The following is a 56,692-nucleotide window of genomic DNA, read 5'->3' on the forward strand; positions in this document are numbered from 1 at the left end:
CGGCTCGGCTTCGGTGGCTTCGAGGCCTGCGAGGATTTCCTTGATGCGGTCGATCGAGGACAGGATCACCGTCACCGCCTGCCCGGTCACCGGCATGCCGTCACGGAATTTGCCCATCAACGTCTCGCCGGCATGCGCCAGCGCTTCAAGCCGCGGCAATCCGAGGAAGCCGCAGGTGCCCTTGATGGTGTGGACCAGGCGGAAGATGTTATCCAGGATCTTGGCGTTGTTCGGCTCCTGCTCGAACTTCACCAACTGGTTGTCGACGGTGTCCAGGCTCTCGCTGGTCTCCGTCAAAAACTCCCGCAACAGATCATCCATGAAAACAGGCCTTCATACAGGGCGGGCACGCACGAATTGTGATGCGCCTATTCGGAATGGGGCCAGCTTCACCGCAAAGCGTTTAATATTGGTTGAGTATGTGCAAAAGAACGGAACCAACAAAGAGATAAGGCGCTCCGGACAAGCCGAAGCGCCTCGTAAAGATTTGATTAAGATGCCGAGCGCGCTGCGCGCGTTTACGAAGCGATAATGATGATGGCTTCGCCTTCCGGCTTGAGCGTCACGGTGAGCCCGCAGGCCTGCGCCAGCAGCCGCGTATAATAAGGCTGGATCGCATGCGCATCCGCGGCAGGGCCGCGCTCGCCGCTCAGCAACTCGGAGATGTTCTGCGGCAGGCGCGCATTATGTCCGGTCGCAGTGATGCGAAAGCTCATCGTTTCGCCCTCGCCGATCGGGTCGATCGTCAGCATGCCGCCGCGCGGGATCGTGTGCTGGGACACGACCAGCATGTTGAGCAGCAGCTTGACGCGATTCTTCGGCAGCAGGAGCCGCGGCAGATTCCAGGTGATCGAGCACTTGCCATCCTCGATGTGGCCGCGCGCCATGGTCTGGGCATCGCCGAGATCGATTTGCGCGCCGGAGGAGCCGGCGGCCCCGAAGGCGAGACGGCAGAACTGGAGCCGGGCGGAGGCGGTCTTGGCGCTCTTTCGAATCAGGTCGAGCGCGAATTCGCGGTCTTCCGGCTTGGGATCGTCGTCGAGCACTTCGAGCCCGTTGACGATGGCGCCGACGGGGCTGATGAGATCGTGACAGACCCGCGAGCACAGCAGCGCTGCGAGTTCGAGCATATCGGGAGCAGTAGCGGTCGCGGGCGACGAGGCGTCAGACATATAAAGGGGTCCTGGAGGGTTCCTGAAATTGCACGGCGCTGGACGCCGCGAATCACGCATGCTTGACGGATGCTGCGGGTTCTAACATTCGCCAGCCCGTGGCAGCTAGCTTGCGATAGGTTCGAAGCGGCCATAAAGCGCTGCAGGCGAATCAACTGAGAGGGGCGAGACTTGCTGACGAATGAGGCACACAGGTGAGGATCATCGACGCCGAGGCCGCATCCCGGTTGATGGAGCCGCTCACCGCGCTGGTGGTGAAGGCGGGCGAGGCGATCCTCAGCGTCAACCGGGTGGCGATGCGGATCGACGGCAAGCAGGACGGCTCGCCGGTAACCGAGGCGGATCTTGCCGCCGACCATATCATCGCGGACGGCCTGGCCCAGCTTGCGGGCGACGTTCCGACCCTTTCGGAAGAGCGGACCGAGCTCGCCTCGCCATCGTTTGATGGCAGCTTCTTCCTGATCGACCCGCTCGACGGCACCAAGGAGTTCGTCGCCGGCCGGGACGAGTTCACCGTCAACCTCGCTTTGGTGACATCAGGCGTGCCGCTGCTGGGCATCGTCAGCGCGCCTGCGCTCGGCCTGCTCTGGCGCGGCATCGTCGGCCGCGGCGCCGAGCGCGTGAGCTTTGACGGCGCTACCATCGGCGTGGCCGAGCCGATCCACACCCGCAAGCTACCGGCGCAAGGCGAGCCCTGGATCGCGGCGGTGAGCCGCTCGCATGGCGATCCCAGGAGCGAAGCGTTCATCGATAACAGGCCCAACGCCGTCAGGCGGACGGTCGGCTCGGCGGTGAAATTCGGTCGGATCGCGGAAGGCAGCGCCGACATCTACCCCCGCTTCGGGCCCACTTGTGAATGGGACGTCGGGGCCGGCTCCGCGGTCGTGACCGCGGCCGGCGGCAAGGTGACCGACGGCAAGGGCGGCGAGCTCCGCTTCGGCGAGCGGCACGCCAGCGGCTTCATCATCCCGGAGTTCATCGCCTGGGGCGACCCGCAGGCGGCAAGACTCTGAAGGCTGCTACTGACCGAGCTTGTCCTGAAGGGCGGGCCAGCGCTTGCCGACTTCATAGAGGAACCGCTCGGGATTGGCGGCGAAGGCGTCGCGGTTGGCTTCCCGGCTGAACAGATAGAGGCGCTGCGCCACGATCGCGAAGAAACGGGGATTGCCGGCGACGGTCACCCCGCGGGCGATGTCGGCGGGGTCGTAGCCGCCGAATTGCGGGCCATAGATTTCGGGATGGGCCAGGAAGGAGGCGCGGTTACCCTCGTTGCGGAAGCGCCAGACCGCGCCCCATAGGTTCGCCTCGAACTCCGCCGTGCCCCGCATGGCCGCCCCCGCGACGAAATAAGCGACGGGGTCGAACCCTTCGATGGCGACGCCGGTGAAGCGGTTGACCACGACCCGCTCGGTGGTGGCGGCCCCGGCCGAGCTGATCGGGCCGGTGAGCCATATGCCCGGCAGCAGCCAAACGAGGAGGCCGATCAAGGCAATTCCGGGGCGCAAAGGGCTATCTTCCTGCCGTTGTGCCGTCATAGTTGCTGCGGATAACATCCGAGTCGAGGGGACATCCGGCGCAACCTAGAGCCTCGCCTGTTGGCGTCAGGTTAAGGAAGCGACCGGTTTCGGTACCAGGGGTTCTTTTATGACTTTCGCATCACGCCTTGCTGCGCTCGCGCTTGCCGCGATGGTCGGCTGGATCGTGCCGGCCTCGGCCCAGCAGGCGCCGCCGCCCAATCTGCCGCCGCCGCAGCGGACCCCGACGCCCAGCACCTACGGGCCGGACGAGCTCGTCGGCGCCGGGCACCGTTTCTTCGGCAACGTCTCGCGCGGGCTCGCCTCCATCATCGAGAAGGCGATCAGCCAATGGGGCCTGCCCAACGGCTATATCCTGGGTGAGGAAGGTTCCGGCGCATTCGTCGCCGGCCTGCGCTATGGCGAAGGCACGCTCTACACCAAGAATGCCGGAGACTTGCGCGTCTACTGGCAGGGCCCCTCGCTCGGTTTCGACTGGGGCGGCGACGGCGCGCGCACCATGACGCTGGTCTATAACCTGCCCGCCACCAACGCGATCTACCAACGCTTCGCCGGCCTCGACGGCTCGGCCTACATCATCGGCGGCTTCGGCATGACGGCGCTCACCGCCAACAACATCGTGCTGGTGCCGATCCGCTCCGGGCTCGGCCTCAGGCTAGGCGCCAATATCGGCTATCTCAAATACACGCCGCGTGCGACCTGGAACCCATTCTAGGGTTTTCCTCTCCCATCGGGCTTACGGATCAAGGTTAACGACAGGCCGGGGCTGGCTTTTTGCCGGGTCGCCATGGCATGGTCGTTGGTGAATTTTTCCTTAAGCTTGGGAGTTCTGCCCCATGGTCGAACCGATCATGTACCTGGCGATCGGTTTCCTGCTTTCGATGCTGTGCGGGCTCGCGATCGTGCCGCTGGTGCATAACCGCGCCGTGCGCCTGACCACGCGCCGGTTGGAGGCCGCAACGCCGCTGTCGATGGCCGAGATCCAGGCCGACAAGGACCAGCTCCGCGCCGAATTCGCCATGTCGGCGCGGCGGCTCGAGATGAGCGTCGATCAGCTCAAGAACAAGACCACGAGCCAGCTCGCCGAGCTCGGCAAGAAGAGCGACGCCATCAACCGCATGAAGATCGAACTTGGCGAGAAGAACGCCACGATCTTCGCGCTGGAGGCGCGCGAAAAGGCGGTGAAGGAGCAGCTCCGCGCCACCGAAGAGGAATTCAACGCCAAGACCGAAGCCTTGCGCGCCGCCGAGAACGCGCTGACCGACAAGCAGGGCGAGCTCGCCAAGATCAACTCCGAACTGTCCGACCGCTCGATGATGGCAGAGAGCCGCCAGGTCGAGCTGGTCGCGGTGCGCGCCCAGATCGAGGAATTGAAGAACCGCGTCGGGGATGCCGAGAAGGAATTTGCCGCCACGCAAGCGCGCCTCGCGCAGGAGCGCACCGAATCCGAGACCGCCTCGCGCGAGCTCGGCGATGCCCGCGGCCGGGTCGAGAACCTGAGCCAGCGCGTCACCGAGCTCGATCGCCAGCTGATCGGACAGGTGAAAGAAGCCGAGATGCTGTCGGGCCGCGTCGCCGACCTCGAAGGTCGCCTCGCCACGCAGGGCAAGCTGCTCGCCGAGCGCGACTATGAGAACAACCAGCTCCGCCAGGCCCATGAGGGCGATGAGCGCACCATCAAGGAGCTGCGGGTCGAGATCGCGGCCTTGAGCGGCGGCAAATCCTCGGCCGCCGTTCAAGCGTTGCGCGCGGAGAAGACCGCGCTGGAGGAGCAGCTGCGCACCGCCCGCGACGAGCGCGCAAAGCTCCAGCGCGACATCAACGCGATCCAGCAGCAGGCGGAAAGCTCCTGGGCGACCGAGCGCATGGAGAACGCGCTGCTCCGCGAGCGCATCAACGACATCGCCGCCGAAGTGGCAAAACTCGCGATGCAGCTCGAAGGCCCGAACTCGCCGATCGAGGCGCTGCTGGCGGCCGAGGCCGGCCAGCCGCCGAAGCCGGCGCCGCGCCCGGCCAACGACGCCGCGAACAATGGCGCGCCGAGCCTGCCCGAGGGCGGCGGAACGCTGGCCGAGCGGATCCGGGCGCTGCAGGCCCACGCCTCCCGCGCCCGCCAGCAGGGCGCGTAAGCGGCCCGAATCCGGCCTCGGTCGCGAATTTGCGCGACTGAGCCCAAGGTTTTCCGCCCCCGCGGCCCCTGGAAACTTGACACCTCAAGCCCGCACTTCTAAATCGCGGGCTCCGATGCGCCGGCCGGCCGAACAGGTCCGGCCGTCTGCATGATGGTCCCGGGCGCATAGCTCAGCGGGAGAGCGTTCCCTTCACACGGGAGAGGTCCAAGGTTCGATCCCTTGTGCGCCCACCATTCATTTTCCTGACCGCTGCCGGTTGCGGACGACGCCCTGGCCTCACGGCGGCGGGACCGCCCGTATCAAAAATGTCGAAAACAACCCCATGCACAGTAGCCGGCACCAGCCATATCAATGGGTTACGCCTTTTCCGAATCCTGGTTTGGGTTGCATGATCTGAAGAAAGGCGAGCGGCTCTAATGAGCCATCAGAACAGGCAGATCCGCATGCTCCATGATATAGCTGGTCGCCCCGCCGAATATCATTTGCCGCAACCGGGTGCGGGTGAAGGCTCCCTTGATCAAGAGGTCGCAGCCCTCAGCTCTAACGGCATCGAGGACTGCCTCTCCGGTGTCGCGATCCTCCAGTTCAACCGTTCTCGACTGCGCTGCAATGTCATTGTACCGCAGTTGCTGGACGATCTGATCGGCAGACGGTCCTGGTACCGCTTGGCCGCCAACGACGGTTAGGACCGATACCTTTTCGGCCAGACGAAGCAACGGCATGGCAAATGCGTTTGCCCGAGCTTGCTCGGTACTACCGTTCCAATGGATCATAATGTTTGTTGCGACGCTTCTTGGTGCATTCGATGGCACAAGTAGAACGGGCCTGCCGCTCTCAAACAGCGCGGACTCAATCGCGCGACGGTGAGGGCCCGCAGCATCAATGTCAGACCGTGCCATCACGATCAGATCGAAAGCGCGCCCATAGCTTCCGACAAAATCTTCGCCCTCAGGGGCGGTCTCCAGCCAGCCGAAACATGGTCGACCCAATCCAGCGGATCGAGGAACATCGTGCTTCAGCATAAATGCTTCGAAAAAGTCACGCATGTCGTTCAATTCGGCTTCGCTCTTCACTTCATACGAATCTAACAGAATGCCGGTGGCCAATTCCGCGGCCAGATATTGAGGGATGCCGAACCGGAGCGGAAAGCCTTCGATATAGGCGCCGGTACGATGCGCGAGGCGTACGGCGACATCGAGCGTGGATGTCATCATCGGAATATTTTGAAGCGGGACCAAGAGCGTCTTCATTTTCGACCTCCGGTGTTTGCAGTGAATATCGACGCAGGATTCCTAGTTTCGCTTGAATTGATGCCTACGATAATTTCACGTCGCGTCGTTCCGGTGTGCCGCCAGCCTACGCGGCAGCCTGATGATGAATTCCGTATAATCGCCGGGCTCGGTATCGACTTCGATGCTGCCGCCGTGCTGTTTCACGATGATGTCGTGGCAGATTGAAAGGCCAAGGCCAGTTCCTTCGCCTGCGGGCTTGGTTGTGAAGAATGGGTTGAATATTTTCTCTCTCACGTCGGCCGGGATGCCGGCGCCATTGTCGCGAATCCGGATCTCGACGGCGCCGCCGAGATTCGTCGTCGTCGCGCGCAGCCTTGGCTCGAAGCCGTCGCCGGCGGCGTCCTTTTGTTTGCTCGCCGCGTAGAAGCCATTTGAAACGAGATTGAGGAACACCCGCGTGATTTCCTGCGGATACAGATCGAGCGCCCCCGCAGACGGATCGAGGTTCCTTTCGAGCGTGATATTGAAGCCTGCTTTCTCGGCGCGCGCTCCGTGATAAGCAAGGTTGAGGCTTTCCTCGAGGATGGCGTTGATATCGGCCGCGCGGCGTTCGCCAGACCCTTCGCGGGAGTGCAGAAGCATATTCTTGACAATGGAATCGGCGCGCGTTCCGTGCTGCACGATCTTTTCCAAATTGCCTTGTAGCATGTGTATCAGCACGTCGATGTCCAGCCTTGCTGCCTCGCCGAGTCCGGCTGAGCGCAGCGCGTCGCCGAGTTCTTCGATGAGTTCGGAGGAAAGCGCAGCAAAATTGTTGACGAAATTGAGCGGATTCTTGATCTCATGCGCAATGCCGGCGGTGAGTTGCCCGAGCGAGGCAAGCTTCTCGGTCTGGATCAACCGATCCTGCGCATTTCGCAATTCCTCGAGCGATTGGGACAGTTCCATAGTGCGCTCGCGCAGCTCGTTCAGCAGGCGTGCATTCTCGATTGCGATCACGCCCTGGTGTGCGAAATTGGACACGAGCTCGATCTGCTTGTCAGTGAAGGGTCTAACTTCCTGGCGAAAGATCGTGATGGTGCCAATCAGCTCATCTTCCTTGAGCATGGGCACGATGACGAGGGTCCGTGCGCCGGCAAGGTCGGCAAGCGCGCGAACGTTCGGGTTGCCTTCGACGTAGGGCGGCTGAGTCCTGATATCGTCGATATGAACCGTCTGATGAGTTTTCTCGACGGTGCCTAGCCCGCTCGCCGGATGTGGGCGGATGCTCTGGTATAGCCGGGTATCAACATAAGCTTGCGGCGCGTTGTGCAGTGCGACCGTGCGAAAGCCGCCATCCTCGTAGAGATTCATGGTGCCGAAGCCGGCCCCGCAAATTCGCGTCGCGTTCTCCAGCATCTTGTGGAAGACCGGAGTCAATGCGCCCGATGAAGCGCTTATGATTTCCAGCACCTCCGACGTTGCCGTCTGCCGCTCCAACGATTCATTCAATTGTTCGAACAGACGCACGTTGCCGATGGCGATGACAGCTTGATCTGCGAAAGTCTGAAGCAGGGTGATCTGCTTCTCGCCAAATGGACGAACCTCCGTGCGACGAAGCACGATCGCACCCATGCTCTCGTCATCGCGCAACAGCGGCACGCTCAGAACGGTCCGAACGTTTGAGCGAAGCGCATATTCGCGTCCGGTCGGGAACTCCTCGCCTTCGGGCCCGAGCAGGTCGTGCACATGAACGGTGCGACGGTCGATAATCGCCCGGCCGGTGGGCGATTTGACACTGATCGCCCGCCGGCTCCACACCACGGGAACTTGTCCATGATGGGCCTGGATGACGATGTCGTCGCCGTCCCTCAGAACCACCAGCGCATCATATGCCTCGCAAAGTCCGCATGCGCTTTCCACGATCGCCTTGAGCACCGGACCGACCTCGGTCGGCGAGGAAGCGATAACCCGCAAGATATTGGCGCCGCCGGTCTGGTACGTCAGCGCCTCAGACAGATCTCGCGTTCTGGTCTGCAATTGTTCGAACAGCCGTACATTCTCGATGGCGATCACGGCCTGGTCGGCAAATGTGGCGACCAGCTCGATCTGTTTTTCCGTGAAGGGCTGCACGCGCTTGCGAGCGATTACGAGCGCGCCGATCGGCTCATTCTCACGCAGCAGGGGAACACCGAGCGCCGTGCGCTGACCAGCCATGGTGATGGACTCGTGCAGGCCGTATTCGGGATCAGCAGCGACGTCGAGGATCTGCACTGGACGGCGCTCGAGTACGGCCCGACCTGTAACCGTGCTCCGGCCGGGCGTAATCGGGTGACCCTGCAGAAACTCGATGTATTCCTCGGAAAACCCCACCGCTGCGCCGGCTTGGTATTCATCGCCCTCGCGACGCATGATGAATGCCATCTCCGCTTCGCACAGCCGTGCCGCCGAATCGACCAGCGTGTTGAGCACCGTCTGCAGATCGAAGGTCGAGCGGCTGATCACCTTCAGCACATCGGCAGTCGCGGTTTGCTGCTGGAGCGATTCGGCGAGATCGCGCGTCTTCGCTTGGACCTCATCGAACAGCCGGACATTCTCAATCGCGATCACGGCCTGATCGGCGAAAGTGGAGACCAGGTCGATCTGCTTGTCCGTGAACGAGTTCACGGCCTTGCGGCCCAGGAACAGCACGCCGATCGTTTCTCCGGATCGAAGCAAAGGTACGCCCAGGAGGGTCCGGTAGCCGCCGGCCCTCTGCTGCTCGGGATAAGCGTATTCGGGATCGGCCAGGACATCCTGGATCTGGACAGCCTTGCCGGACAGCAGGACGCGCCCAACGACGCTGCCGCGTCCAGCATTGAGTCGAATGCCCGCCGAGACCTCGGCCCACTCGGGCGAGAAATTGTACCGAGTTGCATGATAGTAGGCGCCGTCAGTGTCCTGCCGGACGATTGCCGCCATGTCGGCGCCACACAGCCACGCCGCCGATTCCGTGAGCGTGTCGAGAACCGTTTGCAAATCAAACGCGGAGCGGCTGATGACCTTCAACACATCGGCGGTCGCCGTCTGCTGCTGCAGCGATTCCCGCAAGTCGTCAGTGCGCGCCTGCACCTCATCGAACAGCCGCGCATTCTCAATGGCGATAACGGCCTGATCGGCGAAAGTCTGCAGAAGTTGCACATGATGCGGAGCGAAGGCACCCGGCTCGACCCGCGTGACGCTGATCATACCGATCACCACGCCGCCGGTCGCGAGCGGAACGAACAACATGCTGCGAAAGCCGCGGGCGCGCGCGATGAATTTGATGTCGTTTGTCAGCGCTTCGGTATCGGGGGTCGGCACCACCTTACCGGCCCGCGTCCTTTCAAAAATCTCGAAATCGGCAATCGGCCGCGGAAACATCTGCTGCAAAGCTCGGTCGGCGGCAGAATTCGTCGGCGTGAAGGCCGCCAAATGGGCAGTGCCGTCGATGAAGCGGAATACGGTCGTCGAAAAGCCGCCGAGCAGGGCATTGGCGCGCCTCGCGATTGCATCGAATACCGGCTTCACCTCCGATGGCGAACTGGCAATGATTTTGAGGATGTCCGCGGTGGCGGTCTCGCGATCTTGTGCGGCGCGCAATTCGGCCAGGAGCCGCGCGTTCTCCTGCTGCAAGTCCGCCACAACGTCCTGAGGAAGCGCGGCCATGATGAAAATCCAGGTCGCCAGCCGGTTCGCGGCCGACGTCAAAATCCAATCAAGGAAAGCGTCGGGAACTATTCCACCATCAGGTGCTTCCGACCAGACGTATCGTTAGTTGATTTTCGATCGGCTACGCGTCAATTCGCCTCCGCGATCCGCCGAAGCAGCGAGCTCCACGAGTCGCGCTGCTTTGGTCCAAATGATGGCAGATCGCTGGATCCAAGTGCGGCTATTGAGGCGGCTGATTTTGCACTCCTCCGATCTCTTAATGCGAGATACGGGTGATTTAATTTTGCTAGCTTTTTCTGCACCAATGCTTCAGACTTGCTTTTTATTAGGTATTTGATTTCTTAAAGGATGCTCCGATGGGAAAACCTGCCGTTTCCCGCGATGCTTTCCGTGGGCTGTTTGCTTTCTATACAGCGAAGGCACATCACCACCATAAGGCCGAGGGCGAACATTGGCTCGTGAAGCTGTTCGGATCCGCAGAAGATATACCCGATGCCTTACTGCTGCAGTGGTCGGACAGAGTTGAGCTACTCGGCCCTGAAACTGTTGGTCGCGTGGTGAGCCCGTGCGTCCGTCAAATCACGAACGGCAATGCTCAATATGACCATGCCAGATATGACCATGCCAGCGACTTTCTGCACTCGCTACTGAGAGACCTCGAGCAAAAAGTGCACTAATCGACACTCGCTGCGCTATCGTCGCTGATCCAGGAGCAATTGAATCTGGTGATGCGAGCCAGCTCGTGCTCGAGCGAAGCGGAGCGATCAATCAGCTGCACCAGATACCCGGAGCATGGCAGGGACGCCTACGGGCCAACGCGACGAGCCGAATGTTATGTCCGTTTACGATCCATTACGGGAAGAGCTACAGCGCAGAGGGGCGCAAACGATTCGGCTCACGTTCCCGGAAATTGAAGCAATTCTCGGCAGACCGTTGCCGCCGTCAGCGTACAAGTTCAATGCCTGGTGGGGAAACAGTTTGCGCAAAGCTGGTCACACGCAATCTATGGCTTGGCTTCATGCCGGCTTTGCGGCCAGGGTTTCACTAAGACAGCGAGCTGTGGAGTTCATCGACCTTGAAGAACTTCACCGCGTTGGGCTGCGCCCCGCCCGTACCGGCAAGGTCCATCAGAGACCATCACCAAGAGCGCACGTCAGGAACGCATCGCGTCAATCGCGTGGGCTATCAGGACCGCAACGCTGACGCCGATAAGGATAACGAGGACCCAGTTCAAAAACACGTTCGCCTCCAACCTTTGGAATTGAACGCGAGCAAATGTGCACAGTCAAAAACAACCGGCCAAAATTATTAATTTCGGCTTGGGTTGAGGATTCAATGTAACTGTTGCGTCCGTTGTCGACCCTATCGATGGAATGCCAAGAATAGAAGAACCCCGACAACGCACGCCGCGAGCGAGAGCAAGTAAATACCCACGGCAAATCCCGACTCATCTCGAACTGGAGATTTAAATGGGAACTCGCATTATGCGCCGGTCAAGCCCAAAGCTTACCGGAAACGGTTGATATGATCTTTAACCTTCCTGCTGCGGCAATCATGGCACGGGAGCCGAAAGTCTCTGCCGCGACATTCAGCTTTAAATGACTGAATTAAAAGCACTTTGCCATAGAAATTAGGTGTCTATTTAATTCCGCTCTTACGCGACTGCAACCAGCGCATTCAAAGTGAACCGCAAGAAGCGCGCGATGTGCGTTACCCGCACACGCCTTGCCGACGCCTTTTTCCACGCTTACGACAAACGACCTCGGTTTGGGGGCCGAGGTCGCCAACCTTGGGGAAGGTTTGCTCCCGACGGGGGCTTTTGATCTGGGGACTTGTCGGGAGCTTGGATTCGACTCGGAATTGGGAAAGTCGTTCCGCTTACCGAGCAAATAAAAGCGGCCTCAGCGAACGGGTGCCGGGGCCGCTGCATTTCCGGCCGTTCGTTCAGCTCACCTGTCCTATCGATCATCGTCGGGCTCGTCCGCATAGTCATCGGGCTTGTGAGCGCTCTCGGTCCACTGACGGGTTTGTCCCATCCCGATGCGGAAGGCGTTAAGGCTCATCGAACTGTCCTCGAAGAGCAGCCGTGGGCCTGACTGAGATCGAGCGCGCGTTCTCAGAGCAGTCTGGGCGGCTGAGGCCGGCTGGGCTCTGCTTCGGCTTAGAGAGACTTTGGGCCAGAGCAAAACAGCAATCCACACTTCACGGTCGCGTGCACGAAGCCATTTTGGCGGCCAAACGAAGCGGTGCTGAAACAACGCGGTCCGATGCTGAGATAATTGAGGGAGATTTAAATGCGCAGCCTAGTTTTCGGGGTAGTGCTCGTAGCGCTAGCAACGATCGGATCTTCATCGTTAGTTTCGGCCGCTCTTTCGGCAACGCGGGATGCGAAGTCCGCAACGTTCTCGACGCGGTTCGCGCCAGCAACGAATGGTCCCATCTGCACTTTGGCCCCGGGCCGCGGATAGGTTCGAGGGTGCGTTCTTAAGCGGCTGCTTTCCTAACCATGGATCGGCACTCCGCTGTTCGGTCGGAGCATGATACAATCTCGCGACTGGAAGGGATAGCAACTGCAACCAAGGTTAATTGCGCATTCGTGCATACCTGGGGATACTCTGCTAATAGGTCAATGCATCTGCATTTTCCGAATCGACGTTCCGTGGTCGCTCGCTCATGCGTCGCATTCAGGGGGTGTAGGCGTGAGCCAGTTTCTATCGATACTGCTGCTAACGACAGCCGTGGTTCTAACCATCTGCTTCGGAGTGGCGGCTTGGCGCCTCTCTGACGAAAAGGACGCCGACATCACTGGCCAGATCGCACACCAGTCGTATGGATGGAAAGGGGCACCGGCCAGATAACCCTTTCGCTTGCCTCCTGCACGCTCTCTTGCCTGAAATGCCGGTTTGCGCTTCGCTGGCACGGTCCTTGCCAATCCCGGCCTATCTTCACCGGACCTGGCAGGGAGCCGTTTCGCGATGAAACAGAAATCTCGAACCTCAAAACCGCAAAGGCCTACTCTGGCACACATAGTTTCCGAGTTGGTGAGATTGCTTAAGGCAATAGAGGATATCGAGGGCCTCAGAGAGAAAGTCCGGCTAGCAGAAGCCGCTCGCGTATTGCACTAAGCTTGGCGGGTAGAGGCGCATTAGTAAGGTGTGGCTAGATCAGCGCCGTCGCCCTGAAGCTGTCGATCGCAGGCGATCACGGCGCCCGCCAGCGGTCCTTCGAGCTGCCTCAAAATGTCGAAAACAACCCCATGCACACAAGTTGACGGGTGTTGAGCTGCCGGAGGTGTAAGACGGAGCAAGCTTCAGGCGACCCGCTCCGGCCGCCAGGCCGCGTAGAGACCAACAAGCGTCCCCATGGCGGCCAGCGCTGCCGAGAGCAGCAGCTGCAATTCCCCATCATCAGTGGGGCCTACCGACGACACCAGTCTGGTCACGATTACGAACAGGATGCCCACAGCGGCGGCTGCACCCACGCAGAGATAGGCGAGCTCTCGCGTCAGGCTGCGGCCGAGAAGTCCGAGCGCCGTGAAATACATCGCGCAGGCGTTGGGATGAACGAACAAGGCAATGCGCGCGTAAGCGCCATAGGCGTCGAACAGGGACTCGCATCGGCGCAGGGCCGCCTTCGAGGCCACCCGCTGCAGGAACGGCCTGAAGAAACGAGCCTGTCCGTAACTCAAGACGGCGCCCAGGATGATGGCGAGCCACGCCACCACAAAGACGGAAGCATCCGCCGACTTTGGATTGAGCGCCACGGACATCAGAATGAGGGCGGTTCCGGGAAAATAGCCGAAATACGGGAAGACCGCCTCCAGCAGCACGCAGACGAACATGAAGACCAGAAACCATGACGACCCGGTCGCGCCATGGACGATGGCGTTCAGATCGAAAAGGTTCGTCCTGTACAGGACGAGGTACATGCACACGGCCAGTACAGCCAGCGCGTAGAACGGCAACGCTCCCGACAGAAACCGTCTCATCCAACCATCGGGCTTTGTTTCGCGGACACGGCGGAGATCATCGATATCAGGACAAGACAACGGAAACGCATGGCTCATGCTTTAGGCGAATGGGATTGCTCCTGCAATCCTCGCCTCACCCTGCACACCCCATGCAATCGATCAAATCTCCATGTTCTGCGCGCCTGAAGTGCCGGACGCGGTCATTCCGTTCGACTTTGCCGATTCGACTTGCCGTTCTACTTGGCGCGGTATCGCAGCGCCTCCACCAGCAGCGAGAAGGCCGGGGAAGGCTGGCGCCGGCTGGCATAGTAGAGATGGTATCCCGAGAACGGCGGACACCAATCCGAGAGCACGCGGACAAGACGTCCCTCTGACAAATACGGCTGCACATGCCCCTCGGTGAGGTAGGCAAGGCCGAGGCCCTTCAACGCTCCGTTCAAGAGAAGCCCCGCGCTGTTGAACACGAGCTGGCCCTCCACCCGCACATTGAGCTCCCGCCCGTTCTTCTCGAATTCCCAAGCATACAGGCTGCCGCCGTGCGTGGGCAGACGCAGATTGAGGCAATTATGCTGGGTCAGATCCTGCGGCGTCTTCGGGCGCTTGCGGTCGGCGAAATAGGACGGAGAGCCGACGACGGCCATCCGGAGATCGGGGCTGACGCGCACGGCGATCATATCCTTGGCGACAAGCTCGCCGGGACGGATGCCCGCATCGACCTGCTGCGCGACGATATTGGTGAGCCCGTAGTCGATGATGATCTCGACATGGATGTCGGGGTATTTCGGCAGGAGCTTTCCCAGCGCCGGTAGCAGGATTTCGCTGGCGGCATATTCCGTCGCGGTCAGCCGAACGGTTCCGGCAGGCTTTTCGCGAAACTCGCCGAGGGCAGCGAGATCGCTGTCCATCTCGGTGAACTTGGGACCGATGCTCTGGAACAGCCGCTCGCCGGCCTGGGTCGGCGTGACGCTCCGCGTCGTTCGATTGAGCAGCCTGACACCCAGCCGCTCCTCCAGATTCCGGATGATCTGGCTCAGCGCGGACTGAGTCATGCCAAGCTTCGCCGCCGCGCGCGTGAAGTTGCGCTCCCGCGCCACGGCCAGGAAGGCAAGAAGGTCGCTCGCGTCGTCCCGATGCATTGATTAGTCACCCTAATAACTTCATTCGAAATCTATCACCTAATCAAGGCACGGCGAAGGTCCTAGGTTCGGAGCAGCCACCAGGAGCCCTGAATCAGCATGCCAGTGACAGCCATGCAGCCCGTCGCCTTGCTTCGCGTCACTGCGAATTTGCTGCCGATCATGGCGGTTGTCTTCGCAGCCTTCCTCGTCATCGGCATGGCGATGCCCGTGCTTCCGCTTCATGTGCACGACGGATTGGGGTTCGGCACGTTCGTGGTCGGCCTGGTCGCCGGCAGCCAGTTCGCGGCATCCCTGGTCTCGCGGCCATGGGCCGGCCACGTCTCGGACAGGAGCGGGGCGAAGCGCGGTGTCATTGCCGGCCTCATCGCGGCCGCGGCGTCCGGGCTGTTCTACCTGCTCTCGCTCGGCTTCACTGAGGCTCCACTGGCCTCGGTGACCATTCTGCTGCTGGGCCGCGGCCTGCTCGGCGCCGCCGAGAGCTTCATCATCACGGCCGCGGTCAGTTGGGGGCTGGTCCTCGTCGAGAGCGGCAACACCGGCAAGGTCATCGCCTGGGTCGGTTCGGCGATGTTCGCTGCCTTCGCCATCGGCGCGCCGGCAGGCTCAGCGCTTTACGCCGCCTACGGCTTTGCCGCGATCGCGCTCGCGACCACGGCAGCGCCGCTGCTGGCTCTGCTGTTCGTGGTGCAGCTTCCCGCGGTGGCGCCGGTGCAGCAAGTGCGCTTGTCGTTCGCCAAAGTGCTCGGCGCGGTATGGGTGCCGGGCCTCGGATCGGCCCTCGGCAGCGTCGGCTTCGGCGCGGTGACGACGTTCGTCGCCTTGCTGTTTGCCAGCCGGGGATGGGCCAATGGATGGCTTGCTTACACGGCCTATGCCCTCGCCTTCATCCTGGCGCGCGTCTTCTTCAGTCATCTGGCCGATGCGATCGGCGGCGCCAGGATTGCGCTTCTCTGTGCCCTGGTCGAAGCCGCCGGGCAGGCCCTGATCTGGCTTGCGGCACGACCCGAGATGGCACTGGCCGGTGCCGCGCTCACCGGGTTCGGCTTCTCGCTGATCTATCCCGGCTTCGGCGTCGAGGCCGTGCGCCGCGTTCCCGTGCAGAATCGCGGCCTGGCCATGGGCGCCTACACCGCCTTTCTCGACCTGGCGCAGGGGATCGCCAGCCCCGCGCTTGGATTGATCGCGACCGGAGCAAGGCTGAACGTTTTGTTTCTCGCAAGCGCCGTCACCGTGCTCTGCGCCGCGCTGGTCGCCTGGTGGCTGCTGGCGCACCCGTTCACCGTCGAAGGACATCCGCAATGAGACCGCTCGCAACCACCTTGTTGTCATTCTGGCTAATCGCGGGCGGCCCGGCCGCCGCGGGCACGGCAGCCGTCAAAGGAGCAAATCCCATGTCGACATCGGAAGACATCCGCGCCGTTGCGCCGGCGCTCGAAGCCTACGCGCAAAAGTTCGTCATCGGCGATCTCTGGAAGCGCCCGGGTCTTTCGCCGCGAGACCGCAGCATCGTCACGGTCGCGGCGCTGATCGCGCGCAACCAGACCGTGGAGCTGCCGGACTATCTCGCACGCGCGCTCGACAACGGGGTGAAGCCGGCGGAGATATCGGAGATCATCACGCACCTCGCCTTCTACACCGGCTGGGCGAACGCGGTGGATGCGATCCCGGCGGCGCGCGACGTCTTCAAGAGCCGCAACATCGGGGCCGATCAGCTCCCGCCGGCCTCTGGGCCGCAACTGCCGCTCGACGAAGCCGCGGAGAAGCAGCGGGCGACCCGCGTCGGCGAGCAGTTCGGGCAGATCACGCCAAGCCTCGTCCAGTACACGACCGACGTGCTGTTCCGCGATCTCTGGCTGAGGCCGGCGCTGGCACCGCGCGACCGCAGCGTCGTGACTGTGAGCGCTCTCATCGCGACCGGTCAGGTCGCGCAGATCACCTATCATTTGAACCGCGCGATGGATAACGGGTTGACGCGGGAGGAAGCCGGCGAGGTGCTCGGCCATCTCGCCTTCTACGCCGGCTGGCCCAACGCATTCTCCGCGGCGCCGGTGATCAAGGACGTCGTCGAAAAGCGGCCGCGCTGAGCGGAGACATGCCGTGATCAGGCGCAGGGACGTGCTCATTGGCGGCAGCGCCGCCGTTGTCATCGGAATTCGCCGCGCGCAGGCGCGCGCGTCGGAAGCACAGGAGACGCACATGGACATCGACATCAAGCGAAACGGATCGCGCCCGTCCCAGAAGGGACCGCAGGACTGGTTCACCGGCACGGTACGCATCGACCCGCTGTTCCAGGCCCCTGATCCGGCTCGGGTGGGCGCAGGCCAGGTTACCTTCGAGCCGGGTGCCCGCACCGCCTGGCACACGCATCCGCTCGGACAGACGCTCATCGTCACCGCGGGACTGGGTTGGGTTCAGCGCGAAGGTGGAGACATCGAGGAGATCCGGCCGGGCGACGTCGTGTGGTTTCCGCCGGGACTGAAGCATTGGCATGGCGCCTCGCCGACGACGGCGATGACCCATATTGCCATCCAGGAATCCTCCGGCGGCAGGAACGTGGACTGGATGGAGAAAGTGAGCGACGAACAATATCGGAAGTAACGGACGGGCGCTGTAGAGTGCGTTCTGAGACATCGGGAGAAGCAGCGCATGGCGATCATCTTCATCACCGGCAGCACGGACGGCCTCGGCCGGGCGGCGGCGCAATCGCTCGTTGATCAAGGTCACCGCGTGGTGCTGCACGCGCGGGCGGCGGATCGCGCCGCCGATATCGGCGAGTTCGCGTCGCGTTGCGCCGGGATCGTGGTCGGCGATCTCCGCAGTGCCGCAGATGCAAGAAGCATCGCCGACCAAGTCAACGCGATCGGTCGCATGGACACGATCATCCACAACGCCGGCGTCTACACGCGGCCGGACCGTGGCGCGACGCCGGAGGGCCATGCCGAAACCCTGGCCATCAACACGCTTGCGCCGTACATGCTGACCGCCCTGATCGAGCGGCCCGACCGATTGGTGTATCTCAGCAGCGGATTGCACCGCGGTGGAGAGGGCTCGCTCGACGACCTCGATTGGACACAGCGGGACTGGGATTCGGCCAAGGCCTATGCCGAGAGCAAGCTGCACGTTGTCGCGCTGGCGTTCGGTCTGGCACGACGCTGGCCCAAAGTCCTGAGCAACGCCGTCGATCCCGGATGGGTACGCACCAAGATGGGTGGTTCGGGCGCCCCGGTCGATCTCCACACCGGACAACAGACCCAAGCCTGGCTCGCGGTGAGCGAGGAGCCCGCCGCCCTGGTCAGCGGGCGCTACTGGCATCATCTCCGGCGGGAGGAGCCGGCCAGGGAGGCGACCGATCCGGATTTTCAGGACGCACTCATCGAAAGATTGGGCAGGCTGACCGGAGTTCCGCTTCCGCAGACTTAAAGCGCGATGCGATTTGGATGAATCATCTTCGCGCTTTAGGTTGTTGTTTGCGCATGATCTTTCCGGAAAACCGCTTCGCACTTTTCCGGATCATGCTTTCGGCAGACCAATACGGGCTCCGCCCCTACCCGATCGACAGAATCTCGATCTCCTGCGCGCCCGCGCCCACGACGTCACCCACCGCTTTCCCCATCAGCGACCGCGCGACCGGCGCGACGAACGAGATCGAGCCGGCCTTGGGGTCGGCTTCGTCCTCGCCGACGATGCGATAGGTCTGCACGCGGCCGTCGGTGCGGCTGAAGGTCACGGTGCTGCCGAAGGCGACCGTTTCGGTCGAGGTCGGGTTGGGAACGAGCTGCGCGGTGCGCAAGCGTTCGGTCAGGTAGCGGGTGTCGCGCAACGGCACCGCCGACTGCCGGCGCTTTTCGTTGACGTCCTCGATGGCCTGCGCGGCTTCATAGGCCTCGCGGGCTTGCTGAAGCTGCGTCTGCAACGCAAGCAGGCCTGCTTCCGTCACGAGGTTGGGATGCGGTGAGATCGGGCGATCCGGCAACAGCGTCTCGGACGCGGTTTCGGCGCTTTCTTCCTTGGTAAAGGCGACGCTCAATTCAAATATCCTGTCGAGCTCTCGCGTCTTTATTTTGACGCGTTTTCTTCACGCGAACCGGTATCCACTTCGCTTGATAACGCTTTATCTATATCTCAAGTTCGACGAAACGACGGAGCTTGAAGACGAGGTCCGGCATGGCCTGGCGGAACCGCGTCGCATTCTGGAAATTGGTCGAGAACGGCGCGAAAGTGATCATGGCGTTCCAGTGCCTGTAACCGTAGACCGTGACCGAGGCGCCGGTCGCCGGGAAATTCTCCAGCTTGCGCAGCTCGCCTAGCACGAGATCGGCGATCGCTTCTGCCGGCAACAGCTGCTTGCCATCCCGCGTCGTGGCGATTTTCGCAGGCGGCTCGACCGGTTCCACAGTGGCCGGCACAGCGGCGGGCGCATCCTCCTGCCCGGTCGACGTCGCCTCGGGGACGGGCGCCGCGACCGCGTCCGCTCCGTTCGACGGCACTGTCGGCGGACCCTCGGTAAGCGGCGGCGGTGCAACACTGTCTGCGCGCTTGTTGCCTCCAAGGATGCTACTGATCATGGCCACAAGGCCAGCATCCTTCACGTCGTCACTCATCATTCCCCCCAAGCTTCGGCCTACTCTAGCACTGCGCTCGCAGACCGCCACCGGGGATGTGAGGTCGGCAGCCGCCCGGCCAGCGCCCGTCTGGGCAGACACCGGCGGCGCGACGGCTGATCACGTCGCGCCGCTGTGCGATCCGTCACCGCTTATCGAACGGAATATATTGCTGGTACTGCTTGGGCACCGAACTGCGATAGCGCGCGGGCACGGTGCCGCTATCGACGGAGTGGTCGATTTCCTGCTGCCGCGTCATCTTCTTCTTCACCGGCTTCTTCGACGCGCTCTTCTTGGAGTCGGTCGGCTGGCTGGAAGTGTCGGTGGTTGCGCTCGGCGCCGCCGTCGTGGCCGGCGCAGTGGTTGTCGCCGCAGGCGCCGCGGTTCCGCCGGCAGCCGGCGCGGTCTGGGCCAGCGCGAGCGACGTCTGCATGATGAGCGCGAACGCCGCTGTCGCGGCCAGCAAATATGACTTTTGCATCAGAACCTCCAAATGCCTTGATCCGAATGAGGCAAGCCTAGTCCCACGGGATCGAGGCGTGCAAGTTCGCCGAGGATAGGTCGGAACCCGTGCGCGAACTGTGGCCGAGATCACAGTGCAAGCCGCCGGCTGCGTCACGATGTACCTCGCTTCGAACGCATCCGGCGTCGCGGAGACCAACACAGCATGACCCCGCGTCAGACGGGCCACGGGAACGCCGACCAAGACACGGCCGTTCCACCGTACCATTGAAGGAGATTGAAATGCGCCGCACCATCCTCACGCTTGCATCGTTCGCAACCTTGATCGCCGCATCGTTGTCGGCGGCCCCGGCCCAGGCCGGAAGCGACAGGTACTGCCTGCAGGGCCGCAACTGGGGCTATCCCGGCAACTGCCAGTTCGCGAGCTATCAGCAATGTGCGGCGACCGCTTCCGGCACATCGGCCTATTGCGGCATCAACCCGCGCTACGCGTACTCGCAGCCGTATCATTACTGATGACGTAGGTGGTGAGACTCCCTCTCCCGCAAGTGGGAGAGGGAGAGCACCTATTATGTGGCAACGATTAGCCTGACCTCTGCGTGCCGGCTCCCAATCCGCTTTCCTCGAGCCGCGTGGCGAACCAGAGCGAGAGCGGCTGATCGATTGCGGCGCTGACATACACCTCCGACATCGTCACATGATGCTTGTCCAGCACGAGCAGCACGCCGATCCAGTAGGGAAACCAGACATGCACATCGGTCAGCGCCCGCAGCTTGTGCTGGTCGTGCTCAAGCGGGGTGTGATTGCTCGCCTTGCGGATCTCCACCGTGAGCAGATTGTTCGGGATCTCGCGCTGATGCACGACGACGTCGGGGTAGATCGACTTGCCCAGATGGTCGTCGGTCGAGATGATGGTGCCGTGCGGCAGATGTAGCGTGCGCTCGCCGAGCCGGTCGAAATTGCAGTCGACCGACCAGCCGGAGAACTGCTTCTCCAGATGCACGGCGAAGCGGTGCGTGACCGCGCGCTCGCCGATGTCCTTCTCGAACAGGAAGCCCTCGTGGGCGTAGAAGTCCCGGAGCGCCGCGATCACCTTGTTCAGCTCGGTCTGCATGTTGCCCCCGGCCCATCACGCGCACTCAGTTGCGCCGCTGTCAGACCCTCATGGTGAGGAGCGCGGAACGCGCGTCTCGAACCACGAAGGCCCGTATCCCACCTGCAAGCATCCTTCGAGACGCCCGCTTACGCGGGCTCCTCAGGATGAGGGCCTGAACTCGCGGCGCGATCAGCCAGACCTACATCTGGACTTCGATCAGCCGCGGCCCCGGCTCGGCGACGGCTTCGGCCAGCGCCTTGTTGAACTCGTCGGCATTGGTGACGGCGCGGCCGGGCACGCCCATGCCTTTGGCCAGCGCGACGAAATCCAGCGTCGGACGGTCGAGCCGGAGCATGTCGTTGGCGCGCTGGCCGGGCTCGCCGGCACCGACATTGTCGAACTCGCCGCGCAGGATCTGGTAGATGCGGTTGGCGAACACGATGGTAACGATGTTGAGGTTCTCGCGGGCTTGCGTCCACAGCGATTGGATCGTGTACATTGCGCTGCCGTCACCGACCATGGTGATGACCTTGCGGTCCGGGCAGGCGATCGCGGCGCCGATCGACAGCGGCGTCGAGAAGCCGATCGAACCGCCCATGTTCTGCAGCCAGTCATGCGGCGCTGCGGCCGCCGTCGGCGGGAAGAAGCCGCGGCCTGTGGTGAGGGATTCGTCGACCATGATCGCGTTCTCGGGGATCGCACAGGCGATCGCCTGCGCGATCGAGGCGAAGGTGAGCTCGCCGGTCGGCTTGATCAGCTCCTGCACCGCATGCGGCTTGACGTCCTTGGCGCTGGCCTTGACGGCGCCGGCGAGCGCTTCGAGGGCTGCGACCGAATTCTCGCCCCACGCAGTCATGCGATGCACCTCGCAGCCCTCAGGCTTGAGCATGCTCGGCTTGTTCGGATAGGCGAAGAACGCCACGGGATCGTCGGACTCGACCAGCACGATGTGACGGAACTTGGCCAGCATCGGCAGCGCGTTCTCGATGACGTAGTGAATGCGGTCGATCGAGAAGCGGCCGCGGCCGCGCGCCATCTTCGGGCGGAAGGTCGGGCCCATCACGGTACAGCCGGTCTTGGCGGCGATGCGCTCGGCCAGCGCCAGGCCCTGCTCGCTCAAGGCGCTGCCGGTCATCAGGAGCAGCGTGCCCTCGCCGTCACCGTGCAGGATCTTCGCGGCCCGCTCGACCGCCTGCGGCGAATAGCTGGCGCGCTGCTGCTCGTCTGGGACTTCGGCGATGCCGTCGGCCTCGTTCCAGGCGGTGTCGGCGGGCAGGATCAGGGTTGCGATCTGCCCCGGCGCGCTCTTGGCGGCGGCGATCGCGGCGGCGCCGTCGGCGGCCACCGATTTGGAGTTCGGCGAGGTCCGGACCCAGGACGACATCGGCCGGGCCAACCCCTCGATGTCGGAGGTCAGCGGCGCGTTGTAGTCGATGTGATAGACGGCATGCTGGCCGACGATGTTGACGATGCCGGAATTGGCCTTCTTGGCGTTGTGCAGGTTGGCAAGACCGTTGGCGAGGCCAGGGCCGAGATGCAGCAGGGTCGAGGCCGGCGTACCCTTCATGCGATAGTAGCCGTCGGCCGCGCCCGTCACCACGCCCTCGAACAGGCCGAGCACGCAGCGCATGCCCGGGACGCGGTCGAGCGCTGCGACAAAATGCATCTCGGAGGTGCCTGGGTTGGTGAAGCAGACATCCACCCCACCCTTGACCATCGTCCGCACCAGGCTTTCCGCACCGTTCATCCCAAGCTCCCGCAACCGGCCATGTCCAAAGATCCGTCCGATCAATCATTGTTCGCTCGTCCCGTCAAAGCAATAGCCGGCATCGCGGCCCTGCCCCGCGCGGCGATACGCCGGTTTGGCTAACGGTTTTCGGCAAGCCGGCATGGTTGCCGATTTGATAACGCCTCTGCTGGATGATGTCCCTCACGGGGCCGTGGCTTGCGAAAAGCCCGCAAATATGGCCTGTGACCTTTGTTGAATCGATTTTTTGCTGGGGGAAACAATGATCCGGTTTTTTGCCGCGCCGATTGCCGCCATCGCACTACTGTCGGCCATGGCGGGCGGCGCGTTCGCCGAAGAGTTCGACTCGCGCGACATCATGGGCGGCGGCCCGAACTTCTTCCGTTCCGGTGCCAACCCGGTCCCCCGCACCACCGTCATGTATAACGGCAATTACGCCCCCGGCACGATCGTGGTGAACACCAGCGAGCGGCGGCTGTATCTGGTGCTGCAGAACGGCCAGGCGCTGCGCTACGGCATCGGCGTCGGCCGCGACGGCTTCCGCTGGGGCGGGGTCCACAGGATCACCGCTAAGAAGGAATGGCCGGACTGGACGCCGCCATCGCAGATGCTGGCTCGCCGGCCGGACCTGCCGCGCCACATGAAGGGCGGCGTCGAGAATCCGCTCGGCGCGCGCGCGATGTATCTGGGCTCGACGCTCTACCGCATCCACGGCTCCAACGAGCCTGAGACGATCGGCCAGGCCGTCTCGTCCGGCTGCTTCCGCATGACCAATGACGACGTCAGCGATCTCTACGGCCGCGTCTCGGTCGGTACCACGGTGGTGGTGTTGAACAACTAGACGCACGCTTCCGTAGGGTGGGCAAAGCCGGAGGCGTGCCCACCACTGACCGTGATTGCGGCGCGATGGTGGGCACGGCGCTTTCGCGCCTTTGCCCACCCTACGCCGCTGACCCAACAGCCACAGCCGGGAACCCGCAGGCCGCGTGAATCTGCGGTCTTGTGCGCGCGACGTGAATACGGCAGCGTCGCACGACGATGAGCGCATTGAATCTGTCCTCGGCTGCCCTTCGCATCGCCCTGCTGGCGCTCGCCGCGCTCACATGCGCGCCTGCCCCCGCGGCCACGGCGGTGGCCGGCGAATTGCCCGCTATCTCCTCGCGCCAGCGCTCCGAGAAGAAGAATTTTACGGACGGCGAGATCGTCGAGGGCTTCCTGAAGACGGCGTTCGGCGCCGAATATCACCTCGCCGGCCGCGTCGACCGCATCCGCAAATTCGACGGGCCGGTGCGCGTATACGCCGAGAGCGACCGCACCGACCGCAAGACACAGCTCGGCAAGGTCGTGGCCGACATCGCCCATCGCGTGCAGCATCTCGACATCGCCATGATCGCGACCGCCGAAGCGGCCAATGTGCGGGTGAAGCTGGTGCGCGACCGCGACCTCTTCCGCACCATCTCCAGCTTCTACGGCGCCGAGAAGGCGCGCGAGATCCGCACCTCGCTCGACCCGCAATGCCTGTCCGGCTTCCGCAAGAACGACAACTACGAGATCGAGCATTCCGACGTCATCCTCACCGTCGACAACGGCGATTTCGTCTTCCTCGACTGCGCCTATGAGGAGCTGCTGCAATCGCTCGGGCCCATCAACGACACCGCGAGCGTGCCGTGGACCATGTTCAACGACAACGTCTCGATGGGCTATTTCGACGTCTACGACCAGTACATCCTCAATCTGCTGTACGATCCCCGCATCAAGCCCGGCATGACCGTGGCCGAGGTCAAGGCGGTGCTGCCCGCCGTGCTCGCCGACGTGCGCACCTGGGTCAAGCAGGTGAATGATCTGAAGGAGTGAAGGCGCATGCTCGCTGCACCCTCTCCCCTTGTGGGAGAGGGTGGCTCGCCGCATAGCGGCGAGACGGGTGAGGGGTCTCTCTCCGCAAGTGCAATTTCATTGAGTACGCGGAGAGAGACCCCTCATCCGGCGCTTCGCGCCACCTTCTCCCACAAGGGGAGAAGGAAAAGCACGTGCGATCGCGGCGGCTTATCGCTTCAGCCTCACACCTTCCTTGCCTTCGACATCAGGAACTGCTGGCGCATCACGTTGTGTCCGGGGTCGAAATATTCCGAGATCAGCGCCTCGAACTCGGCTCGGAAGCTCTTGAGCTTGTCCGGCTCGTCCTTGTACTGGGCGACGAGCTTGATCAAAGGCCCGATCGTCGTTTCCATGGTGCGGCGGAAATGCTGCGGGCTGAGGGCGGACGGCGTCATCATGTCCATCTCGAAGGAGAGATCCTTCGTTTTCCCCGCGAGACGCTCGGCGACGATCTTCGGATCGCCCCACAACACCGGCGATGCCACGCCCTCGGGCGGAGGCAGATGGCGGCCAATCAGCGCGAACATCCGCCCGACATACAGATGCGGCGGCCAGGTGGAGAAGGCGATGGTGCCGCCGGGCTTCAGCACGCGCAGCATCTCGCCGATCGCGACGTCCGGACGCGGCGCGAACATGTGGCCGAACTGGCTGAGCACCACGTCGAACTCGTTGTCGCCATAAGGCAGGCTTTCGGCGTCGCCGTCCTTGAAGTCGACATCGAGGTTCATCAATTGCGCATGCTCGCGGGCGCGTTCAATCAGGACCGGCGACAGGTCGAGACCCCTGACCTTCGCACCGCGGCGCGCCGCCGTGATCGCGACAACGCCGGTGCCGCAGCCGACGTCGAGCAGCCGCTGACCGGCGGCAACGCCGGCAAAATTTGCGAGCCTGGCCGCGCTGGGTGTCGTGAAGACCTCCATCGGCGTGAATAGCGACCAGGCTTCCTTCTGGACTGCCTTGAAAGCTGCAAACGGGTCCTGCGCAGTCATGGAACTCTCCCTTTGCTCGAGGTCGATCTTCATGAGGCTGGCGAAGGTCGCCGAAGGTTCAACGCGGCCGCATGACAGCGACGGCACGGTCTCTCATCGTCGCAGCCCTATTGCACGAGATCGGCAACCGTGGTCGCGGCCTTCAGGCCGGTGCCGGTGAGGACTGCAACCGTGGTCTCGTTCGCCTTGATGGCGCCGGTGGCGGATAGTTTTTCCAGCGCGGCGGCAGCACTGGCGCTGGTCGGCTCGGCGAACAGGCCTTGCCGCGCGAGGCGCCGCAGGGCGGCGACGATCTCGTCCTCAGTCAGCGCGACGGTGCCGCCGCTGCTCTCGCGCAAGGCCGCGATGATCTCGCGAAGGCGCAGCGGGTGCTTGATGGCGGTGCCTTCGGCGATGGTCTTGTTCACTTCGCGCGCGACAGGCGTATCGACACCGGCCTTGAAGCTCGCATCGATCGGCGAACAGTTGAGCGGCTGCGCCGCAAACAGCCGCGGCAGCTTTGCGATCTGGCCTGCCTTCAACAGCTCGCGGAAGCCGAAGGCGCATCCGAGCAGGCTGCTGCCGGCGCCGACGGGAACGATGACGTTGTCGGGCGCGCGAAAGCCGAGGTCTTCCCAGATCTCATAGGCGAGCGATTTGGTGCCTTCGAGGAAGAACGGCTGCCAATTGTGGCTGGCATAGAAGGTCTGGCTCGACTGGCGGATCGCCTCGGCTTCCGATTCCTCGCGCGGGCCCTCGACGAGCTGCACCGCGGCGCCGTAGGCCCGCACCTGCGCGATCTTCGCCGGAGACGTCGAGGCCGGCGCCAAAATCTTCACGCGCATGCCGCCGGCGGCACCCAGCCCGGCCATCGACGAGCCGCCATTGCCGGAAGAATCTTCGAGAATGGCGTCGACGCCGATCTGCCGCAGGAAGGACAACATCACGGCCGAGCCGCGATCCTTGAAGCTGCCGGTCGGGTTGAACCATTCGAGCTTGAAAAACGGCCGCAACTCGCCCCAATCCTGCTGCACCAGCGGCGTGCAGCCTTCGCCGAGCGTGACCGGGGTCTTGATCTCGACCGGCAGCGCCGCCCGGTAGCGCCAGAGCGAACGCGTGCGGCCGTCAATGTCCTCGCGCGAGATCCCCGCCCCCGGCGTCACCAGAAGCGGCGTGCGCTCGTCCGAGCACCAGCGCGGCTGGTCGAGCGGGTAGAGCTTTCCGTTGCGGGGGTCGATGTAGCTGGCGGGCATGGGGGTCTCCGGGGCGGGCAGCCGATCCAGTCGATATGTCTGAATATGCGGGTTTTATCCAGTCGCTCGTTGGAACGCCGGCGAGCCCCTGCCCCTTCAAAAATTCAAGCAATTACATATATATACGGCGTAGCGCGGCGTCCTTCGTCCCTCCGGGCGAGCGCGGGAACGAACCTCGGGACCAGACGCCACGATTAACTTGTCTGTCGCGTCTTGCCGCTACAATATGTTGGATTGAGCTTGCGTCGCCGATGTTCCGCGTCGGCAACGCGACCGAGCCAGGCCCGTCCGAGCGGCGGGCCGTTGGCTTTTTAGGAGTTTGGTCATGAGCCGCGCGAACCGTACCGACCACATCCGCCTGACTTCGCATCCGGAGCCGGGCCGGAAGTCCGCCTTCCCGATCCACTGGGGCGCCACCGAGGCGCGCGCCCGCGGACCGATCATCGGCACGGTGTCGCGCGCTGGGGATCGCAACGTGATCGGCAGCCATGGCGGGTCCTATGCGATGTACCGCGCGCTCGCGGTCTCCGCCGGCGCGCTCGATCCGATTCGCAGGCCCGACCTCACCAACACCTTTCCGGCCGCGACCATCGGGCCGTTCGAGCAATGGCGGGATCCCACCAAGATCGTCGCGCTCGATCCGTGGGGGCATCTGGTCGCCGAGAATTTCGGCAAGGAGATCGCAGAAGGCTCCGACATCCGCCCGAGCATCGCGGTGACGCGGGCGCGGCTGGACCTGCCGGAGATCCGCGAGGCGCTGGCCGCAAAGCGGCTGCGCGCCGACGGCGAGGTCGTGCATGCCAATGGCAGCGTCTCCGTCGTGAAGATCGCGATCGATCCGGTCTGGTACCTGCCGGGGCTTGCGGCGCGCTTTGGCACCGCTGAGACCGAGCTGCGGCGCACGCTGTTCGAGCAGACCGCCGGCATGTTCCCCGAGCTCGTGACGCGGCCGGACATGAAGGTGTTCCTGCCGCCGATCGGCGGCACCACGGTCTACATGTTCGGCGATGTGACGAAACTGCCGGACCATCGCACAAAGATCACCTGCCGCGTGCATGACGAGTGCAACGGCTCCGACGTGTTCGGCTCCGACATCTGCACCTGCCGGCCCTATCTGATCCACGGCATCGAGGAATCCGCACGCGGCGCGCAGGAGGGTGGGCTCGGGCTCGTCGTCTACAACCGCAAGGAAGGCCGCGCGCTCGGCGAGGTCACCAAATTCCTGGTCTACAATGCGCGCAAGCGCCAGGAGGACGGCGATGCGGCCGCCGCCTATTTCGAGCGCACCGAATGCGTCGCCGGCGTCCAGGACGCGCGCTTCCAGCAATTGATGCCGGATACGATCCACTGGCTGGGCTTGAAGCGCATCGACCGCTTCCTGTCGATGAGCGACATGAAGCACGACGCGCTGACCTCCCAAGGCATCGACATCGTCGAGCGCGTGCCGATCCCTCCGGAGTTGATTCCCGCCGACGCCTATGTCGAGATCGCCGCGAAGAAGGCGGCCGGCTATTACTCGACCGACATCGCGCCCGAGAAGGACGTGGACGGCGTGGTCGGACGTTCGCTGGAAAAATACTGATCGCGCGATGGCGGAGGCTTTGGAATTGCAAGCACGCTCCCTGCTCACCGCAGATGCGGTGCGCGCGCGGGCCGGGCAGATGCTGGAGATCGGCCTTGCCGGCGGCTTGAGCCACTTCACGATCGATCTCGACCGGATGGATGGCGTCGCGGAGGCCGTGCTCGCGGTGACGCGAAAAGCCTATCCGGCGCTGGAGATTCCCTTCCATGCGCGCTGGCGGCATTTTGTGCTTGGCGGCGTCGACCGCTGGGCGAAGCTTGCTGACGCTGCTTCGTGGCCGGACCGCGCCGCGCGGGCGCGCGCGGAGTTCGACCTCGCCATCGTCAGCGTGCTGCTCGATGCCGGCGCGGGCGCGGCCTGGCGCTATCGCGATGCCATGAGCGGCGAAAGCATCGGCCGGTCCGAGGGGCTGGCGATCGCCAGCCTCGACATGTTTGCGAGCGGCCTTTTCTCGGGCGATGCGCGCGCGCCATTCAGAGCCGATGCCGAGGTGCTGGCAAAACTGCCCCTGGCATCCCTCACCTCCGCCTTTCAGGTGAGCGATGCCAATCCCCTGGTCGGGCTGGAGGGGCGCACCGATCTGTTGCGGCGCCTTGGCCGGCACGTCGCCGAGCGCGCCGACGTTTTCGGCTTGAATGATACGCCGCGCCCGGGCGGCCTGTTCGACCACATCGCGGCGCAGGCGAATGGCGGCGCCGTTCCCGCGCCCGCGATCCTGTCGGCGGTGCTGAACCAGCTCGGGCCGATCTGGCCCTCGCGGCTCGAGCTCGCAAAAATTCCGCTCGGCGATTGCTGGCGGCATCCGGCGATCAAGGCGGACGACGGCACGGCGGGCCTCGTGCCGCTGCACAAGCTGTCGCAATGGCTGAGCTATTCACTGATCGAGCCGCTGCAGCGCGCCGGCCTCGATGTGACTGACATCGACGGCCTCACCGGGCTTGCCGAATACCGCAATGGCGGCCTGTTCGTTGATCACGAGGTGCTGCGCCTGCGCGACGCCGCGGATGCCGAGCGCGCACATGCGGTGGACTCGCTGCTCGTGGTGGAATGGCGTGCGCTGACGGTCGCGCTGCTGGACCGGCTGGCCGAACTGGTTCGCACAAAACTCGGCCGCACGCCCGAAACACTGCCGCTCGCCAGCATATTGGAAGGCGGCACCTGGGCCGCGGGCCGCGCCATTGCCTTTGCGCGCCGGCCCGATGGATCACCCCCGCTCAAGGTCATCAGCGACGGCACGGTTTTTTAAACCCTCTCCCCTTGTGGGAGAGGGTGGCTTCGCGAAGGCGAAGCCGGGTGAGGGGTTCTCTCCGCGAACCCATCTCTCAGTGAAGTTCGCGGAGACAACCCCTCATCCGGCGCTTCGCGCCACCTTCTCCCACAAGGGGAAAAGCGAAGAAGCGCCGGCTCGTTGCATTTCAACCAACGCGCATTTCGTTAGGAGCGTTACATGGAAGGCGTCACGATCGTCGATCATCCGCTGGTGCAGCACAAGCTGACGCTGGTGCGGGACAAATCGATTTCAACAAAGTCGTTCCGCGAGCTGATCAAGGAGATCGGCATGCTTCTTTGCTACGAGGTGACGCGCGATTTGCCGCTCGCGGATACCGTGATCGAGACGCCGCTGGCGACGATGCATTCGGCCAAGATCGCCGGCAAGAAGCTGGTGTTCGTGCCGATGCTGCGCGCCGGCACCACCTTCGTCGACGGCATGATGGACCTGGTGCCGACCGCGCGCGTCGCCCATATCGGGCTCTACCGCGAGCCGCACAGCTTTGCCGCGGTCGAGTATTTCTTCAAATCACCATCCGACCTCGGCGAGCGCCTCGCCATCGTGGTGACGCCTGTCGTCGCGACCGCCAACACGGCGGTGGCCGCGATCGACCGGCTGAAGGAGCGCGGCGCCAAGGACATTCGCCTCGCCTGCCTGATCGCAGCGCCCGAAGGGCTCGAGCGGCTGCGCGGATTGCATCCGGACGTTCCGATCTGGACTGCTGCGGTGGATGAAGGCCTCGACGAGAACGGCTTTATTTTGCCGGGCCTCGGCGACGCCGGCGACCGCGCTTACGGGACGCGGTAGGAGAAGTTCACACCTTCCCGCTGCCGCAAATCCCCTTCAGTGACTGCCATTCCTTGTCCGTCAGCAACGGCGGGCCGCTGGTGGGACGATCCTCTTTCGTCATGCGGGCGAGACGATCCTCGGTCAGCGGATGGCTGGCGAGGATATTTGTCAGGCCAGAGCCGCCCTCCTTGCCGGTGATGCGGAACATCAATTCAGCCGCAGGCTTCGGCGAGCGGCCGAGCTTGTGCATGATCTCGATCGCGAACGTATCGGCAGCGTTCTCGGCCTCGCGCGAATAGGAGGCTTCGACGACGGTGCGCGAGGCAAAGATCACGGCGGATGAGCCGGTCACGTCGCCGAACAACAGGCCGATCAGGAACGAGGTGCCACCGTTGTAGATCAGGCTGCGCATGTTGTCGTAATGCTTGAGGTGACCGAGCTCGTGGGCCAGGATGCCGGCGAGCTCGTCGGGGTTCTGCGCCTTGTCGAGCAGGCCCCTCAGCACGTAGACCTTGCCGCCGGGCAGCGCGAACGCGTTCGGCACCGCGGTCGGCAGCACGCCCGCCGTCATGGAATCGTCGTCGAGGCCGGCGGCATCGCGCAGGCGGTTGACCAGCTTGGTGAACGCGGCCTTGCCCGCGGGGTCTTCGCACACGCTGCGGCCAAAGATGGTCTTCACCTGGACTTCGGAGGCGTCGCCGATGCGCCGCTCGATCGGTTTCGGCACCAGCGGCGCGAGACGGTCGGCGGCGAGCGGCACGCCGAATAGCACGACGCAGACGATGGAGACGGTGGCGGCGACCGACCAGCCGATGATTTTTGCGACACCGCGGCGCGAGGTCCGGTGCTCGTCGAGATGGGTGCAGCGGACGGTCACGTCTGCCGCGAGTACAGCGTCGCGGATCTCGAGCCGCGCCAGCGGCGGCGCCGTGGTGCAGGCCAGACGCAAAATCCCGGGCGGACTGTCGGCGCGGCGAATGTCGGCATAGGACCAGCAAACCGGCGTTCCGCCCTCCTCACGGATCTCGAGCGCATCGGCGAACGCCAGCGTCACCTGCCGCCGGCGGCTCGACGTGCCGTCGAAGAAGATGGTCGGCTTGGCGGCCTGCGCCGGGGCCTCGGCAAACACGTCACTCACAGCTCAGAATCCCGCGACATCGAGCCCGTCGGCAAAACCTTCGCCGAGCGCGCTGGCAAGCTGACCGCTGCCGCGCACATCCGCCGCGGCTCCGATATTGTGCACCTCGACGGTCTCCAGCACCTTGGCCCAGAGATCACGCTGAAGATAGACCCGCATGACGATGTTGATCGCAAGCGCCAGCGCGAGATAGCCTGCTACCATCATCACCACCATCGGGATGCTCCTGGCGGCATTGTCGGAGCCGAACACCTGATCGGCGGGAACGCCGCTCAGCTGGACAACCAGCAAGGCGGAGCCGCCGAGATAGGCGGAGAACACCATCGAGAGCAGCGTCCACCAGCCGATCACCTTCCAGTACAGGCCGTAGAAGGCATCGTGCGGCAGGTCCGAAGACAGGCTGACGCCGCCGATGCGGATGCCGTCGAGCCACCAGCGCCATTCGCGCGCCTTGAATTCCGCATAGAAGAACGGCGCGAGCGGGAAGATCACCAGCGCGATCGGGCTGAGCAGCCACAGCCACCAGCCACGCTTGAAGAAGGTCCAGCCGTTGCCCTCGAAATCGCCGCGGAGATCGCCGTAATGGGTGTGCTGCATCTTATAGCGTTCGAGCGCGGCCGCGCGCCAGGGCAGCGCCAGGCCGAGCGTCAGGAACACCAGCAAGCCCCACGCCATGGCGCGGAACGAATAGGCCCAGCCCGAGCCGTCCATCCAGAAGCGGACGCCGCGCCAAACGGTGCGCGTCAGCCGGTAACGTCGCGCGCGAAAAATCGCGAACTGGCCGAAGGCGTAGAAGCCGATGAACAGCGGCGTCGAGGCAAAACCCTGCCAGCGCTCGAACTCGATGCCGATCAGGAAGTAGGCGAGGTAGATCGGCACCAGGATCGCGAGCGCGAACAGGAAGCCGACCAGCAGCTCCTTGGCGCGGCCGGTATATTCGGCGGCATCGCCGTCGATCGCGGTGTTCGCCCACAGATGACGGCGGATGTCGGTGACGAGCCAGAACCGGTAGAAGCCGAAGGTGACGAGTTCCAGCATGGCACCCTTGGTGACCATTTTCCGGAACTCGGAGCGGTCACCGCTGAAATCGACCCGCGTGGGCGGCAGCGGCGGCGGTAAGGGCTCGGAGCCGATCGGCGTCCATTGCATGTCGTTCACGGCGGCAACCTCGGGATGCGGTCTTGATCGGGTCAAACTATAGATCAGAGGTTGGTCGGCCCCCAAGATGGCGGGGTTCGATTTACCTCGATTCCAGTCGGTTTCTGTCACGATTTCACGACAAACGGTGTGCGGAGGGTCACGTTGACAGAAGTCCCGTAGCCCGGCCACGCCCAAAGGTTGGATGTGACAAAACTCTCCCTTGCTCCGGCGCAGACAACCGGCTGTAATTGCAAATCAAATACCGCAGCGCAGAATTCAACGAGAACGCGCGGTTCATGCCAGGGAGAGCGGTCATGCATGGGACCATCGAGAGCGCGGCAAAGCTCGACGCATTGCGCGAGCGCGCCAATTCACTGCCGCTGGAGCAGTACGATCCGGGCGATCCGGAACTGTTCAGGACCGATACGTTCTGGCCGTATTTCGATCGGCTGCGCCGGGAAGATCCCGTGCACTACTGCAAGGACTCGATGTTCGGGCCGTACTGGTCGGTGACGCGTTACAACGACATCATGGAGATCGAGACGAACCACGCAGTGTTCTCCTCGGCGTCTTCGCTCGGCGGCATCACCATCCGCGACATCGATCCGGACCTGCGCCGCGAGAGTTTCATCTCGATGGATCCGCCGCGCCATGCGGCGCAGCGCAAGACCGTCGCGCCGATGTTCACGCCGACGCATCTGGACAACCTCGCCCTGAACATCCGCAAGCGCTCGGCCGAGTGCCTGGACAATCTGCCCCGCGGCGAGGTGTTCGACTGGGTCGACCGCGTCTCGATCGAGCTCACCACGCAGATGCTGGCGGTGCTGTTCGATTTCCCCTGGGAGGACCGCCGCAAGCTGACGCGCTGGTCGGATATTGCCACCACGATTCCCGGCCCCGACGGCCTTGTCGCCACCGAGGACGAGCGTCAGGCCGAGCTGACCGAATGCGCCGGTTATTTTGCGCGGCTGTGGAAGGAGCGCATCGCGCAGCCGCCGAAGAGCGACCTGTTGTCGATGATGGCGCATGGCGCCGCGACGCGCGACATGGACGCCAAGAACTTCCTCGGCAATCTCGTGCTTTTGATCGTCGGCGGCAACGACACCACGCGCAACACCATGTCGGGCTCGCTCCACGCGCTGAGTCAGCATCCGGAACAGTATCGCAAGCTGCGCGAGAACCCCGCACTGCTCGATAGTTTCGTCCCCGAGGTGATCCGTTGGCAGACGCCGCTGGCCCATATGCGGCGCACCGCGCTCGCCGACTTCGAGTTCCGCGGCAAAGAGATCAAGAAAGGTGACAAGGTCGTGATGTGGTACGTCTCGGGTAACCGCGACGAAGAGGCGATCGAGAAGCCCTACGACTTCATCATTGACCGCGCCCGTCCGCGCACGCATCTCTCCTTCGGCTTCGGCATCCACCGCTGCGTCGGCCTCAGGCTTGCCGAACTCCAGCTCAAGATTATCTGGGAGGAGATCCTGAAGCGGTTCGATCATATCGACGTGGTCGGCGAACCCAAGCGGGTCTATTCGAGTTTCGTGAAGGGTCTGGAAGAACTGCCGGTGAAGATTGCGGCATGAGTTAACTCCCTCTCCCCGCTTTCCGCCTCCGCCAAGGCTTCGGCGGAGAAGGCGGGGCGAGATGAAGAACCAACTGGAGCCACGACGATGAACATCCAAGCGCCGGTTAAAGTGGACAAGGCCGAACGCATGCGCAGGGCACGCGAGGAGGCCTATGCGACGCCGTTGGCGCAATTCCACCCCGGCGCGCCCAGGCTGTTCCAGGACGACACGCTGTGGCCGTGGTTCGAGCGGCTGCGCAAGGAAGAGCCGGTGCACTACTGCACCAACGCGCCGATCGAGCCGTACTGGTCGGTGGTGAAATACAACGACATCATGCATGTCGACACCAATCACGGCATCTTCTCCTCGGACTCGACGCTCGGCGGCATCTCGATCCGTGACGTGCCGGAAGGCTACGACTATCCGAGCTTCATCGCGATGGACCAGCCGAGGCATTCGTCGCAGCGCAAGACGGTGTCGCCGATGTTCACACCGACACATCTGGACGAGCTGGCAAAGCTGATCCGGCAACGCTCGCAGACCGTGCTCGACAATCTGCCGCGCAACGAGACCTTCAACTTCGTCGAGCGCGTCTCGATCGAGCTGACAACACAGATGCTGGCGACCCTGTTCGACTTCCCCTGGGAGGAGCGGCGCAAGCTGACACGCTGGTCGGACGTTTCGACCGCGCTGCCCAAGAGCGGCATCGTCGCCTCCGCCGAAGAGCGCCGCCGCGAGATGGACGAGTGCTACGCCTACATGTCCAAGCTGTGGAACGAGCGCGTCAACTCGGCACCGCGCAACGATCTGCTGTCGCTGATGGCGCACAACGATGCCACGCGCCACATGGACCCCGACAACCTCATGGGCAACATCATCCTGCTCATCGTCGGCGGCAACGATACCACGCGCAACACCATGACCGGCTCGGTGCTGGCGCTGAACGAGAGCCCGGAGCAATACGACAAGCTGCGCGCCAATCCGGAGCTGATCGACTCGATGGTGCCCGAGGTGATCCGCTGGCAGACGCCGCTGGCGCATATGCGGCGCACCGCGCTTGCCGATACCGAGATCGGCGGCAAGCACATCAGGAAGGGCGACCGCGTGGTGATGTGGTACGTCTCCGGCAACCGCGACGAGGAGATGTTCGACAAGCCGAACGACTTCATCATCGACCGTCCGCGCCCGCGCACCCACCTCTCCTTCGGCTTCGGCATCCACCGCTGCGTCGGCATGCGCCTCGCCGAGCTGCAGTTGCGCATCGTCTGGGAAGAGATGCTCAAGCGCTTCGACCGCATCGAGGTGGTCGGCGAGCCCAAGCGGATCTATTCGAGCTTCATCAAGGGATACGAGACGCTGCCGGTCAGAATTCCGGGCTGATTGCGTTTCCGCGGCACACTCGACTCTCTCCCCTCACCCTGAGGAGCCTGCGAAGCAGGCGTCTCGAAGGGCGAGGCCACCAGCCGGGCCTGCATCCTTCGAGACGCGCGCAGGGGCGCGCTCCTCAGGATGAGGGGCAAATACCCCAGCTATAAAATTTCGGCATGACAGCTCGCGCCAGATGCGAAGGCAAGGCGGCGCCTGACTGTTCTACGACGTCAGCGCATCTAACTCAATTTGATGTCCCAGACGCCTTCCTTGCGGCAGGCGGCGACTTCCTCGCGCAGCAGCGCCGTGACGGCGAGCGAGGCCGTCGAGACCGGGCGGTCGATCGGAGAAGCGAAAATGAGCTCGCGCGTCATCGGCTTGGATACCGGCGCGGTTTCCAGCCGCCCGTCCGCGACCTCGCCGTGGACCGACGACGGCGGCAGCAGCGCGAAGCCGAGGCCCTCCTCGACCAGGCTCGTCAGCACGCGAAACGAATCCGCCTCGAGCTGGACGTCGAGCTTGATCTTGCGCTGCGCGGCCGCGTGCTCGATCAGCGCGCGGAGGCCGTGGGAATGACTGGGCAGCACCAAACGTTGCCGCAGCAGCCAGCCGATGTCGACGCTCTTCTTGCGGGCGAGGCCGCAGCCGCGCGGGCCGACCGCGACGATGTTGTCGCGCCCCAGGCTCTCGACGTTGAGATGCAGATCGGCCGAGCGGCCGTAGAGGATAGCGAGATCCATCTCCCCGCGATGCAGCCATTCGACGAGATGGCCGCTGTAGCTCTCGACGATGCGCAGCGAGATGCCGGGGAATTTTTCGACGCAGCACCGCGCAAAGCGTGCCGACAGCACGCAGCTCACGGTGGGAACGAGGCCAAGCACGACCTGGCCCGACGGCGGCCCCTTGGACGACTGGATGTCGTCGCGGATCTGGTCGATCTGCCGCACGATGCCGGAGGTGCGCGCCAGCAGCAGCCGGCCGGCTTCGGTCAACACCATGCCGCGGCCGTTGCGGGTGAACAGCTCGGTGCGCAGCTCGTGTTCCAGCAGCTTGATCTGCCTGGAGAGCGCCGGCTGCGCCACGCGCAGCGTGTCGGAGGCCTTGGACAGGCTGCCGAGCTCCGCCACGCAACTGAAGGTCCTGAGCTGCCGGAAATCCATGCTTGCCAATCCTGGAAGGCTACTCCATACGCTATAACAAATGAGCATAGGGGGCTGGCGTTGTTTTCACAACGCCTGAGGATCGGCCGGCGTTATCTTAACTGCCGCTAAGAACTGGAAACGCCATGAGTGAAGAACACCACACCGAAGATTACGCCGACATCCGCGAAGCCGTCGCCAAACTCTGCGCTCAGTTCCCCGGCGATTATTGGCGCAAACTCGATCGCGAGATGGCCTATCCCAAGGCGTTCGTCGACGCTCTGACAGCTGCCGGCTATCTCTCGGTGCTGATCCCCGAGGAATATGGCGGCGCGGGGTTGAAGCTGTCCGCGGCGGCCGCGATCCTCGAAGAAATCCAGCGCGCGGGCTGCAACGGCGGCGGCTGCCACGCCCAGATGTACACGATGGGCACCGTGCTGCGGCACGGCAACGCCGAGCAAAAGGCAAAGTACCTGCCGAAGATCGCGAGCGGCGAACTGCGCCTGCAGGCCTTCGGCGTCACCGAGCCGACCAGCGGCACCGACACCTCCTCGCTCAAGACCTTTGCGCGCAAGGACGGCAACGACAGCTACATCGTCAACGGCCAGAAGATCTGGACCAGCCGTGCCGAGCATTCCGATTTGATGGTTCTGCTGGCACGGACCACGCCGAAGGAGCAGGCCAAGAAGCGCACCGACGGTCTTTCAGTGTTCATCGTCGACATGCGCGAGGCCAAGAACAATGGCCTCGAGATCCGCCCGATCCGCACCATGATGAACCACGCCACCACCGAAGTGTTCTTCACCGATATGAAGGTGCCGGCGGAGAATCTGATCGGCGAGGAAGGTAAGGGCTTTCGCTACATCCTCTCCGGCATGAACGCCGAGCGCATCCTGATCGCCGCCGAATGCGTCGGCGACGCCAAATGGTTCATCGCGAAGGCAACGAACTACGCCAAGGAGCGCAGCGTGTTCGGCCGGCCGATCGGCCAAAATCAAGGCATCCAGTTCCCGATCGCCAAGGCCTATGCCTCGATGCGCGCGGCCGAGCTGATGGTGAAGGAAGCCACGCGCAAATACGAGGCCGGGCTCGACTGCGGCGCGGAGGCCAACATGGCCAAGATGCTGGCGGCCGATGCGTCCTGGGAGGCGGCGAACGCCTGCATCCAGACCCATGGCGGCTTTGGCTTTGCCGAGGAATACGACGTCGAGCGCAAATTCCGCGAGACGCGGCTCTACCAGGTGGCGCCGATCTCGACCAACCTCGTGCTCTCCTTCGTCGCCGAGCATGTGCTCGGCATGCCGCGCTCGTACTGAGGCCACCATCATGGGAGCACTTGACGGGATCAGGGTGATTGCGGTCGAGCAGGCGGTGGCGGCGCCGTTCTGCTCCTCGCGCCTGGCGGATGCCGGCGCCGAGGTGATCAAGATCGAACGGCCCGAAGGCGACTTCGCCCGCGGCTATGACGCGGCGGCCAAGGGCCAGAGCAGCTATTTCGTCTGGCTCAACCGGGGCAAGCAATCGGCGGTGGTCGATCTCGCGACGAAGGAAGGCTGTGCCGAGCTGGAGAAGCTGATCGCAAGCGCGGACGTACTGATCCAGAACCTCAAGCCGGGCTCGATGGACAAGCTCGGCTTCTCCCGCGAGCGGCTGCTGAAGGACTATCCAAGACTGATCTCCTGCACCATCACCGGCTATGGCGACGAAGGTCCCTACGCGCATCGCAAAGCCTATGACCTCCTGATCCAGGCCGAGAGCGGCCTTGCCTCGATCACCGGCAATCCCGATGGCGCCTCGCGCGTTGGCATGTCGATCGTCGACGTCGCGACCGGCGCCACCGCGCATGCGGCGATCCTGGAAGCGCTGATCGGGCGCGGGCGCACCGGCAAGGGCTGTGACATCCGCATCTCCATGTTCGACGTGATGGCGGACTGGTGCACCGTGCCGCTGCTCAACTCCGAGGCCGGGAATCCACCCAAGCGCATGGGGCTGCGTCATCCCTCGATCGCGCCCTATGGCGTGTTCACCTCGAAGGACGGCAAGGACATTCTGATCTCGATCCAGAGCGAGCGCGAGTGGAAGACGTTGTGCGCGAAGGTGCTGGATCAACCCGATTTGCCCGCCGATCCCCGCGTCGCCAACATGGTCGAGCGCGTGCGCAACCGTGATTTCACCGATACGACGGTGGCGGACATTTTCGGCAAGATGACGCGCGACGAGCTGCTCAAGCGGCTGTCGGACGCCGACATCGCCTTCGCCGAGGTCAACACCATGGCTGACCTCGCCAACCATCCGCACCTGCGCCGCATCGAGGTCGACACGCCGCAGGGACGTGTCAGCTATCCCGCACCGGCGCCGATCATCGTCGGCGAGACGCGGGCTTACGGCGCCGTGCCCGCCATCGGCGAAAATCCAAAGTCCAAGAAGTAAGAAGAGCGAGGCGTCATGACCGAGAAGCTCGACATCGATCATCTCAGGCAATGGATCGGCCGCAGCACGGAGGCGACCGACATCGTCACCGCGCAACTCGTGATGGGTCTGCGCGCGACGCTGTTCCAGGACGTCGGCGAGCCCAAAACGGGCGACGCCGCGCCGTTCACGGTGCATTGGTGCCTGGCGCAGCCGGTGTTTCCGATGTCGATGTTAGGGCCCGACGGCCATCCCACCCGGGGCGGCTTCCTGCCGCCGGTGCCGCTGCCACGCCGGATGTGGGCCGGCGGCGAGATCGAGTTCCTGCAGCCGCTGCGCGTCGGGGATGAATCGACGCGGACCTCGCGCATTGCCGACGTGCAGGTGAAATCCGGCTCGACCGGCACGCTGTGCTTTGTCTCGGTCGAGCACAGCATCTCCTCACCACGCGGCGTTGCCATCCGCGAGCGGCAGGACATCGTCTATCGCGAGATGACGAGCAGCGCGCCCGCTGGCGGCAAGGCCTCGCCCCCGCCGCCGAAGGCGCAGCACCGCGAGACCCATGTCTCCGATCCCGTGCTGCTGTTTCGTTATTCCGCACTGACCTTCAACGGCCACCGCATCCATTACGACCGCGACTACGTCACCAAGGTCGAGGGCTACCCCGGCCTGATCTTCCACGGCCCGCTGCAGGCGGCGCTGATCATCGAGATGGCCGCGAAGCTGCACGGCGGCAAGGCGCCGAAGAAGTTTTCGTATCGCGGCCTGCAGCCGCTGTTCGAGGGCACCGAGTTCTCCATCAACGCCAGCGAGACCGAAGCGGGCATGGAGCTGTGGACCGCGAATGCGGAAGGGCAGCCGACGATGAAGGGCACGGCGGTGTGGTGAAAGATACACCGTCATTCCGGGACGGTCCAAAGGACCGGACCATGGTGCGCAATTGCGCACCTGAGAATCTCGAGATTCCGGGTTCGCTTCGCGCCCCGGAATAACGGCTCAATAACAAGCATTCGAGGACGGAAACCATGGCCAAGAACGGCAAGACCGGCGGCAAGACCGGCAGCAAGTCCGCCACCGTGAAGCAGGCGACCCTCGATCTGCTGCGCTCCCTAGGCATCGACAAGGTCTTCGGCAATCCCGGCTCGACCGAGCTGCCGTTCCTCAGCGACTGGCCCGACGACATCGACTACGTGCTGGCGCTGCAGGAGGCCTCCGCGGTCGGCATGGCCGACGGCTACGCGCAGGCGACGCGCAATGCGGGGTTCGTCAACCTGCATTCCGCCGCCGGCGTCGGCAACGCGCTCGGCAACATCTACACCGCGCATCGCAACCAGACCCCGCTCGTGATCACCGCGGGCCAGCAGGCGCGCTCGATCCTGCCGCTGCAGGCCTTCCTCTATGCCGAGCGCGCCTCGGAATTTCCGCGGCCCTACGTGAAATACAGCGTCGAGCCGGCGCGGCCCGAGGACGTGCCGGCCGCGATCGCGCGCGCTTATTACACCGCGATGCAGCCGCCGTGCGGGCCGACCTTCGTGTCGATCCCGATCGACGACTGGGCGCATGCCTGCGCGCCGATCGAGGCGCGCAAGGTCAGCCGGGAAATCGGCCCCGATGCTGAGCCGATGAAGGCACTCGTCGCCGCGCTCAGTTCCGCAAAGCACCCGGCCCTCGTCGTCGGCCCCGGAATCGACCGCGCCGGTGCGGTCGACCTGATGGTGCGCGTCGCCGAGAAGGCGAAGGCCAGCGTCTGGGTCAGCCCGTTCTCGGCGCGTTGCTCGTTCCCCGAGCGGCATCCGCAATTCGCCGGCTTCCTGCATGCCTCGCCGGCGCAACTGTCCGATGCGCTGCGCGCGCATGATCTCGTCGTCGTGATCGGTGCGCCCGTGTTCACCTTCCATGTCGAGGGCCATGCCGCGATCTTCGATGGTAGCGCGACGATTTTTCAGATCACCGACGATCCGGATGCCGCGGCGGTGACGCCCGTCGGCACCAGCATTGTCGCGACGATGAAGCCGGCACTCAGCCTGCTGCTCGACCTGCTGCCGGAGAGCAAGCGCGCCACGCCGAACGGCCGCACACTGCCGCCGGCGCCGCAAGCCTCCGATCCGCTGCCGGTCGAGTTCCTGCTGCACTCGCTGTCGCAGGCGATGCCGGATGGTGCGTCAGTCGTCGAGGAGATTCCTTCGCACCGGCCGGCGATGCAGAAATTCATACCGATGCGCGGCCAGGATTCTTTCTACACCATGGCGAGCGGCGGCCTCGGCTATAGCCTGCCCGCCGCCGTCGGCATGGCGCTCGGCAAGCCGAGCAGCCGCACGGTCTGCCTGATCGGCGACGGCTCGGCGATGTACTCGATCCAGGCGCTGTGGACCGCCGCGCAGCGCAAGCTGCCGCTCACCATCGTCGTCATCAACAATTCCGGCTACGGCGCGATGCGCTCATTCAGCCAGGTCATGCAGGTGCGCAATGTGCCGGGGCTGGAGCTGCCGGGGATCGATTTCGTGAAGATCGCCGAAGGCATGGGATGTCACGCGGTGCGGGTGACGAAGGCGGCGGAGCTCGGCGAGGCGCTGAAGCGCGGGATGGCGTTCGAGGGGCCGAGCCTGGTGGAGGTCGTCGTGGATTCGGCGGTGCCGGTACTGTACGGGCAGAAGCATTGATCGTCGTCCCTGCCTAGTGCGCAATTGCGCACGGGGCGCAGGGACCCATACCGCGTGATCTATCGGTAAGGCGCGGTGTCAGTACCGCGGGCAAAAACACGACCAGTCTTCGCCAAACTTCTCCCTGGGGTTATGGGTCCCCGCGTTCGCGGGGACGACACTGAATTTGTGGTGCCACCTCATCACTACGACGCCAAAAACCCCCCGTCCGCCGCCAGCACGTGCCCGACCACATACGACGACGCATCCGACGAGAGCCACACCACCGCCTCGGCCACCTCCTCCGGGCTCCCCATCCGCCGCAGCGGCAGGCCGGCGCTGACGGTTGCGACGTCGCCGACGCCGGCGCGGAGCATCATGTCGGTGACGACGCGGCCCGGCGCGATCGCGTTGATGCGGATGCCGCGCGGGGCGTTCTCCAGCGCCGCCGAGCGCGTCAGCGAGATCGCGGCGGCCTTGGAGGCCGAATAGAGCGAGAAGCCGGGATTGGGATTGCGCACGCCGCTGACGGAAGCGTTGACGACGATGCTGCCGCGCCCTTGCGCCAGCATCGCCGGCAGCTGGTGGCGCAGGCACAGGAACAGCGCGCGGACATTGGTGTCGAACACGCTATCATAGATCTCCGTCCCCTGCTCTTCCAGCGGCGCGCGGCGCTCCTGGAAGCCGGCATTGTTGAAGGCGACGTCGAGCCGGCCGCAACGTTCGATGGCGGTGCCGACCAGGCGCGCGACGTCGTCCTCGCGCGTGATGTCGGTCTTGAGTGCGATCGCCTCCGCGCCGAGTTCGCGGCAAGCGGCGGCGGTCGCCTCGAGCTCGGCCTCGCGCCGTCCCGCCACGATGATCGCCTCGGCGCCTTCGGTCGCCATCCGCAATGCTGTGGCGCGGCCGATGCCGCTGCCGCCACCCGTGACGAGGCAGACCTTGCCATTCATCCGCTGACCTGCCGGCAAAGCTCCGCTCATGGCTCACTCCAACACCCTTGCGCGCGCCGTTGCGTGCATATAGTTGTATGATACAACTATATGCCGGGAGTCAAGATGGCCGAGCTTGCGCTGATCGACGACATTCGCGCCGCCTCGCGGTTGATGGTGCGCGAGCTCGGCTTCATGGATGCGACGGTGGCGGCCTCGGACTATCCGCCCTCGGCCGTGCACACGATCCTGGAGATCGGCATCCGCGGCCCGATGACCTCAGGCGAGCTCGGCGATTTCCTGCGCCTGGAGAAATCCAGCGTCAGCCGCCTGGTGCGCAAGCTGATCGATTGCGGCGAGCTCAGGGAGACGCCGGACGAGCTTGATGCACGCAGCAAGCGGCTGTCGCTGACGGCGAAGGGCCGGCGCACGCTGGAGGCGCTGCACGCGTTCGGCCGGCAGCAGGTGCGCGGCGCGCTAGCGGCGCTGACGGAAGCGGAACAGCGCAGCGTGCGCGAGGGAATGATGCTCTATGCGCGGGCGCTGCGGGCGAGCCGCGTGGGGGATGAGGCGGAAGCAGCTGAGTGATGCAACGTAGCGCAGCGATATCCGGGCTACATCTACTCCGTCATTCCGGGGCGATGCGCAGCATCGAACCCGGTATCTCGAGATCCCGGGTTCGGTCCTACGGACCGCCCCGGGATGACCTAAAGGTCACTTCCCGAACTCCTCCCGCATCCTGGCCTGGATCTTGGCCATGCCGCCGATCCAGCGATCATAATTCTCGGTCTTCTTGCGCATGTAGCCGAGCACCTGCGGATGCGGCAGGATCAGGAACGTCTCCTGCTCGAGGCCGGCGAGCACGTCTTTCGCCACCTGCTCCGGCGTGAGATCGCCGTCGCCGGATTGCGGGCCCTTCGGGATCGAGCGCAGCATGTTGGTGTCGACACCCTGCGGGCAGAGGATCGAGACCTTGATGTTGTCGGCCTTGTGCGAGATCGCGAGATTCTCGGCAAAGCCGACCGCGGCGTGCTTGGTGGTGGAATAAGCGGGGCTGCCGACCTGGGACAGCAGGCCCGCGGCCGAGATCGTGTTGAGGAAATAGCCGCCGCCGCGCGCCTTCATGCGCGGGATCAGATGCCGCGCCGCATAAACATGAGCCATGACGTGGATCGCCCAGCTGCGCTGCCACGGCTCGTCGGAGGCTCCGCCAGCATTGACCGACATCGGATCGAAGCCGCCGCCGATGCCGGCATTGGAGCAGAACAGGGCGATGGGGCCGAACTGCCGCTCGGTCTCCTCGATGACGTGCGAGATGTCTTTCTCCTGCGCGACATCGCATTTGAAGGCCGCGCCATCCACCATGGCCGCGACCGCCCGCGCATTGGCGGCGTCCATATCCGCGACGACGACCTTGGCTGCGCCCGCATTGTAAAACGCCTCGCACAGCGCCTTGCCGATGCCGTTTGCGCCGCCCGTGACGACCACCACCTTGCCGGTCACCTGCATGCGACGTCTCCTCTTGTCTTATACCGCTTCTTGGAAGACCCCTTGGGCCTTGCTCAGCTCAACATGAGGTCGAGCACCGCGGTATAATGGCACGCCGCGCCGGCCAACACAAAGCCGTGCCAGATCGCATTCTGGAAACGCAGCCGCCGCCAGGCATGGAAGATCACGCCAAAGCTGTAGAGCAGCCCGCCCGCAAGGATGAAGCCCAGCACCAGCGCGGGCAGCGCCCGGACCACGGCGTCGTAGAGCATCACGCCGCTCCAGCCCATCGCGAGATAGATGCCGACCGAGACGCGGTCGAACCGGCCGGGGTAGAAGAGCTTCAGCACAATGCCGAGGATGGCGACGCACCAGACGCCCGCGAGCAGCACCAGCGCGAATCCGCTGTCCTTCACCTCGATGATGAACGGCGTATAGGTCGCCGCGATCAGCAGATAGATCGCGGAGTGGTCGAACCGCCGCAGCAGCCATTTGGCCGGCGACACCGGCCAGAGATTATAGGTCGCCGACAGCACCAGCATCGAGAGCAGGCCGGCGACGTAGATCAAGACGCCGACGATATCGATCGTACTGGCATAGACCACCGTCAGCACCACCAGCACGGTCGCGGCGATGATGCCGAAGAGGACGCCGATCGCGTGGATGACGCCGTCAGCGATCAGCTCGGCGCGATCGTAATTCCAGCCGATCACGTCGGCTGCGGCGTGGACGGAGCTGGATGCGAACTCTTTCAGTTGGAAGACGGTCATGGCAATCCGCAAGATGAGGCAATGTCCTCTTGTATGGGTCTTTCGGGATCGGCGCGTCGTTCAAACGGCTGATTTTCCGACAAAGACGGTGGAAGTATGGAGCTTGATTTTCTTCACGCAATTGCCACTTTTGTGATCGGTCACACAGTCCCGCCGCCCCCGATCCATTAACGTTCATATGGCATTCAGTTTCCAGGATATGGTCGAAGAAGCGCGCTTGTCCGCGCAGGCGCTGATCGACTATGGCGAGCACTTCTTCAACCCGACTGTGCGGTTAGGCGTTACCGGCCTGTCGCGGGCCGGCAAGACCGTGTTCATCACCGCGCTGATCCACGGCCTCACCCGCGGCGGCCGGTTTCCGGTGTTCGACGCTTACGCCTCGGGCCGCATCGCGCGCGCGCATCTGGCGCCGCAGCCCGACGATGCCGTGCCGCGGTTTGCCTATGAGAGCCATCTGCGCGCACTGATCGAGGAGCGACGCTGGCCGAACTCGACCGTCGACATCAGCGAGCTCAGGCTCGTCATCGACTATCAGCGCCCGAACGGCGCCGACCGCACGCTGACGCTCGACATCGTGGACTATCCCGGCGAGTGGCTGCTCGACCTGCCGCTGCTGCAGAAGACTTTTGAGCAATGGTCGGCGGAGAGCCTGGCCTTGTCGCGCGAGGCGCCGCGCGCGCATCTCGCCAGCGAATGGCACGCGCATCTGGCAACGCTCAAGCCCGGCGCGCGCGAGGACGAGCAGGCGACGCTGACGGCCGCAAAACTCTTCACTGATTATTTGCGCGCCTGCCGCGATGAGCGCTTTGCGATGAGCCTGTTGCCGCCCGGCCGCTTCCTGATGCCCGGCAATCTCGCAGGCTCCCCGGCACTGACCTTCGCGCCGCTCGACGTGCCCATCGGCGGCCAGGCGCCGGACGGATCGCTGTGGGCGATGATGGTGCGCCGCTTCGAGGCCTACAAGGACGTCGTGGTGCGGCCGTTCTTCCGGGATCATTTTGCCCGGCTCGATCGCCAGATCGTGCTGGCCGACGCACTGTCCGCGTTCAACTCCGGACCCGAGGCGCTGCACGATCTCGAAGCAGCCCTCGCCGGCATTCTCGATTGCTTCAACATCGGCCGCAGCACGATCCTCTCCAGCCTGTTCCGTCCGCGCATCGATCGCATCCTGTTTGCAGCGACCAAGGCCGACCATCTGCACCATTCCAGCCACGACCGGCTCGAGGCCGTATTGCGCCGCGCCGTCTCGGGCGCCGTTGCGCGCGCGGAAAACACCGGCGCCGCGATCGACGTGGTGGCGCTTGCCGCGGTGCGTGCCACAAGAGAAGCTCAAGTCGCGCGCGGCCGCGACAAATTGCCGTCGATCCTGGGAACACCGGCCGCGGGCGAGAGCGCCGGCGGTGAATTCTTCGACGGCAACACGGAGGTTGCGACCTTCCCGGGCGACCTGCCGCTGGATCCCGAGCCACTATTCAACGGCAATGCCGCGTTCCGCGGCCTCGCAACCGAGACCGCCGGGACAAGCGATTTCCGTTTCCTGCGCTTCCGCCCGCCCACACTCGACCGCGAGGGCACCGAGCCGCCGACGCTGCCTCACATTCGCCTCGACCGTGCCTTGCAGTTCCTGATCGGAGACAAGCTCGCATGAACGACCGATCGAAGCCACGGCGGCCGGCAACGTTCCGGCTCGACGATCCCGGCGTCGTCGTCACCGAAGCCGACGAGACCAGCCGGCTCAGCCGCGCCACCATCCAGATCACGCCGGAGCCTGATCCGGCGATGCTGCCGGTGCCGATCGAGGCCGCGCGGCCGGCGCGGCGCGGATTTCCCTGGGGTACGCTGTTCTGGTCAGGCCTCGCCGGGCTGACGCTGCTCGGCACCGGGCTCGGCGTGGTGCATCTGATCGAGGACCTGTTCGCGCGCAGCGAAAGCCTCGGCTATGTCGGTCTCGCCTTCGCGCTCGTCACCGCCCTTGCGCTCGCGGTGGTGATCGGCCGCGAGGCATTCGGTCTGGCGCGGCTGGCGACGATCGAGCAGCTGCATGCGCGCGCCGCCGCTGTGCTCGCCAGCGACGACCGCAAGGAAAGCCGGGTCATCGTGCAGGATCTGCTCAAGATCGCGCACCAGAACCCGCAGCTCGCACGCGCCCGCGCGACGCTGGAGAGCCACACCGGCGAGATCATCGACGGCGCCGACATGATCCGGCTCGCCGAACGCGAGTTGATGTCGCCGCTGGATGTGGAGGCGCGGCGTCTGGTGTCGTCAGCCGCGCAAAAGGTTTCGATCGTGACCGCGGTGAGCCCGCGCGCGGCGATCGACGTGCTGTTCGTGTTCGTCGCCGCGCTGCGCCTGATCCGCCAGCTCGCTTATCTCTATGGCGGCCGCCCCGGCGCGCTCGGCATGATCCGCCTGCTCCGCCACGTCATCGCCCATCTCGCCATCACCGGGGGCATGGCCGCGAGCGACAGCCTGGTGCAGCAGATGCTCGGCCACGGCATCGCGGCAAAGCTGTCACAGCGGCTCGGCGAAGGCGTGCTGAACGGATTGCTGACGGCACGGCTTGGCCTCGCCGCGATCGACGTCACGCGCCCGCTGCCGTTTGCCGCACTGCCGCCGCCGAAGCTGTCGGATTTGGCGACGGATCTGCTGCGGAAGAAGGATGAGGAGGAGTAGTGGCAAGACTGGTGAGGAGGCTCTCTCCGCGAGACCGGAATCGTAGGGTGGGCAAAGGCGCACTTGCGCCGTGCCCACCATCGCTCTCGATCGCAAAAAATGCGTGGGCACGCTTCGCTTTGCCCACCCTACGATATTGCCCGTGTGGCGAGATCTCACCCCACTCGCGTTGCGCACACTCGCTTTTCAAATTCCCCCGCCAGCACGCGCCACTGGAACAGCGGCGAATCCTTCGGCGGCGACAGCTCGGGGGTCCAGCCGGTGAGCCTTTCGATCACATAGGTGTCCGCGAGAACGCCGCGCCAGCGGCGTTCGACCCGGCCGAGCGGCTCGCGCTTGGCGGGGATGTTCTCCCACAGCGATGCGCGATCGTCGGGCTCGCGCCCGACATAGATGCCCGCATGCCCCTTGATCCGGTCCAGGCCGGGATCGCGGAAATCCTGGAAGCGGCCGCGCTCGTTGATCTCGATGACGGGCACGCGGCCCCGGAACAGCCAGCGCATCATGGCATAGGTGCGGTAATCCGTGGTCGCGATCCAGGTCGCGCCGGTTTCGTCGAGCGCGGCCTGCGCGCGCGCGGCGACCTGCTCGTAGCCGGCTTCCGCGCCGATCGGATCGATCTTGCCAAGCAGATTCCAGGGCGCGGCAACGTAATAGAGGAACACGATCACGACGAAGGCGATGCCGGAGACGACGGCAGTCTTGGCCCAGAACAGCGATGACCTCAGCATGCGTGCCGACCAGCCCTCCTTCGCCATCGTCGCGAGGTTCACGGCCGCGGCGGCGAATCCGACCGGCCACATGAACATCGGCCAGGTGTCGCCGACCCTGAGCGTCGTCGACTTAAAGAGGAAATAGGCGAACGGCACCAGCACCGCCGTCGACAAGAGGATTCCAACGGGCTCGCGCGTGCGATAGCCTCGCCATGCCGTCAGCACCAACCCGGTCAGCACTACCGGCAGCATGACGAAGCCGACCAGGCCGAATTGCAGGCCGATAAAGTCGCCGATGGTCCGCAGCGAGATGCCGTAATTGGCGGTGGCGCGCACGCCCTGGAAACGAAACGAGGCCCAATCGTGCTGCGCGTTCCAGACCAGCACCGGCGAGAACACGGCGATTGCGACCAGCACCGCGAGATAAGGGTAAGGATTGCGCAGCCAGCGCCAGCGCCAGTCCGGCACCAGCAGAAAGGCGGCAACCGCGGGGGCGAACATGATGGCGGTGAACTTCGACAGCATCGAGAGGCCGGCGAGCAGACCGGCCGCAAGCCACCAGCGTTCGTCGCCGCTTTGCACGACCCGCACCAGCGACCACATCATTGCCACCGCAAACGGGATCATGGCGACATCGGGCGCGACCTTGGCCATCAGCAGACCATAATAGAGCGCAGCTTCCGGCATCAGCACCACAAACACGACGGCGCGCACATCATGGGTGAGGCGGCGGACGATGTCGGCGAGCAGACACTGCGTCACCAGCATCGAGACGATGCCGCCGAAACGGACCCCGAGCGTGGTATCGCCGAAGATCGCGGTTCCGAAACGGATCAGCCAGGCGATGCCCGGGGGGTGATCGAGGAAGCTGAGCGCGCCCTCCTTCGACCAGGTCCAGTAATAGGCCTCGTCGGTGCGCAGCTCGATCGCGGAGGCGTAGACGATGCGCAGCAGCGTCATCGCGGCGATGATCGCTACGGCAAAAAGGATGAGACGGCGTTCGGCGCCGTCTGGCTTCACAGAGATGTCGGGAGCGATCGTCACGGCCGCGCTTTTCCCCAACTTGGGAGGGGGAGTCAATGTGGGGGGATAGTGCCGCATATACCGCCGTCGTCCCGGGCAAGCGAAGCGCCGACCCGGGACCCATAACCACAGGGAGGAGTTTGGCGAAGATTCGGAGTTGCCAGCCCGCCACAAACCACTCCCTGGGGCTATGGTCCCGGATCGGCGCGCGCCTGAGGGCGCGCTTGTCCGGGACGACAGCGGAGTGTGGCTCCCTTACCGCGCATGTGATCCCACAGCCTGTCCACGTCGGGAATTAAACGCTACGCTGGCTGTTCTCCTTCATGAACTGATACAACCGAATCATGGCCACCGCTGCTGCATCCATCTCCGAACTCGTCCGCGGGACCAGCGTGCGGCAGGTTCGGCTCGTCTGCGGCGTGATCCTGTTCTGTTATGTGATCAGCCATTTCCTCAACCATGCGCTCGGCAATATTTCGGTCGAGGCCATGGAGGCCGGGGTCTACTACCACACCGTCTTCTGGCAGTTCCTCCCCGTCTCGATCGTGTTCTACACCGCCGCGCTCACGCATATGGGGCTCGGCATCTACGCGCTGTATCAGCGCCGGCAGTTCCGCTGGCGAACGATCGAGCCGCTGCAGCTCGTGCTGGGCCTCAGCATCCCCGCGCTGATCATGGCACACGTGGTCGGGGTGCGGCTCGGCTACACGCTATACGATCACCAGAAGCTCTATCCGCAGGAGCTCTATCTGTTCTTCGTCGCGGCGCCGGGACGGCTCTGGCAGATGACTATCCTGCTGCTCATCGCCTGGGTGCACGGCTGCATCGGAATTTATTTCTGGCTCCGCCTCAAGCCGTTCTTCACGCGCGCGGCACCCTATCTGCTCGCCGCCGCGGTGCTGGTCCCGACATTGTCGCTGCTCGGCATCTACCAGGGCGGCCGCAGCGTCGCGATCGAGGCCGATGACGGGGAATGGCGCACGCATAATCTCACGCGACGCCAGGTCGGCACGGTCGCGGAAGGCAACACGCTCGATCGCATCACCGGCGCCTTCACCATCACCTATTTTGGGCTGCTTGGCCTGGCGCTGGCCGCACGCGGCGTGCGGGCCTGGCGCGAGCGGCGCGGCGGCATGATCGCGCTGTCCTACGGCAACGGCAGGACGGTGCGGGTTCCCAAGGGCCTCTCCGTGCTGGAAGCGAGCCTGCGCCATAATCTGCCGCATGCCAGCGTCTGCGGCGGCCGCGCCCGCTGCTCGACCTGCCGCATCCGCGTCATCGGCGATCATGGCGTCCTGCCCGAGCCGTCGCAGCGCGAGGCCTTCGTGCTGACCCGCGTCGGCACCAACGACCCCTCGATCAGGCTGGCCTGCCAGCTGCGGCCGACGTCAGATCTCTCCTTCTTCCAGCTGTTCACCCCGCAAACGTCGTCGGCCAACGCGCAGGCCTCGGCGCCGGCGAGGATCGGCCAGGAGCGCTATCTCGTCAGCCTGTTCGTGGACATGCGCGGCTCGACCCAGCTCGCCGAGAAGCGGCTGCCGTTCGACACCGTCTTCATCGTCAACCGCTTCCTCGGCGCGGTCTCGCAGGCCGTGATCGAGAATGGCGGCCAGCCGAACCAGTTCGTCGGCGACGGCATGCTGGCGCTGTTCGGGCTCACGGCCGATCCGCAAACCGCCTGCCGGCAGGCGCTGAAGGCTGCCAGCGGCATCGCCACGCATATCGACGAACTGAACCAGCTGTTGAGCCACGATCTTCGCCAGCCGATCCGCTTCGGCATCGGAATTCACGGCGGCGAGGTCATCATCGGCGACATCGGCTATCGCGATCACATCGTCTTCACGGCGCTGGGCGATGCCGTCAACGTCGCCGCCCGCCTGCAGGACATGACCAAGACGCTGGCCTGCGAGGCGATCGTCTCGGACGAAATCCGCCGCACCGCGGGCCTCGCCGACGATACACTGCCGCAACAGGAGGTCGCGATCCGCGGCCGCGACGAGCCGATGGCCGTGCGCGTCGTCGCGGATGCGCGGGAGCTGGCGGAGCTGGTCGATCGAACCGAGCGCGTCGCGGCGTAAGGCGTGCCACACGAGCGGTGCGCTCCCTCTCCCGCAAGCGGGAGAGGTGCAGCGAGCGCGCGGCGGCATTGAGTCAAGCAACCAACGTCGTCCCCACGTAACACCGGCGTGCTGCAACGCAGCGGCATGGGCCTGCTGCGAAAGCACGAATTGACTTCGTTCAAATCGTTGCGACAGATGAGCGCGGCTCGCGGTGATGACCGCGAGCCAACGAAAAGCTCCGGGAGGGGACCAGATGTTCGATCGACGCGACCTGCTCAAAGGAGCGGGGCTTGCCACACTCGCGGCCACACTCAATTCCACCAAGGCGCTGGCACTCGATATCGTGACCCTGCCCTTCGCCAATGGCGAACGGCCGCTGGTGAAATACCCGCAGAAGCGAGCGATGATTGGGCTAACCAGCCGGCCGCCGCAGCTCGAGACGCCGTTTGCGATCTTCAACGACGGTCCGATCACGCCGAACAATGCGTTCTTCGTGCGCTATCACCTCTCCGACCTGCCCTACAATCTCGACCCCGACAAGTTCACGCTCGAGGTCAAGGGCAAGGTCGACAAGCCGCTGAAACTTTCACTGAAAGACATCAGGAAGATGAAGGCGACCGAGATCGTCGCCGTCAACCAGTGCTCCGGCAACAGCCGCGGCTTCTTCGAGCCGCGCGTCGCCGGCGGCCAGCTCGCCAACGGCGCCATGGGCAATGCACGCTGGCGCGGCGTGCCGCTGAAGGCGGTGCTGGAGATGGCCGGCGTGCAGAGCGGCGCCAAGCAGGTCACCTTCAACGGCATGGACGGGCCAGTCAGCGACAAGACGCCTGACTTCGTCAAGGCACTCGATGTCGCTCACGCCACCGACGGCGAGGTGATGCTGGCCTATGGCATGAACGGTGAGGACCTGCCATTCCTCAACGGCTTCCCGCTGCGCCTGATCGTGCCCGGCTATTACGGCACCTACTGGGTCAAGCACCTCAACGAGATCACCGTCATCGACAACGTCTATGACGGCTTCTGGATGAAGTCGGCCTATCGCATTCCCGATACTCCGAACAATTCGGTCGAGCCCGGCACCGCGCCGAAGGCAACGATCCCGATCAACCGCTTCACCATCCGTTCCTTCATCACCAACGTGCCTGATGGCGCCAAGCTGAAGGCGGGACGCACGACGCTGCGCGGCATCGCTTTCGACGGCGGCAAAGGCATCAAGCAGGTCGAAATCTCCACCGACGGCGGCAAGACCTGGACGAGCGCCAAGCTCGGCAAGGATCTCGGCAAATACTCCTTCCGCGAATGGATGCTGCCGGTGAAGCTTGCTTCCGGCCAGTTCGAGCTGAAGGTGCGTGCCACCGGCAATGGCGGCGAGACGCAGCCGGATACGCCGCGCTGGAACCCGGCGGGTTATCTACGCAACGTCGTCGAAACCGTCCGCGTCACCGTGGCCTGAGGGAGAATGATCATGCAGCGCACCGTTCTCCTCGCCGCCTCCCTCGCCCTCACCACCGGACTGACGGCCGTGACCGCGGCGCCCGTCAACTATCAGCTTCCGGACGAGGTCGCCGCCTTCAAGGCGGGGCCCAATCTCGAGGTCGTCCAGGGCAATTGCAGCGCCTGCCACTCGGCCGACTACGTCAAGACGCAGCCGCCGATGAAAGACAAGAAAGGCTTCTGGCAGGCCGAGGTGACCAAGATGATCAAGGTCTATGGAGCACCGATCGACGATGCCGATGTCGGCAAGATCGTTGATTATCTGGCCGCGACGTATTGACGGACAGCGCGCAGCACGCGGGCCATTTGACCGCGAAACGGGCAAAACCGGCAAAAACGCCGCGAAGTTGAGCGGAATTCGGCGAAAGGCCGATGTGGTTTGAGCTACCAAGCCGGCCACATTCCGCGTATCCTGTTAGGACCGAACCGGCCGGTTGGCGGGGACTGGCGGTTCGAGATCTCGGAGGAAGACCCGCGGAGAAGTCGTGATGGCTAAAGGTACGGTCAAGTGGTTCAACCCGACGAAGGGTTATGGATTTATCCAGCCTGCGTCGGGCGGCAAGGATGTGTTCGTGCATATCTCGGCAGTGCAGAAAGCCGGTCTGTCGTCCCTGAACGAAGGACAGACGGTGGAATACGAAGAGATCGCAAACCGGGGCAAGACCTCCGCAGAGAACCTCAAAGTATAAGCCCGCCAGCTTTTGCTGCCTCCCGGACCCTTCCGGGAGCCGGGCCAAGAAAATTTTAGAAGACGGCCAGTGCATTCGACGACAGGCGTTGCGACTGCACACGGAGAGCTATTTTCCCGCGAGGACCGCTCGTTCAACGCCTTAGCAATGACAATCGCGACGGCACATCGTCAGCCCACCGGTAACGGTGCGTCGCGCTTGATCTCCTCCATCACCGCATAGGTCCGCGTCTCGCGCACGCCCGGCATCGACAGCAGGGTCTCGCCGAGGAAGCGTCGATACGCCGCCATGTCCGCGAGCCGCGCCTTCACAAGATAGTCGAAGCCGCCGGCAACCATGTGACACTCCAGAACTTCAGGCGCGAGTTTCACCGCGCGCGCAAAACGTTCGAAATTGTCCGGCGTGGTCTTGTCGAGCAGCACCTCGACGAACACCAACAAACCGAGGCCGAGCCGGTGCGGGTTGAGCCGCGCGCCATAGCCTTCGACAAAGCCCTCCCGCTGCAAGCGCTTCAGCCGCTCGCCGATCGAGGTTGGCGACAACCCGATGCGCTCGGCGAGTTCGACATTGGCGATGCGCCCATCCTCCTGCAAAATCGAGAGGATCTTCCGGTCGATTCGATCGAGTTCCATGGTTTATCAGGCCAATCTGCTTTTGGTCTTCATTTTCTAAGGCAAATCGGCTAGATTGTCTATCGAACTACGGTCACGCGGGCCTTATCCTGGATTTTCGCCACAGGACACGCCATGCCGAACATCCCGCCGCCCTTCACCGCCCCCTACGCGCCCGATGATGCCGAGATCGCCGCGCGCCTGTTGCCGACATCGCATCTGTCCCCGCCGCAGGAGGCCCGGATCGACCGCACCGCGACGCGGCTGATCGAGGCGATCCGCAAGCGCGACGACCGTCTTGGCGGGGTCGAGGACATGCTGCGGGAGTTCGCGCTCTCAACCAAGGAGGGGCTGGCACTGATGGTGCTGGCCGAGGCGCTGCTGCGCGTGCCGGATGCGCGCACCGCCGACCAGTTCATCGAGGACAAGCTCGGCGAAGGCGACTTCATCCACCACGAGACCAAGTCCACCGCCTTCCTGGTCAACGCCTCGGCCTGGGCGCTCGGCCTGTCGGCGCGGGTGATCCAGCCCGGAGAGACGCCCGACGGCACCATCGGCCGTCTGGTGAAGCGCCTGGGAGCACCTGCGGTGCGCACCGCCACGCGTCAGGCGATGCGGCTGATGGGCAACCATTTCGTGCTGGGGGAAACCATCGAGCAGGCGCTGGAGCGGGGCAAGCCGCGCTCCGGTGAGAGGCCGCGCTATTCCTTCGACATGCTCGGCGAAGGCGCGCGCACGGCCGCCGATGCCAAGCGTTATTTCGATGCCTATGCCAGGGCGATCGAGACCATCGGCAAGGCTGCGGGCAGCAATCCCCTGCCCGACCGGCCCGGCATCTCGGTCAAGCTCTCGGCGCTGCATCCGCGCTTCGAGGCGATCAGCCGCGAGCGCGTGATGGCCGAGCTGGTGCCGCTGCTGCTCGATCTCGCGCAGCGCGCCAAGGCGCATAACCTCAACTTCACCGTCGATGCCGAGGAAGCCGACCGGCTGGAGCTGTCACTCGAAATGATCGCGGCAACGCTCGCCGATCCCTCGCTGGCCGGCTGGGACGGATTTGGCCTCGCAATCCAGGCCTATCAGAAGCGCGCCAGCGCGGTGATCGATTACGTCGACGCGCTCGCGCGCGCGCATGACCGCAAGCTGATGGTCCGCCTCGTCAAGGGTGCCTATTGGGACACCGAGATCAAGCGCGCGCAGGAACGCGGGCTCGACGGCTATCCCGTGTTCACGCGCAAGGCGATGACCGATCTGAACTACGTCGCCTGTGCGACGAAGCTTTTGAGTCTTCGGCCGCGCATCTTCCCGCAATTCGCCACCCACAACGCGCTGACCGTCGCGACCGTGCTGGAGCTCGCCGGAAAGAGCGGCGGGTTCGAATTCCAGCGCCTACACGGCATGGGCGAAGCGCTCTACGAGCAGCTCGCCAAGGACCACCCCAAGATCGCCTACCGGACCTATGCCCCGGTCGGCAGCCATCGCGACCTGCTCGCCTATCTGGTGCGGCGCCTCCTGGAGAACGGCGCCAACTCGTCGTTCGTGGCGCAGGCCGCCGATTATCGCGTTCCGGTGCCGGCGCTGTTGCAGCGTCCGGCGGATGCCATTGTCCGGCCGCAAGCGGCGGCGCATCCCAAAATCCCGTTGCCTGGTGATCTCTACGCGCCGGAGCGGCGCAATTCGCGCGGCGTCGAGTTCGGCGCACGCGTCGCGCTCGATCATTTGCTCGCTGACGTCAAAGCCGAGGCGACCGATCTCGAGCCGATTGCGGATGCCACTCCGGATCAAGCCAATGCGGCGGTGGCCGCGGTACGCGCCGGCTTCGCCGCCTGGACCCGGGCACCGGCGACCACGCGCGCGGCGGCGCTGGAGCAGGCCGCGCATCTCCTGGAGAGCCGCAGCGCCCGCTTCATCGCGCTGCTGCAAATCGAGGGCGGCAAGACGCTCGACGACGCGCTGTCGGAGCTGCGCGAGGCCGCCGATTTCTGCCGCTATTATGCTGCGCAAGGCCGCAAGCTGTTTGGCGTTGATGCGGCAATGCCAGGCCCGACCGGCGAAAGCAACGCGCTCGCGATGCGCGGCCGCGGCGTCTTCGTCGCGATCTCGCCGTGGAATTTTCCGCTGGCGATTTTCCTCGGCCAGGTCACGGCGGCGCTGATGGCCGGCAATAGCGTGGTGGCAAAACCGGCCGAGCAGACCCCGCGCATCGGACGCGAGGCCGTGGCCCTGCTGCACGAGGCCGGCATCCCGAAAGATGCGCTGCATCTCGTTGTCGGCGACGGCCGTATCGGTGCCGCCCTGACCGCGCACGCTGATATCGCGGGCGTCGTCTTCACCGGCTCGACCGAGGTCGCCCGT

51 protein-coding genes and 1 tRNA gene (1 of these 52 cut by a window edge) are annotated in these 56,692 nt (G+C 64.2%); 30 read left to right on the forward strand and 22 right to left on the reverse strand.

The annotated features are described in order from the left end of the window. The coding region (locus GA0061098_RS16705; RefSeq protein ID WP_208610655.1) for an Hpt domain-containing protein at positions 1-321 on the reverse strand (321 nt) is incomplete at its 3' end. A 197-nt stretch (positions 322-518) separates the two neighbouring features. After that, positions 519-1,172 carry a histidine phosphotransferase ChpT gene (chpT, locus tag GA0061098_RS16710; RefSeq protein WP_165637410.1) on the reverse strand — a complete coding sequence of 218 codons (654 nt, stop codon included), beginning with the start codon at positions 1,170-1,172 and terminating at the stop codon, positions 519-521. 230 nt (positions 1,173-1,402) lie between these two features. On the opposite strand from chpT, the gene GA0061098_RS16715 reads away from it, so the two are divergent. Next, positions 1,403-2,185 (forward strand): 3'(2'),5'-bisphosphate nucleotidase CysQ family protein, encoded by a 783-nt coding sequence (locus tag GA0061098_RS16715; RefSeq protein WP_091958786.1) that lies wholly within the window; start codon positions 1,403-1,405, stop codon positions 2,183-2,185. 6 nt (positions 2,186-2,191) lie between these two features. On the opposite strand, the gene GA0061098_RS16720 is transcribed toward GA0061098_RS16715, so the two are convergent. Then, the gene (locus GA0061098_RS16720; RefSeq protein ID WP_091957866.1) at positions 2,192-2,677 is read right to left on the reverse strand and encodes a YHS domain-containing (seleno)protein; all 486 of its coding nucleotides are present in this window, start codon (positions 2,675-2,677) and stop codon (positions 2,192-2,194) included. 139 nt (positions 2,678-2,816) lie between these two features. On the opposite strand from GA0061098_RS16720, the gene GA0061098_RS16725 reads away from it, so the two are divergent. From GA0061098_RS16725 to GA0061098_RS16735, 3 genes are all read left to right on the forward strand, one after another. After that, complete coding sequence (locus GA0061098_RS16725; protein WP_018322430.1) at positions 2,817-3,422, forward strand: DUF1134 domain-containing protein; 606 nt, start codon at positions 2,817-2,819, stop codon at positions 3,420-3,422. Positions 3,423-3,543: 121 nt separating this feature from the next. Then, positions 3,544-4,836, forward strand: coding sequence for a coiled-coil domain-containing protein (locus tag GA0061098_RS16730; RefSeq protein WP_091957870.1), 1,293 nt, complete (start codon positions 3,544-3,546; stop codon positions 4,834-4,836). A gap of 161 nt (positions 4,837-4,997) precedes the next feature. Then, positions 4,998-5,072: transfer RNA gene (locus GA0061098_RS16735), tRNA-Val, on the forward strand. 180 nt (positions 5,073-5,252) lie between these two features. Here the strand turns inward: GA0061098_RS16735 and GA0061098_RS16740 are convergent. Both GA0061098_RS16740 and GA0061098_RS16745 read right to left on the reverse strand, forming a co-directional pair. Next, complete coding sequence (locus GA0061098_RS16740; protein WP_091957873.1) at positions 5,253-6,089, reverse strand: universal stress protein; 837 nt, start codon at positions 6,087-6,089, stop codon at positions 5,253-5,255. A 75-nt stretch (positions 6,090-6,164) separates the two neighbouring features. Continuing rightward, a complete protein-coding gene (locus GA0061098_RS16745; protein ID WP_245323394.1) occupies positions 6,165-9,737 on the reverse strand; it encodes a GAF domain-containing protein in 3,573 nt (1,190 codons plus the stop codon). A 359-nt stretch (positions 9,738-10,096) separates the two neighbouring features. Here GA0061098_RS16745 and GA0061098_RS16750 point away from each other — a divergent pair, with 359 nt between their 5' ends. Continuing rightward, the gene (locus tag GA0061098_RS16750) at positions 10,097-10,417 is read left to right on the forward strand and encodes a hypothetical protein (RefSeq protein ID WP_091957879.1); all 321 of its coding nucleotides are present in this window, start codon (positions 10,097-10,099) and stop codon (positions 10,415-10,417) included. A 157-nt stretch (positions 10,418-10,574) separates the two neighbouring features. Then, complete coding sequence (locus GA0061098_RS47425) at positions 10,575-10,943, forward strand: DUF7662 domain-containing protein (RefSeq protein ID WP_430649266.1); 369 nt, start codon at positions 10,575-10,577, stop codon at positions 10,941-10,943. Between the two features lie 2,107 nt (positions 10,944-13,050). On the opposite strand, the gene GA0061098_RS16760 is transcribed toward GA0061098_RS47425, so the two are convergent. Together GA0061098_RS16760 and GA0061098_RS16765 are read right to left on the reverse strand one after the other, a co-directional pair. Continuing rightward, positions 13,051-13,728 (reverse strand): hypothetical protein, encoded by a 678-nt coding sequence (locus tag GA0061098_RS16760; RefSeq protein ID WP_091957883.1) that lies wholly within the window; start codon positions 13,726-13,728, stop codon positions 13,051-13,053. A gap of 218 nt (positions 13,729-13,946) precedes the next feature. After that, a complete protein-coding gene (locus tag GA0061098_RS16765; protein ID WP_091957886.1) occupies positions 13,947-14,846 on the reverse strand; it encodes a LysR family transcriptional regulator in 900 nt (299 codons plus the stop codon). 99 nt (positions 14,847-14,945) lie between these two features. Here GA0061098_RS16765 and GA0061098_RS16770 point away from each other — a divergent pair, with 99 nt between their 5' ends. The 4 genes from GA0061098_RS16770 to GA0061098_RS16785 all read left to right on the forward strand — a co-directional run bounded on the left by GA0061098_RS16770 (position 14,946) and on the right by GA0061098_RS16785 (position 18,269). After that, positions 14,946-16,151 (forward strand): arabinose transporter, encoded by a 1,206-nt coding sequence (locus GA0061098_RS16770; RefSeq protein ID WP_245323396.1) that lies wholly within the window; start codon positions 14,946-14,948, stop codon positions 16,149-16,151. After that, positions 16,148-16,933: a carboxymuconolactone decarboxylase family protein gene (locus tag GA0061098_RS16775; protein ID WP_091957894.1), complete on the forward strand. Its 786-nt coding sequence runs from the start codon at positions 16,148-16,150 to the stop codon at positions 16,931-16,933. Before GA0061098_RS16770 ends, GA0061098_RS16775 begins: the two co-directional genes overlap by 4 nt. Before the next feature lie 118 nt (positions 16,934-17,051). Next, on the forward strand, positions 17,052-17,447 hold the full coding sequence (locus GA0061098_RS16780; protein WP_201760055.1) for a (R)-mandelonitrile lyase: 396 nt from the start codon (positions 17,052-17,054) through the stop codon (positions 17,445-17,447). A 48-nt stretch (positions 17,448-17,495) separates the two neighbouring features. Continuing rightward, on the forward strand, positions 17,496-18,269 hold the full coding sequence (locus GA0061098_RS16785) for an SDR family NAD(P)-dependent oxidoreductase (RefSeq protein ID WP_091957899.1): 774 nt from the start codon (positions 17,496-17,498) through the stop codon (positions 18,267-18,269). Positions 18,270-18,393: 124 nt separating this feature from the next. On the opposite strand, the gene greA is transcribed toward GA0061098_RS16785, so the two are convergent. The 3 genes from greA to GA0061098_RS16800 all read right to left on the reverse strand — a co-directional run bounded on the left by greA (position 18,394) and on the right by GA0061098_RS16800 (position 19,931). After that, positions 18,394-18,876 (reverse strand): transcription elongation factor GreA, encoded by a 483-nt coding sequence (greA, locus tag GA0061098_RS16790; RefSeq protein WP_091957902.1) that lies wholly within the window; start codon positions 18,874-18,876, stop codon positions 18,394-18,396. 88 nt (positions 18,877-18,964) lie between these two features. After that, the gene (locus tag GA0061098_RS16795) at positions 18,965-19,450 is read right to left on the reverse strand and encodes a hypothetical protein (protein ID WP_091958792.1); all 486 of its coding nucleotides are present in this window, start codon (positions 19,448-19,450) and stop codon (positions 18,965-18,967) included. Between the two features lie 145 nt (positions 19,451-19,595). Next, positions 19,596-19,931, reverse strand: a complete 336-nt coding sequence (locus tag GA0061098_RS16800; protein WP_091958796.1) for a hypothetical protein — start codon at positions 19,929-19,931, stop codon at positions 19,596-19,598. Between the two features lie 263 nt (positions 19,932-20,194). On the opposite strand from GA0061098_RS16800, the gene GA0061098_RS16805 reads away from it, so the two are divergent. Further along, complete coding sequence (locus GA0061098_RS16805; RefSeq protein ID WP_028140385.1) at positions 20,195-20,428, forward strand: DUF3551 domain-containing protein; 234 nt, start codon at positions 20,195-20,197, stop codon at positions 20,426-20,428. 67 nt (positions 20,429-20,495) lie between these two features. Here GA0061098_RS16805 and GA0061098_RS16810 read toward each other — a convergent pair whose 3' ends face one another. Beyond that, complete coding sequence (locus tag GA0061098_RS16810) at positions 20,496-21,026, reverse strand: hypothetical protein (RefSeq protein ID WP_091957907.1); 531 nt, start codon at positions 21,024-21,026, stop codon at positions 20,496-20,498. Positions 21,027-21,207: 181 nt separating this feature from the next. Beyond that, a complete protein-coding gene (locus GA0061098_RS16815; RefSeq protein WP_091957911.1) occupies positions 21,208-22,755 on the reverse strand; it encodes an acetolactate synthase large subunit in 1,548 nt (515 codons plus the stop codon). A gap of 262 nt (positions 22,756-23,017) precedes the next feature. On the opposite strand from GA0061098_RS16815, the gene GA0061098_RS16820 reads away from it, so the two are divergent. Both GA0061098_RS16820 and GA0061098_RS16825 read left to right on the forward strand, forming a co-directional pair. After that, a complete protein-coding gene (locus GA0061098_RS16820; protein WP_091957915.1) occupies positions 23,018-23,596 on the forward strand; it encodes a L,D-transpeptidase in 579 nt (192 codons plus the stop codon). A gap of 197 nt (positions 23,597-23,793) precedes the next feature. Then, positions 23,794-24,609 (forward strand): DUF2927 domain-containing protein, encoded by an 816-nt coding sequence (locus GA0061098_RS16825; RefSeq protein WP_091957919.1) that lies wholly within the window; start codon positions 23,794-23,796, stop codon positions 24,607-24,609. Positions 24,610-24,812: 203 nt separating this feature from the next. Here the strand turns inward: GA0061098_RS16825 and GA0061098_RS16830 are convergent, their stop codons facing one another. Continuing rightward, positions 24,813-25,619 (reverse strand): class I SAM-dependent methyltransferase, encoded by an 807-nt coding sequence (locus GA0061098_RS16830; RefSeq protein ID WP_165637411.1) that lies wholly within the window; start codon positions 25,617-25,619, stop codon positions 24,813-24,815. Positions 25,620-25,726: 107 nt separating this feature from the next. Further along, positions 25,727-26,851: a threonine synthase gene (locus GA0061098_RS16835; protein WP_091957926.1), complete on the reverse strand. Its 1,125-nt coding sequence runs from the start codon at positions 26,849-26,851 to the stop codon at positions 25,727-25,729. A 325-nt stretch (positions 26,852-27,176) separates the two neighbouring features. Here GA0061098_RS16835 and GA0061098_RS16840 point away from each other — a divergent pair, with 325 nt between their 5' ends. The 3 genes from GA0061098_RS16840 to upp all read left to right on the forward strand — a co-directional run bounded on the left by GA0061098_RS16840 (position 27,177) and on the right by upp (position 30,510). Then, entirely contained in the window at positions 27,177-28,433 is a 1,257-nt protein-coding gene (locus GA0061098_RS16840) for a GTP cyclohydrolase II (protein WP_091957930.1), read from the forward strand. Positions 28,434-28,440: 7 nt separating this feature from the next. Next, positions 28,441-29,679 (forward strand): URC4/urg3 family protein, encoded by a 1,239-nt coding sequence (locus GA0061098_RS16845; RefSeq protein ID WP_091957934.1) that lies wholly within the window; start codon positions 28,441-28,443, stop codon positions 29,677-29,679. Between the two features lie 201 nt (positions 29,680-29,880). Then, the gene (upp, locus tag GA0061098_RS16850) at positions 29,881-30,510 is read left to right on the forward strand and encodes a uracil phosphoribosyltransferase (protein ID WP_011089974.1); all 630 of its coding nucleotides are present in this window, start codon (positions 29,881-29,883) and stop codon (positions 30,508-30,510) included. A 7-nt stretch (positions 30,511-30,517) separates the two neighbouring features. Here upp and GA0061098_RS16855 read toward each other — a convergent pair whose 3' ends face one another. After that, positions 30,518-31,630: a M48 family metallopeptidase gene (locus GA0061098_RS16855; protein WP_091957938.1), complete on the reverse strand. Its 1,113-nt coding sequence runs from the start codon at positions 31,628-31,630 to the stop codon at positions 30,518-30,520. 3 nt (positions 31,631-31,633) lie between these two features. After that, positions 31,634-32,788: a YjgN family protein gene (locus GA0061098_RS16860; protein ID WP_165637412.1), complete on the reverse strand. Its 1,155-nt coding sequence runs from the start codon at positions 32,786-32,788 to the stop codon at positions 31,634-31,636. A gap of 296 nt (positions 32,789-33,084) precedes the next feature. On the opposite strand from GA0061098_RS16860, the gene GA0061098_RS16865 reads away from it, so the two are divergent. Both GA0061098_RS16865 and GA0061098_RS16870 read left to right on the forward strand, forming a co-directional pair. Further along, on the forward strand, positions 33,085-34,350 hold the full coding sequence (locus GA0061098_RS16865) for a cytochrome P450 (protein ID WP_091957943.1): 1,266 nt from the start codon (positions 33,085-33,087) through the stop codon (positions 34,348-34,350). Between the two features lie 87 nt (positions 34,351-34,437). Next, the gene (locus GA0061098_RS16870; RefSeq protein ID WP_091957946.1) at positions 34,438-35,712 is read left to right on the forward strand and encodes a cytochrome P450; all 1,275 of its coding nucleotides are present in this window, start codon (positions 34,438-34,440) and stop codon (positions 35,710-35,712) included. Between the two features lie 227 nt (positions 35,713-35,939). Here the strand turns inward: GA0061098_RS16870 and GA0061098_RS16875 are convergent, their stop codons facing one another. Further along, positions 35,940-36,860 carry a LysR substrate-binding domain-containing protein gene (locus tag GA0061098_RS16875; protein WP_091957950.1) on the reverse strand — a complete coding sequence of 307 codons (921 nt, stop codon included), beginning with the start codon at positions 36,858-36,860 and terminating at the stop codon, positions 35,940-35,942. A 125-nt stretch (positions 36,861-36,985) separates the two neighbouring features. Between GA0061098_RS16875 and GA0061098_RS16880 the strand changes: the two genes are divergently transcribed. The 4 genes from GA0061098_RS16880 to mdlC all read left to right on the forward strand — a co-directional run bounded on the left by GA0061098_RS16880 (position 36,986) and on the right by mdlC (position 41,908). Further along, positions 36,986-38,155, forward strand: coding sequence for an acyl-CoA dehydrogenase family protein (locus GA0061098_RS16880; RefSeq protein ID WP_091957955.1), 1,170 nt, complete (start codon positions 36,986-36,988; stop codon positions 38,153-38,155). 10 nt (positions 38,156-38,165) lie between these two features. Next, the gene (locus tag GA0061098_RS16885) at positions 38,166-39,269 is read left to right on the forward strand and encodes a CaiB/BaiF CoA transferase family protein (RefSeq protein ID WP_165637413.1); all 1,104 of its coding nucleotides are present in this window, start codon (positions 38,166-38,168) and stop codon (positions 39,267-39,269) included. A gap of 15 nt (positions 39,270-39,284) precedes the next feature. Beyond that, entirely contained in the window at positions 39,285-40,136 is an 852-nt protein-coding gene (locus tag GA0061098_RS16890; protein ID WP_091957962.1) for an HTD2 family dehydratase, read from the forward strand. Between the two features lie 137 nt (positions 40,137-40,273). Continuing rightward, on the forward strand, positions 40,274-41,908 hold the full coding sequence (gene mdlC / locus GA0061098_RS16895) for a benzoylformate decarboxylase (RefSeq protein WP_091957966.1): 1,635 nt from the start codon (positions 40,274-40,276) through the stop codon (positions 41,906-41,908). 185 nt (positions 41,909-42,093) lie between these two features. On the opposite strand, the gene GA0061098_RS16900 is transcribed toward mdlC, so the two are convergent. After that, a complete protein-coding gene (locus GA0061098_RS16900) occupies positions 42,094-42,870 on the reverse strand; it encodes an SDR family NAD(P)-dependent oxidoreductase (RefSeq protein ID WP_091957971.1) in 777 nt (258 codons plus the stop codon). A 75-nt stretch (positions 42,871-42,945) separates the two neighbouring features. On the opposite strand from GA0061098_RS16900, the gene GA0061098_RS16905 reads away from it, so the two are divergent. Continuing rightward, positions 42,946-43,407 (forward strand): MarR family winged helix-turn-helix transcriptional regulator, encoded by a 462-nt coding sequence (locus GA0061098_RS16905; RefSeq protein WP_165637414.1) that lies wholly within the window; start codon positions 42,946-42,948, stop codon positions 43,405-43,407. Positions 43,408-43,533: 126 nt separating this feature from the next. Here the strand turns inward: GA0061098_RS16905 and GA0061098_RS16910 are convergent, their stop codons facing one another. Together GA0061098_RS16910 and trhA are read right to left on the reverse strand one after the other, a co-directional pair. After that, positions 43,534-44,328 carry an SDR family oxidoreductase gene (locus GA0061098_RS16910; RefSeq protein ID WP_091957978.1) on the reverse strand — a complete coding sequence of 265 codons (795 nt, stop codon included), beginning with the start codon at positions 44,326-44,328 and terminating at the stop codon, positions 43,534-43,536. Between the two features lie 53 nt (positions 44,329-44,381). After that, positions 44,382-45,077 carry a PAQR family membrane homeostasis protein TrhA gene (gene trhA, locus GA0061098_RS16915; protein ID WP_091957981.1) on the reverse strand — a complete coding sequence of 232 codons (696 nt, stop codon included), beginning with the start codon at positions 45,075-45,077 and terminating at the stop codon, positions 44,382-44,384. A gap of 178 nt (positions 45,078-45,255) precedes the next feature. On the opposite strand from trhA, the gene GA0061098_RS16920 reads away from it, so the two are divergent. Further along, complete coding sequence (locus tag GA0061098_RS16920) at positions 45,256-46,725, forward strand: YcjX family GTP-binding protein (protein WP_091957984.1); 1,470 nt, start codon at positions 45,256-45,258, stop codon at positions 46,723-46,725. Next, entirely contained in the window at positions 46,722-47,750 is a 1,029-nt protein-coding gene (locus GA0061098_RS16925; protein ID WP_091957987.1) for a YcjF family protein, read from the forward strand. Before GA0061098_RS16920 ends, GA0061098_RS16925 begins: the two co-directional genes overlap by 4 nt. 155 nt (positions 47,751-47,905) lie before the next feature. Here the strand turns inward: GA0061098_RS16925 and GA0061098_RS16930 are convergent, their stop codons facing one another. Further along, positions 47,906-49,423, reverse strand: a complete 1,518-nt coding sequence (locus tag GA0061098_RS16930; protein ID WP_091958802.1) for a glycosyltransferase family 39 protein — start codon at positions 49,421-49,423, stop codon at positions 47,906-47,908. A gap of 407 nt (positions 49,424-49,830) precedes the next feature. Between GA0061098_RS16930 and GA0061098_RS16935 the strand changes: the two genes are divergently transcribed. The 4 genes from GA0061098_RS16935 to GA0061098_RS16950 all read left to right on the forward strand — a co-directional run bounded on the left by GA0061098_RS16935 (position 49,831) and on the right by GA0061098_RS16950 (position 53,729). After that, positions 49,831-51,564 carry an adenylate/guanylate cyclase domain-containing protein gene (locus tag GA0061098_RS16935; protein WP_091957992.1) on the forward strand — a complete coding sequence of 578 codons (1,734 nt, stop codon included), beginning with the start codon at positions 49,831-49,833 and terminating at the stop codon, positions 51,562-51,564. Between the two features lie 235 nt (positions 51,565-51,799). Continuing rightward, positions 51,800-52,999: a SorA family sulfite dehydrogenase catalytic subunit gene (gene sorA, locus GA0061098_RS16940; protein ID WP_091957997.1), complete on the forward strand. Its 1,200-nt coding sequence runs from the start codon at positions 51,800-51,802 to the stop codon at positions 52,997-52,999. A gap of 12 nt (positions 53,000-53,011) precedes the next feature. Then, complete coding sequence (gene sorB / locus GA0061098_RS16945; protein ID WP_165637415.1) at positions 53,012-53,320, forward strand: SorB family sulfite dehydrogenase c-type cytochrome subunit; 309 nt, start codon at positions 53,012-53,014, stop codon at positions 53,318-53,320. A 208-nt stretch (positions 53,321-53,528) separates the two neighbouring features. Beyond that, positions 53,529-53,729, forward strand: coding sequence for a cold-shock protein (locus GA0061098_RS16950; protein ID WP_008134691.1), 201 nt, complete (start codon positions 53,529-53,531; stop codon positions 53,727-53,729). A gap of 170 nt (positions 53,730-53,899) precedes the next feature. On the opposite strand, the gene GA0061098_RS16955 is transcribed toward GA0061098_RS16950, so the two are convergent. Then, positions 53,900-54,361, reverse strand: coding sequence for an Lrp/AsnC ligand binding domain-containing protein (locus GA0061098_RS16955; protein ID WP_018317238.1), 462 nt, complete (start codon positions 54,359-54,361; stop codon positions 53,900-53,902). Between the two features lie 114 nt (positions 54,362-54,475). Between GA0061098_RS16955 and putA the strand changes: the two genes are divergently transcribed. After that, positions 54,476-56,692, forward strand: partial view of a bifunctional proline dehydrogenase/L-glutamate gamma-semialdehyde dehydrogenase PutA gene (putA, locus tag GA0061098_RS16960; RefSeq protein ID WP_091958004.1) — the 5' portion only. 783 nt of this gene lie beyond the right edge of the window; 2,217 of the gene's 3,000 nt are visible here — the first part of the coding sequence; it begins with the start codon at positions 54,476-54,478; the stop codon falls past the right edge of the window.

The organism is Bradyrhizobium shewense (assembly GCF_900094605.1).
GTDB classification, from domain to species: domain Bacteria; phylum Pseudomonadota; class Alphaproteobacteria; order Rhizobiales; family Xanthobacteraceae; genus Bradyrhizobium; species Bradyrhizobium shewense.

Bases quoted from the DNA above. Each gene is read 5' to 3' on its own strand.
- GA0061098_RS16760 (WP_091957883.1), bottom strand. From the start codon at position 13,728: ATGAGACGGTTTCTGTCGGGAGCGTTGCCGTTCTACGCGCTGGCTGTA.
- trhA (WP_091957981.1), bottom strand. From the start codon at position 45,077: ATGACCGTCTTCCAACTGAAAGAGTTCGCATCCAGCTCCGTCCACGCC.
- GA0061098_RS47425 (WP_430649266.1), top strand. From the start codon at position 10,575: ATGTCCGTTTACGATCCATTACGGGAAGAGCTACAGCGCAGAGGGGCG.
- GA0061098_RS16715 (WP_091958786.1), top strand. From the start codon at position 1,403: ATGGAGCCGCTCACCGCGCTGGTGGTGAAGGCGGGCGAGGCGATCCTC.
- GA0061098_RS16800 (WP_091958796.1), bottom strand. From the start codon at position 19,931: ATGCAAAAGTCATATTTGCTGGCCGCGACAGCGGCGTTCGCGCTCATC.
- chpT (WP_165637410.1), bottom strand. From the start codon at position 1,172: ATGTCTGACGCCTCGTCGCCCGCGACCGCTACTGCTCCCGATATGCTC.
- GA0061098_RS16815 (WP_091957911.1), bottom strand. From the start codon at position 22,755: ATGAACGGTGCGGAAAGCCTGGTGCGGACGATGGTCAAGGGTGGGGTG.
- GA0061098_RS16905 (WP_165637414.1), top strand. From the start codon at position 42,946: ATGGCCGAGCTTGCGCTGATCGACGACATTCGCGCCGCCTCGCGGTTG.
- GA0061098_RS16775 (WP_091957894.1), top strand. From the start codon at position 16,148: ATGAGACCGCTCGCAACCACCTTGTTGTCATTCTGGCTAATCGCGGGC.
- GA0061098_RS16785 (WP_091957899.1), top strand. From the start codon at position 17,496: ATGGCGATCATCTTCATCACCGGCAGCACGGACGGCCTCGGCCGGGCG.
- GA0061098_RS16795 (WP_091958792.1), bottom strand. From the start codon at position 19,450: ATGAGTGACGACGTGAAGGATGCTGGCCTTGTGGCCATGATCAGTAGC.
- GA0061098_RS16920 (WP_091957984.1), top strand. From the start codon at position 45,256: ATGGCATTCAGTTTCCAGGATATGGTCGAAGAAGCGCGCTTGTCCGCG.
- GA0061098_RS16910 (WP_091957978.1), bottom strand. From the start codon at position 44,328: ATGCAGGTGACCGGCAAGGTGGTGGTCGTCACGGGCGGCGCAAACGGC.
- GA0061098_RS16900 (WP_091957971.1), bottom strand. From the start codon at position 42,870: ATGAGCGGAGCTTTGCCGGCAGGTCAGCGGATGAATGGCAAGGTCTGC.
- GA0061098_RS16825 (WP_091957919.1), top strand. From the start codon at position 23,794: ATGAGCGCATTGAATCTGTCCTCGGCTGCCCTTCGCATCGCCCTGCTG.
- GA0061098_RS16875 (WP_091957950.1), bottom strand. From the start codon at position 36,860: ATGGATTTCCGGCAGCTCAGGACCTTCAGTTGCGTGGCGGAGCTCGGC.
- GA0061098_RS16835 (WP_091957926.1), bottom strand. From the start codon at position 26,851: ATGCCCGCCAGCTACATCGACCCCCGCAACGGAAAGCTCTACCCGCTC.
- GA0061098_RS16745 (WP_245323394.1), bottom strand. From the start codon at position 9,737: ATGGCCGCGCTTCCTCAGGACGTTGTGGCGGACTTGCAGCAGGAGAAC.
- GA0061098_RS16845 (WP_091957934.1), top strand. From the start codon at position 28,441: ATGGCGGAGGCTTTGGAATTGCAAGCACGCTCCCTGCTCACCGCAGAT.
- GA0061098_RS16840 (WP_091957930.1), top strand. From the start codon at position 27,177: ATGAGCCGCGCGAACCGTACCGACCACATCCGCCTGACTTCGCATCCG.
- GA0061098_RS16810 (WP_091957907.1), bottom strand. From the start codon at position 21,026: ATGCAGACCGAGCTGAACAAGGTGATCGCGGCGCTCCGGGACTTCTAC.
- GA0061098_RS16820 (WP_091957915.1), top strand. From the start codon at position 23,018: ATGATCCGGTTTTTTGCCGCGCCGATTGCCGCCATCGCACTACTGTCG.
- mdlC (WP_091957966.1), top strand. From the start codon at position 40,274: ATGGCCAAGAACGGCAAGACCGGCGGCAAGACCGGCAGCAAGTCCGCC.
- GA0061098_RS16805 (WP_028140385.1), top strand. From the start codon at position 20,195: ATGCGCCGCACCATCCTCACGCTTGCATCGTTCGCAACCTTGATCGCC.
- GA0061098_RS16955 (WP_018317238.1), bottom strand. From the start codon at position 54,361: ATGGAACTCGATCGAATCGACCGGAAGATCCTCTCGATTTTGCAGGAG.
- GA0061098_RS16730 (WP_091957870.1), top strand. From the start codon at position 3,544: ATGGTCGAACCGATCATGTACCTGGCGATCGGTTTCCTGCTTTCGATG.
- GA0061098_RS16890 (WP_091957962.1), top strand. From the start codon at position 39,285: ATGACCGAGAAGCTCGACATCGATCATCTCAGGCAATGGATCGGCCGC.
- upp (WP_011089974.1), top strand. From the start codon at position 29,881: ATGGAAGGCGTCACGATCGTCGATCATCCGCTGGTGCAGCACAAGCTG.
- GA0061098_RS16880 (WP_091957955.1), top strand. From the start codon at position 36,986: ATGAGTGAAGAACACCACACCGAAGATTACGCCGACATCCGCGAAGCC.
- GA0061098_RS16930 (WP_091958802.1), bottom strand. From the start codon at position 49,423: ATGACGCTGCTGCGCATCGTCTACGCCTCCGCGATCGAGCTGCGCACC.
- GA0061098_RS16740 (WP_091957873.1), bottom strand. From the start codon at position 6,089: ATGAAGACGCTCTTGGTCCCGCTTCAAAATATTCCGATGATGACATCC.
- GA0061098_RS16725 (WP_018322430.1), top strand. From the start codon at position 2,817: ATGACTTTCGCATCACGCCTTGCTGCGCTCGCGCTTGCCGCGATGGTC.
- GA0061098_RS16770 (WP_245323396.1), top strand. From the start codon at position 14,946: ATGCCAGTGACAGCCATGCAGCCCGTCGCCTTGCTTCGCGTCACTGCG.
- GA0061098_RS16765 (WP_091957886.1), bottom strand. From the start codon at position 14,846: ATGCATCGGGACGACGCGAGCGACCTTCTTGCCTTCCTGGCCGTGGCG.
- GA0061098_RS16870 (WP_091957946.1), top strand. From the start codon at position 34,438: ATGAACATCCAAGCGCCGGTTAAAGTGGACAAGGCCGAACGCATGCGC.
- GA0061098_RS16925 (WP_091957987.1), top strand. From the start codon at position 46,722: ATGAACGACCGATCGAAGCCACGGCGGCCGGCAACGTTCCGGCTCGAC.
- GA0061098_RS16935 (WP_091957992.1), top strand. From the start codon at position 49,831: ATGGCCACCGCTGCTGCATCCATCTCCGAACTCGTCCGCGGGACCAGC.
- sorB (WP_165637415.1), top strand. From the start codon at position 53,012: ATGCAGCGCACCGTTCTCCTCGCCGCCTCCCTCGCCCTCACCACCGGA.
- GA0061098_RS16865 (WP_091957943.1), top strand. From the start codon at position 33,085: ATGCATGGGACCATCGAGAGCGCGGCAAAGCTCGACGCATTGCGCGAG.
- GA0061098_RS16950 (WP_008134691.1), top strand. From the start codon at position 53,529: ATGGCTAAAGGTACGGTCAAGTGGTTCAACCCGACGAAGGGTTATGGA.
- GA0061098_RS16750 (WP_091957879.1), top strand. From the start codon at position 10,097: ATGGGAAAACCTGCCGTTTCCCGCGATGCTTTCCGTGGGCTGTTTGCT.
- sorA (WP_091957997.1), top strand. From the start codon at position 51,800: ATGTTCGATCGACGCGACCTGCTCAAAGGAGCGGGGCTTGCCACACTC.
- GA0061098_RS16830 (WP_165637411.1), bottom strand. From the start codon at position 25,619: ATGACTGCGCAGGACCCGTTTGCAGCTTTCAAGGCAGTCCAGAAGGAA.
- GA0061098_RS16885 (WP_165637413.1), top strand. From the start codon at position 38,166: ATGGGAGCACTTGACGGGATCAGGGTGATTGCGGTCGAGCAGGCGGTG.